Source organism: Vibrio splendidus 12E03 (genome assembly GCF_000272105.2).
GTDB lineage: Bacteria > Pseudomonadota > Gammaproteobacteria > Enterobacterales > Vibrionaceae > Vibrio > Vibrio splendidus_I.
In genome coordinates this window covers 1-44,949 of sequence record NZ_AJZD02000112.1, presented here as the reverse complement: position 1 = coordinate 44,949, position 44,949 = coordinate 1, and the positions used below count along the sequence as shown (strand labels likewise).

The 44,949-nt window shown below is 45.0% G+C and carries 40 protein-coding genes, 2 pseudogenes and 1 riboswitch; of the genes and pseudogenes, 24 read left to right on the top strand and 18 right to left on the bottom strand.

Annotated features, from left to right (window positions below):
• Positions 1–47: 47 nt before the first annotated feature.
• From nhaC to A142_RS09300, 3 genes are all read right to left on the bottom strand, one after another.
• On the bottom strand, positions 48–1,511 hold the full coding sequence (gene nhaC / locus A142_RS09310) for a Na+/H+ antiporter NhaC (RefSeq protein WP_019821383.1): 1,464 nt from the start codon (positions 1,509–1,511) through the stop codon (positions 48–50).
• Positions 1,512–1,656: 145 nt separating this feature from the next.
• Entirely contained in the window at positions 1,657–2,661 is a 1,005-nt protein-coding gene (locus A142_RS09305) for a LacI family DNA-binding transcriptional regulator (RefSeq protein WP_019821382.1), read from the bottom strand.
• A 119-nt stretch (positions 2,662–2,780) separates the two neighbouring features.
• On the bottom strand, positions 2,781–4,208 hold the full coding sequence (locus tag A142_RS09300) for a PLP-dependent aminotransferase family protein (RefSeq protein ID WP_019821381.1): 1,428 nt from the start codon (positions 4,206–4,208) through the stop codon (positions 2,781–2,783).
• 124 nt (positions 4,209–4,332) lie between these two features.
• Between A142_RS09300 and A142_RS09295 the strand changes: the two genes are divergently transcribed.
• A complete protein-coding gene (locus A142_RS09295; protein ID WP_019821380.1) occupies positions 4,333–5,232 on the top strand; it encodes a DMT family transporter in 900 nt (299 codons plus the stop codon).
• Between the two features lie 104 nt (positions 5,233–5,336).
• Here the strand turns inward: A142_RS09295 and A142_RS09290 are convergent, their stop codons facing one another.
• Positions 5,337–5,762, bottom strand: coding sequence for a DUF3010 family protein (locus A142_RS09290; RefSeq protein ID WP_017069797.1), 426 nt, complete (start codon positions 5,760–5,762; stop codon positions 5,337–5,339).
• A 259-nt stretch (positions 5,763–6,021) separates the two neighbouring features.
• On the opposite strand from A142_RS09290, the gene A142_RS09285 reads away from it, so the two are divergent.
• Positions 6,022–7,659, top strand: a complete 1,638-nt coding sequence (locus A142_RS09285) for a methyl-accepting chemotaxis protein (RefSeq protein ID WP_029405372.1) — start codon at positions 6,022–6,024, stop codon at positions 7,657–7,659.
• Positions 7,660–7,813: 154 nt separating this feature from the next.
• Here A142_RS09285 and A142_RS09280 read toward each other — a convergent pair.
• Positions 7,814–8,162 (bottom strand): annotated as a pseudogene (locus tag A142_RS09280) (DUF3316 domain-containing protein).
• A gap of 209 nt (positions 8,163–8,371) precedes the next feature.
• Here A142_RS09280 and A142_RS09275 point away from each other — a divergent pair.
• On the top strand, positions 8,372–9,241 hold the full coding sequence (locus A142_RS09275; RefSeq protein WP_019821377.1) for a LysR family transcriptional regulator: 870 nt from the start codon (positions 8,372–8,374) through the stop codon (positions 9,239–9,241).
• Positions 9,242–9,355: 114 nt separating this feature from the next.
• Here A142_RS09275 and A142_RS09270 read toward each other — a convergent pair whose 3' ends face one another.
• Positions 9,356–11,017, bottom strand: coding sequence for a methyl-accepting chemotaxis protein (locus tag A142_RS09270; protein ID WP_019821376.1), 1,662 nt, complete (start codon positions 11,015–11,017; stop codon positions 9,356–9,358).
• Between the two features lie 275 nt (positions 11,018–11,292).
• Here A142_RS09270 and A142_RS09265 point away from each other — a divergent pair, with 275 nt between their 5' ends.
• From A142_RS09265 to phnE (A142_RS09210), 12 genes are all read left to right on the top strand, one after another.
• Positions 11,293–11,805 (top strand): RNA methyltransferase, encoded by a 513-nt coding sequence (locus A142_RS09265; RefSeq protein WP_019821375.1) that lies wholly within the window; start codon positions 11,293–11,295, stop codon positions 11,803–11,805.
• Positions 11,806–11,892: 87 nt separating this feature from the next.
• A complete protein-coding gene (locus A142_RS09260) occupies positions 11,893–12,729 on the top strand; it encodes an SGNH/GDSL hydrolase family protein (protein WP_019821374.1) in 837 nt (278 codons plus the stop codon).
• 108 nt (positions 12,730–12,837) lie between these two features.
• Positions 12,838–13,728, top strand: coding sequence for a LysR family transcriptional regulator (locus A142_RS09255; protein ID WP_019821373.1), 891 nt, complete (start codon positions 12,838–12,840; stop codon positions 13,726–13,728).
• 91 nt (positions 13,729–13,819) lie between these two features.
• A complete protein-coding gene (gene dgcN / locus A142_RS09250; protein ID WP_019821371.1) occupies positions 13,820–14,827 on the top strand; it encodes an N-acetyltransferase DgcN in 1,008 nt (335 codons plus the stop codon).
• 57 nt (positions 14,828–14,884) lie between these two features.
• Positions 14,885–15,871 (top strand): N-acetyl-D-Glu racemase DgcA, encoded by a 987-nt coding sequence (gene dgcA, locus A142_RS09245; RefSeq protein ID WP_019821369.1) that lies wholly within the window; start codon positions 14,885–14,887, stop codon positions 15,869–15,871.
• Positions 15,872–16,253: 382 nt separating this feature from the next.
• Positions 16,254–18,227, top strand: coding sequence for an ATP-binding protein (locus A142_RS09240; protein ID WP_019821368.1), 1,974 nt, complete (start codon positions 16,254–16,256; stop codon positions 18,225–18,227).
• Entirely contained in the window at positions 18,224–19,576 is a 1,353-nt protein-coding gene (locus A142_RS09235; RefSeq protein WP_019821366.1) for a sigma-54-dependent transcriptional regulator, read from the top strand. Before A142_RS09240 ends, A142_RS09235 begins: the two co-directional genes overlap by 4 nt.
• 251 nt (positions 19,577–19,827) lie before the next feature.
• Positions 19,828–21,048 carry a glycerophosphodiester phosphodiesterase family protein gene (locus tag A142_RS09230; RefSeq protein WP_029405371.1) on the top strand — a complete coding sequence of 407 codons (1,221 nt, stop codon included), beginning with the start codon at positions 19,828–19,830 and terminating at the stop codon, positions 21,046–21,048.
• Positions 21,049–21,350: 302 nt separating this feature from the next.
• Positions 21,351–22,391 carry a phosphate/phosphite/phosphonate ABC transporter substrate-binding protein gene (gene phnD / locus A142_RS09225; RefSeq protein ID WP_008216587.1) on the top strand — a complete coding sequence of 347 codons (1,041 nt, stop codon included), beginning with the start codon at positions 21,351–21,353 and terminating at the stop codon, positions 22,389–22,391.
• A gap of 129 nt (positions 22,392–22,520) precedes the next feature.
• Positions 22,521–23,291 carry a phosphonate ABC transporter ATP-binding protein gene (gene phnC, locus A142_RS09220; RefSeq protein ID WP_019821358.1) on the top strand — a complete coding sequence of 257 codons (771 nt, stop codon included), beginning with the start codon at positions 22,521–22,523 and terminating at the stop codon, positions 23,289–23,291.
• Positions 23,279–24,103 (top strand): phosphonate ABC transporter, permease protein PhnE, encoded by an 825-nt coding sequence (gene phnE / locus A142_RS09215; RefSeq protein ID WP_019821355.1) that lies wholly within the window; start codon positions 23,279–23,281, stop codon positions 24,101–24,103. The genes phnC and phnE (A142_RS09215) overlap by 13 nt, the downstream gene beginning before the upstream one ends.
• Entirely contained in the window at positions 24,103–24,906 is an 804-nt protein-coding gene (gene phnE, locus A142_RS09210) for a phosphonate ABC transporter, permease protein PhnE (RefSeq protein ID WP_004732994.1), read from the top strand. The genes phnE (A142_RS09215) and phnE (A142_RS09210) overlap by 1 nt, the downstream gene beginning before the upstream one ends.
• Positions 24,907–25,089: 183 nt before the next feature.
• Here phnE (A142_RS09210) and A142_RS09205 read toward each other — a convergent pair whose 3' ends face one another.
• From A142_RS09205 to hpf, 4 genes are all read right to left on the bottom strand, one after another.
• Entirely contained in the window at positions 25,090–25,869 is a 780-nt protein-coding gene (locus A142_RS09205; RefSeq protein WP_029405370.1) for an HAD-IIB family hydrolase, read from the bottom strand.
• Between the two features lie 39 nt (positions 25,870–25,908).
• Positions 25,909–26,817: an IS5 family transposase gene (locus tag A142_RS09200; RefSeq protein ID WP_019821353.1), complete on the bottom strand. Its 909-nt coding sequence runs from the start codon at positions 26,815–26,817 to the stop codon at positions 25,909–25,911.
• 180 nt (positions 26,818–26,997) lie between these two features.
• Entirely contained in the window at positions 26,998–27,153 is a 156-nt protein-coding gene (locus A142_RS24280) for a DUF3012 domain-containing protein (RefSeq protein WP_017631564.1), read from the bottom strand.
• Between the two features lie 239 nt (positions 27,154–27,392).
• Positions 27,393–27,749: a ribosome hibernation-promoting factor, HPF/YfiA family gene (hpf, locus tag A142_RS09195; protein ID WP_017061680.1), complete on the bottom strand. Its 357-nt coding sequence runs from the start codon at positions 27,747–27,749 to the stop codon at positions 27,393–27,395.
• Between the two features lie 420 nt (positions 27,750–28,169).
• On the opposite strand from hpf, the gene A142_RS09190 reads away from it, so the two are divergent.
• Positions 28,170–28,754 (top strand): hypothetical protein, encoded by a 585-nt coding sequence (locus A142_RS09190; protein ID WP_019821348.1) that lies wholly within the window; start codon positions 28,170–28,172, stop codon positions 28,752–28,754.
• Between the two features lie 415 nt (positions 28,755–29,169).
• On the top strand, positions 29,170–30,600 hold the full coding sequence (locus A142_RS09185; protein ID WP_019821346.1) for a YfcC family protein: 1,431 nt from the start codon (positions 29,170–29,172) through the stop codon (positions 30,598–30,600).
• A 121-nt stretch (positions 30,601–30,721) separates the two neighbouring features.
• Here A142_RS09185 and glgC read toward each other — a convergent pair whose 3' ends face one another.
• Complete coding sequence (gene glgC, locus A142_RS09180) at positions 30,722–31,942, bottom strand: glucose-1-phosphate adenylyltransferase (RefSeq protein WP_019821344.1); 1,221 nt, start codon at positions 31,940–31,942, stop codon at positions 30,722–30,724.
• A 401-nt stretch (positions 31,943–32,343) separates the two neighbouring features.
• On the opposite strand from glgC, the gene ompW reads away from it, so the two are divergent.
• Positions 32,344–32,985, top strand: a complete 642-nt coding sequence (gene ompW / locus A142_RS09175; RefSeq protein WP_019821341.1) for an outer membrane protein OmpW — start codon at positions 32,344–32,346, stop codon at positions 32,983–32,985.
• 195 nt (positions 32,986–33,180) lie between these two features.
• The gene (locus A142_RS09170) at positions 33,181–34,992 is read left to right on the top strand and encodes a choice-of-anchor I family protein (protein WP_019821339.1); all 1,812 of its coding nucleotides are present in this window, start codon (positions 33,181–33,183) and stop codon (positions 34,990–34,992) included.
• 119 nt (positions 34,993–35,111) lie between these two features.
• Here A142_RS09170 and A142_RS09165 read toward each other — a convergent pair whose 3' ends face one another.
• Positions 35,112–35,831 (bottom strand): SDR family oxidoreductase, encoded by a 720-nt coding sequence (locus A142_RS09165; RefSeq protein ID WP_019821337.1) that lies wholly within the window; start codon positions 35,829–35,831, stop codon positions 35,112–35,114.
• Positions 35,832–36,041: 210 nt separating this feature from the next.
• Here A142_RS09165 and A142_RS09160 point away from each other — a divergent pair, with 210 nt between their 5' ends.
• Positions 36,042–36,947: a LysR family transcriptional regulator gene (locus A142_RS09160; protein ID WP_019821335.1), complete on the top strand. Its 906-nt coding sequence runs from the start codon at positions 36,042–36,044 to the stop codon at positions 36,945–36,947.
• 40 nt (positions 36,948–36,987) lie between these two features.
• On the opposite strand, the gene A142_RS09155 is transcribed toward A142_RS09160, so the two are convergent.
• Positions 36,988–37,326: a winged helix-turn-helix transcriptional regulator gene (locus tag A142_RS09155; RefSeq protein ID WP_004741127.1), complete on the bottom strand. Its 339-nt coding sequence runs from the start codon at positions 37,324–37,326 to the stop codon at positions 36,988–36,990.
• 105 nt (positions 37,327–37,431) lie between these two features.
• Between A142_RS09155 and A142_RS09150 the strand changes: the two genes are divergently transcribed.
• A complete protein-coding gene (locus tag A142_RS09150; protein WP_029405369.1) occupies positions 37,432–38,199 on the top strand; it encodes an SDR family NAD(P)-dependent oxidoreductase in 768 nt (255 codons plus the stop codon).
• A gap of 135 nt (positions 38,200–38,334) precedes the next feature.
• Entirely contained in the window at positions 38,335–38,988 is a 654-nt protein-coding gene (locus A142_RS09145) for a cupin domain-containing protein (RefSeq protein WP_019821332.1), read from the top strand.
• 77 nt (positions 38,989–39,065) lie between these two features.
• Here the strand turns inward: A142_RS09145 and A142_RS09140 are convergent, their stop codons facing one another.
• The gene (locus tag A142_RS09140) at positions 39,066–39,704 is read right to left on the bottom strand and encodes an NAD(P)-dependent oxidoreductase (protein ID WP_019821330.1); all 639 of its coding nucleotides are present in this window, start codon (positions 39,702–39,704) and stop codon (positions 39,066–39,068) included.
• Between the two features lie 154 nt (positions 39,705–39,858).
• On the opposite strand from A142_RS09140, the gene A142_RS09135 reads away from it, so the two are divergent.
• Complete coding sequence (locus tag A142_RS09135) at positions 39,859–40,755, top strand: LysR family transcriptional regulator (protein WP_029405368.1); 897 nt, start codon at positions 39,859–39,861, stop codon at positions 40,753–40,755.
• A gap of 129 nt (positions 40,756–40,884) precedes the next feature.
• Here A142_RS09135 and A142_RS09130 read toward each other — a convergent pair whose 3' ends face one another.
• The gene (locus A142_RS09130; protein WP_019821326.1) at positions 40,885–41,733 is read right to left on the bottom strand and encodes a hypothetical protein; all 849 of its coding nucleotides are present in this window, start codon (positions 41,731–41,733) and stop codon (positions 40,885–40,887) included.
• Positions 41,734–42,074: 341 nt separating this feature from the next.
• Positions 42,075–42,731 (bottom strand): 3,4-dihydroxy-2-butanone-4-phosphate synthase, encoded by a 657-nt coding sequence (ribB, locus tag A142_RS09125; protein WP_017054827.1) that lies wholly within the window; start codon positions 42,729–42,731, stop codon positions 42,075–42,077.
• A gap of 185 nt (positions 42,732–42,916) precedes the next feature.
• Positions 42,917–43,067: riboswitch (FMN riboswitch) on the bottom strand.
• A 373-nt stretch (positions 43,068–43,440) separates the two neighbouring features.
• Here ribB and A142_RS09120 point away from each other — a divergent pair.
• Positions 43,441–44,184 (top strand): phosphatase PAP2 family protein, encoded by a 744-nt coding sequence (locus A142_RS09120; RefSeq protein ID WP_019821324.1) that lies wholly within the window; start codon positions 43,441–43,443, stop codon positions 44,182–44,184.
• An 85-nt stretch (positions 44,185–44,269) separates the two neighbouring features.
• Here the strand turns inward: A142_RS09120 and A142_RS09115 are convergent, their stop codons facing one another.
• Both A142_RS09115 and A142_RS09110 read right to left on the bottom strand, forming a co-directional pair.
• Positions 44,270–44,632 carry an MmcQ/YjbR family DNA-binding protein gene (locus tag A142_RS09115; protein ID WP_019821323.1) on the bottom strand — a complete coding sequence of 121 codons (363 nt, stop codon included), beginning with the start codon at positions 44,630–44,632 and terminating at the stop codon, positions 44,270–44,272.
• A gap of 79 nt (positions 44,633–44,711) precedes the next feature.
• Positions 44,712–44,949, bottom strand: a pseudogene (locus A142_RS09110) (sulfite exporter TauE/SafE family protein); the annotation flags it as partial.

Here is a 44,949-nt window from a genome sequence, read left to right as displayed (position 1 = left end):
TTTCGGCGGTTAATCGTATTGTCGAAAGAATTCATAGGATGTGAGCCTTACTTAATGCTGTGAGCTAGAGAAGTTTCTGCGGAGTCTTCTGACTGTTCTGGTTTTGCAGGGGCGATACCAAACCCAGTGAAGCCATAAATCAGAGCAAAAACGACACCGGTGTAACATTGGATTGCCCAAGGTAGGTAATCTAGCGTCGCTACACCTAGTGTGCTTGCCATGTAAATACCCGCAGCAGTCCAAGGAACCAGTGGCTCAATAATCGTGCCCGCGTCTTCGATGGTTCTTGATAGGTTTTTAGTATCTAGCCCCATTTTACGGTAAGCGTTTTGGAACAATTCACCTGGAATAAGAAGAGCTAGTTTGCCATCTGATGTCGTGAAAACTACGGTAATAGTCGCGATCACTGTTGATGCGATAAGCTGCCCTGTTGAGTGGATAAGATGCAGGAAACGACCCAGTACCACATTTAACGCGCCCGTCAGGCTTAAAATACCAGCGAAAGAGAAGGCACAGAACACCAGTAGAATGGTGCTCATCATTGAGGACAGGCCACCACGGTTAAGCAGTTTTGATACGTCTGGGATTAGCCCATCAGTCACTGTTCCTTTTGCTTCAAACAATGAAACATTGAAGCCGTCGACATAAGCTTGGAAGCCTTGTTGTAGAGAGAACCCTTGTAGAACCATTCCCAGTACAATCGCTAGTGCTGAAGCTCCTAACATTAGTGGTAGAACGGGTTTCTTAGTTAATGCACCCCATAGGATCATAACTGGTGGGATGATAAGGAAGATACTGAAGTTATAAAGGCTATCTAGCCCCGCAAGGATTTGCGTTACTTTCTCTGGCTGACCAATGTTTGCCACATCAGCGCTTTGTCCTGCAAAGAAGAAGACAACAGAAGCAATCACAAACCCCGGTAGTGTTGTGTAAAGCATGTGCTGAATGTGTTCGTACAGTGTGGTGCCTGAAACGACAGGTGCAAAGTTTGTGGAATCAGAAAGAGGCGAGATCTTGTCGCCAAAGTAAGCACCAGATACAACAGCACCCGCTGCGGCAGCAAGTGACACGTCTAAACCTGCCGCAACCCCCATCAATGCAACACCAACCGTACCTGCAGAACCCCATGAAGTACCAGTACATACCGAGACGATAGAAGTTACGAAGAATGCAGCGATCAGGATGTATTCAGCACTGATGACTTTAAGCCCCCAGTAAACCATGTATGGGATGGTGCCGCTGATCATCCAACTGGCAATGAGGCCGCCTACGGAAACTAAAATCAAAATGACGGGCATGGCTTTAGCAAGTTTCTCAACAATGGCGTTGATGATGTCATCCCAGTTATAGCCCATTTTCCAAGCAATGCATGCAGTGAAAGTTGCAGAAATCAGTAGTAGCACTTCAATGCGAAGTCCTAAAACACCGTATCCAATAGCAAGCAACGCAAACATAACGGCTATAGGTGCTAGTGCTAATCCGAACGATGGTAGAGGCTTTGAGTTATTCATATTTGTTGTCCTCAGGTGAATGTAGGGTTTGTTCGGAGTGGATAATAAGTGGGCTCTAGCATTGAAAGTGAGACTTCAATACTGTTTTCATGTAAGCGGTTACATGAGGTTCGTACATGAGATTTCGGTCACGTTTTGTCTAATTTTAGCGCTTGATTGGCTTAACGGTCTGCCTTTCAACCAAGGTTGTTTCGAATTTATGTTGTGTTGGCGGTACGTACCCCGCTGACTTTAACTTAATTGCGAGGTTGGCTGCGTAGGTCGACATTTCATCAATAGGATTGTGCATTGTGGTTAATCGAGGATAAAGGTAGCGAGCGAGTAAGACGTCATCAAAGCCGATCACCGAAATATCGTTGGGTACAGAGATACCTTGGTCTTGCAGGCTGGTCATTAAGCCTGCGGCCATCACATCATTAAAGGTGACAGCTGCGGTAACCTCAGGACATTGACTCGCCAAGATGTCGCCAGCCGCTTCACCGCCTGACTCACTAAAGTTTTGGCTGATGATCCAGTTGGGTTGTATTTCGATATTGGCCGCTTTCATGGCCTCTCGGTAGCCTTCCAATCGATCGGTTCTGTCTTGAATGGGCAGGTCGCTGGACACATAAGCTATTTTTCTGTGCCCAAGCTTGATCAGGTGTTGTACTGATACTTGAGTGCCTAGTCTATTGTCTACCCATACTGAGCGGTTCGATACTTGGGCGATGGTGCGGTTGAGCAGTACCATCGCGGGTAACTGAGCGGTGTAGCGTAATAGCGTCGCGTCATCGAGCATTTTTGAGTGAACCACCATCGCCTCGCAGCCTTGGCTGATAAGAAAGTCGAGACCTTCTTTCTCGCGCTGAGCATTGTGGCCGCCGCTAACTACAACCAGTTGATAGCCGTTGGTTCGGGCAACTTCTTCAACACTTTTTGCAACCAGTGCAAAGAAAGGGTCAGCTAAATTGCCGGTTAATAAACCTAAGGTGTTGCTACTTCTATTCGCCAGAGCGGTTGCTCGTGCATCACGATGGTAATTAAGTTCTTTGATTGCTCGTTCTACACGTTCTAACGTGATTGGTTCGACATAGCAGGTACGGTTCATTACTCGTGAAACGGTTGCTGTTGAAACTCCGGCAAGTGCCGCTACATCTTTGATAGTTGCCACGTCGGACTCCGCTAGGCATAGAAAGGCTGAGAGTGTAGCGAATCTTTGCTGTTAAAAATGTTAATAAGGTCAAACCTTATTCATGATTATCACGGTATCTAGGGCAGGCCTGACACTCTCTAGTGTGTATGCTTAGCGATTATCTTCGCTAGTGTCACTACCCCTTCTTTCCACTCTTTGCTCTCTTCAATATTGGCGACAGTGAAGCGAAGGCAATGTTTATATTGGTCGTTGGTGCCAAACACTGTACCGGGTAAGATCCCCAACTTATGCTTCAAACAATCTTGATAGACCGCGTAGCTATCGACCGATTCAGGCAGTGTTATCCAGTTTAAAAAAGAGCCTTCCGGTTTTGATAGGTGGTATTGCCCGACGAGGTGAGGATAGCTATCTAGTGCTTGTATTAACAGGCTTTGAAATTGCTTTTGATTGGTTTGGTAGAGCCGTTTCATTTTGGATAAGTGACTGCGGTATTTGCCGGTTGTGAGAAATTGCCCCACCGCGGATTGCATCAGATTTGAGCTGCCCATGTTGTCGCATAAAAGGTACTTTTCGACTAAAGGTTGGTAGCGACCTGATAGTAACCAACCGATTCGCAAGCGTGAGTCTAAGGTTTTAGACAATGAATTGACGTAGATGACTCTATCTTGGTCATCAAGCTCTTTGAGGCTAGCGATTGGTGTATCGAATGCCAAGCTACCGAACACATCGTCTTCGATAATTGGTAAAGAGCCGGTGATCTCCAGTAACGCTTTTCGATTCGCCAATGGCATTCTTGAGCCGGTTGGATTGGTAAAGTTTGGCGTTAGCAGTAAGGTTCTCACTTCCCATTTGTCCAACGCACTCTGTAGTGATGGGATATCAATACCGTGACTAACGCTGCTTGGGATTTCAAGGGCTTGTAACCCCAGAGATTCGAGCAAAAGTAGATTGCCGAAGTAACACGGTGACTCTACCGCCACGATGTCACCCGGTTTGGTTAATGCTCGTAACGCTAAGCTGATCGCTTGTTGAGCACCATGGGTAATCGCAATTTCTTTCGATCCCGCGGGTACACCTAGATCATGGGTGATCTTTAACAATTGCTTTACTAATTGCTCGTCGCCGGGAGGCAATTGGTAATAACCAGGAAGCTGCGTTTGCAAACGACTGTGGCGACCGATCTCGGCGTACAAGCTACGAATGGCAGGGTTATTAATGTTCGGGTGTGCAGAACCTTCCAGCAGCTTCAAGCGACTTTTCGGACGAGAGAGTACCGATTTGGTGACAGATAAGAGGTCCACTTTTTGAGGTTGGCTTGATGTATCCCTGCTGGTGGTGTTCGGTGACTTTACGCGATAGCCAGATTTAGGTACTGAGTAAACCCAACCCGTTGCTTCGAGTTCTTGATAGGCGCGAATCACGGTGTTCTTGCTCACGCCAAGCTGTTCGCTTAGTTGACGGATTGAGGGAAGGCGATCGTCTTGATGAAAAAGCCCTTTATCAATTTGAGCCTTAATATGTTGTTCGGTAGCAAGGTATTTATTGCTGCTGAGTTCTGCTTCCAAGTGTTTCTCCCACGTTGCTCACTCTCAATCTGTAACCACTAAAACTGTTATATCTGTATCTTTATTAGTTATCTGTACCCAACTAAGGTAACAGCATTGACGAAGAGTTGACCAGAGGTTTGTAATGCTGATTAAAATGATTCCGTTTGTGTTTGTAATATTGTGGTCGTCAGGTTTTGTCGGCGCACGTCTTGGTGTGGAATACGCGGAACCCGCAACATTACTTTCATTGAGGATGGTGGCCAACGTGGCGCTGTTCTTGGTTTTGATTGCAATCCTTAAGCGTCGTATTCCTCGTGGTCGAGCATTCTTCCACGCAAGTTTGGTCGGTATCTTGATTCATGGTTTCTACCTTGGTGGCACCTATCTGGCGATTGATATGGGTATGCCTGCCGGGTTGAGTTCTCTACTTGTTGGCTTACAACCGATTCTGACTGCTTTGATTATGATCAGCTGTACTTCACAGCGTTTTAATTTCGCGCAGTGGCTGGGCTTAGCGCTTGGTTTTGCGGGTATCAGTTTGGTGTTGATGGGCAATATTGAATGGCAGTCAGATGACCAAAAAGGCTTGGCAACGTTATTGTGTTTGGTTTCTTTGGTGGGTATTACCTGCGGCACTCTGTATCAGAAGCGCTTTTGTCAGGGGACAGATATGGTCGGCGGTGCGATGGTGCAATACTTGGCTTCGGCGGTGCTGTTTCTTCCGTTCGCAATGCGCTACGAAACCATGCAGGTAAACTGGACTGTAGAATTCACGTTGACTCTAATCTGGCTGGTGGTTGTTCTGTCTTGCGTTGCCATCCTCTTGCTGCTTTACATGGTAGAACACGGTGCATCTTCTAGTGTGGCCTCAGTGTTTTACTTAGTTCCACCTACGACAGCAATTCAAGCTTGGCTTATTTTCGGTGAGTCGTTCGACATTTATGGCGCGATGGGCTTCGCCTTGTCTGCCGCTGCGGTTTATTTGGTGGTGAGAAAGCCAGAATGGATTAAGGCTCGCAGACGAACAGTGTTAGAGCGGTAGTTTGTATACCAAAACTCATTCTACTTAAAGCTGATGACTAGAAACAAAAAAGAGCCTGAATATTCAGGCTCTTTCTGTATCAAATATTGGCTAGCGACTTTTGATTAGCGCTTCATCAAGCAAGCGTATGCCGTTGTAAACGGTGCTTCTTGGTATTGCTTAAGGCCAGTTTCTTTGAACTTCATCATTAGAGGATTACGCTTAAGGCTCTCTTTGATGTCTGCAGGTGATACAACGGTTACGTCTAGGCCGTCGATCAGTTGAATTGCTGCTTCTAGTTTGAAACCAAAGCCACCGCCAGCAAATTTGCCTTTAGTTTGGCGTTGACGAATCACAACTTTGTCTACTTGGTAATCTTCCATTAACTTTGCAAAAGAGAATTGAAAGTCTTTCATATTCTGTGTGTCGTTTGCGTCGCTAATTGAAACTTTAGAAACTCGGCAATCAGGAATGTTAAATACACCATCTGATAGAGAAAGAAGACAGATGACTGCATCGTTACCTTTGATTTCAACACCACAAATTTTCATGTTCTTACCTACTTATTTTAGAGCCCTACATTATGGTGCTATTTCTCACACTTCTCCAGTATTTGCGCGTATCAGCGGCAAATAAGTCTAAATAAGAGAGTATTTTAGTCACCGAAAGTTAACCTTTGATTGAAAAAACATCACACGAATTTACGGTATCGTTTGCTATGAGATGAAGCTCACAAAAGCTTAGCGGGATTTCATATGTGTGCTGTATATTGCGCGCGCATCCCTATTTGAAGTGTGGTTATTAATCCCAATGAATATCAATAATCTTTCGATTAAGAGTAAAATCGCGATCCCGCTGTTGGTGATTGTGATTGTTTTTTCTACCGTTACTGTGCTCAACGTTATCAGATCAAATGCTCAAGCTGCGATTAATAATGAGCTCAATAATGTGGTTCAGCCAGTGCTAGATAACCTAGAAGATGGTTACCGAGATATTTACCAAATTATCGCTTCGGCACAAGGCCTGTTACTTGCTAAAGACCAAGCGGCAATTGAGTACCAAAAGTTTGAATTTAAAGACAACGCTTACAAAGCGGTTCCTCGTTTTGAAAGTGTCGAAACCTTGTATCAAGCGGGCGTGTTGGATCCATCTTCACGTGGCGAGTTAGCAAAGCTTGTTAACGCGATGAGTAAGTGGGTGGCACTGCACGAGCCAATGTTCGCTGATCCAGCAAACGCAGACCAATACAATATTGATTACTCACCAGCGCTTGACGCAGAGTTTGCGATCATTCGCACTCAACTGCGTGATATTCGAACTCTGATCGAACTGAAACAGAAAGAGCTTCGCCAGCAAGCCGGTGACTCTATTGAATCGAGTAAGTTGATCATTGAAGTAGGTATGGCCGTTGCTGTTTTCGCTGCACTTTTCGCTATGTGGTTATCAAATCGCTTTATCGTTCAGCCAATCCAGAACGTAGAGAAAGCGATGAATGAGATCGCATCGGGCGACGGTAACTTGTCTCAACGTATGAAGGTCGAAGGTAATGATGAGATTGCTCGTTTAAGTTCTGCTTTCAACCAGTTTGTTGGCAAGATCCATGTCACCGTGGAGCAAGTTATTCTCACATCGAACGCAGTACGTGGCGAGATGGAAAACATCAAATCACTCACGCAAAGTGTTGCTGAATTCTCGTCTAATCAACAGCGAGAAAGTGAAGTGGTCGCGGCTGCAGTTCATGAAATGCAAGCAACCAGTGAAGTGGTGAGTGGTAACGCATTAGATGCGGCAACCGCAAGTAACGTTGCAAACCATGAAGTGGAATCGGCTGATACTACGCTTGGCTTAACTGTTACTTCGATTGAACGCCTTGCGCAAGATATCGAGAACGCAGGTGGTGTGGTTCAAGAACTAGATACAGACGTGAAGAACATCGCCTCAATCCTTGGCGTGATCAAAGGTATTGCAGAACAAACTAACCTACTTGCTTTGAATGCGGCGATTGAAGCGGCACGAGCGGGTGAACAAGGTCGTGGCTTTGCGGTTGTGGCTGATGAAGTTCGTGCGCTTGCGAGCAAAACTCAAGACAGCACTGGCGAAATCCAATCAATGATAGAACGCTTAGAAGTGGGTGCTAAACACGCGGTTGGTGTGATGACTGAAAGCAAAGTGAGTGGCGAGAAAACCATAGTTCAGGCAGGAACGGCGGCGTCTTCATTGAGTGAGATTCGCAACTCAATCGGCAAGATGAACGACATGAACACGCAAATCGCTACAGCCGCTTCTCAGCAGTCCCAAGTGTCTGAAGAAGTGAATAAGAATGTTCAACGCATCGCAGAAAGCACCATGCAAATGGTTGAGATGGCGAGCAGCGCAGAAAATGCATGTATGGCATTGGCCGAACAGTGTGAAGCACTTGATAGCCTAGTGTCTCAGTTTGAAGTGTAATCTTCAAAATTAGACAGACGAATATGAGCTGATAATGGTTGCTCGTTTGAATTCCATTAATTAACGTTGAACGACAAGAAAGCCCGCATTCTATGAGTGCGGGCTTTCTTTTTGACTAGGTGATCCGTTTTTAGACCAAATCAATCATTCAGTGTTAGCTGTTACGTCCGTCTTTGTATATGTAACGGTAGTCAACTTTTACGTTCGCTTGGTAATGGATGTCGCCGTTCATGTTAGTGATTTTTTTTCACTTCCATATTCGCATCATCAATCTTGAACGAATCGTATTTGGTTGTCTGTTGGAACTGTGGCAGTTCTCTTGAAAGCTCAAAAGGTGTCTTTGCGCTTAACTCATCCATAAGGTTGGTGCCTGCATCGTATGCTTCGGCTTCACTAGCATATGTGTCAGATTTTAACGTTGTTTCTTGAGTTGTTGTTTTAGTTGCTGCAAACGCTGTGGTGCTGAGTACAAGAGTTGATGTAAGTATGATTAACTTCTTCAAAGGGATACCTTACTTTGTTGTACCAGTGTTTTCGAGATTCTCACCCTAGCAATAGGGGATGAGGTTAATGTTAGGACAAAAATATGGTTCTGTAAGGGAATAACTATAGGTGCCGAAGATTAATGCACAGCGCATATCAAGCAAGGTGACACTGATATCTAACTTCAATACACTGTATGGGTAACCAAAGTTCAGCATAAGGTAAAGGCATGGCCAATTGGGAAGGGGTAAGTGAGTTTGTTGCAGTTGCAGAGCGTGAAAGCTTTACTGGTGCGGCGCAGAAGCTCGCTACGTCGGTGGCTCAAATCAGTCGTAGAGTAGCAAACCTCGAAGAACGACTCGCAGTGAAACTGCTCAATCGAACGACTCGAAAGGTGTCTCTTACAGAGGCTGGGCAACTCTATTATCAGCAGTGTAAGTTGCTGGTCGAAGGTTTAGAAATTGCTGAGCTTGCGGTCACGCAGATGCAATCCACACCAAAAGGCTTACTGAAAGTCACTGCGCCTGTGACTTATGGTGAGCGCCAACTCGCCCCAATACTCCATCAATTCTTAAAGCTTCACCCACAAGTAGAGTTTGAGCTGATGCTGACCAATCAAAAGCTCGATCTAATCGATTCGGGTGTTGATGTGGCAATTCGTCTTGGCCGCTTGGAAGACTCAAGCCTTGTGGCAAAGAAGCTCTCTCAACGCCAACTCTATGTATGTGCGAGCCCTGAATATATTGAACGTTATGGTGAGCCGCATACGCTTTCTGAGTTAAGCCATCACCAATGCTTGGTTGGTGGATTTGAACATTGGCGTTTCAAAGAAAATGGACGCCCTCGCTCAGTTCGTGTTAATGGACGCATTAAGTGCAACAGTGGTTTAGCCTTGTTAGACGCCGCTAAGCAGAGCATTGGCTTGGTGCAGTTGCCTGAATACTATGTGAGTGAAGACCTTGATTCTGGTGAGTTGGTTGAGGTGCTGTCCGATTATCGAGATGACAAAGAAGGGATCTGGGCGCTTTATCCTCAGAACCGCAACTTATCTTCAAAGGTTCGTTTGCTGGTGGACTTCCTTTCTGAGCAATTGGATTAGTGTATGGCTTAAAGCCTCCACCGATAAAAACGGGCTTCAGAATAGAGATTCTGAAGCCCGACGTGTTTTAGGGTTAAGTCGCGTTTGGTTACAGCTTACTAAACCGAAAATGTATTAGACGGTGAAGCGATCTACCAAGTGATACAGCTCATTTGCACGACTGTTGAGGTTTTGGCTACCTGTACGGTTTTGATTCGCGAGTTCTGCCGATTGTGAGCTTTGGTCAGAAATCACCACGATGCGTTGAGATATCTCTTGTCCTACAATATTTTGCTGTTCAGTGGCTGTCGCAATAAGCGAGTTCATGTCCATGATGGTATCAATCGACGCTTGGATCTTCGCCAGTGCTTCGGCTGCGGCATTCGCTTCTTCCACGGTTTGCGCACTTCGGCTTTGACTTGAATCCATTGCTTTCACAGCAGCATCTGAGGCAGCTTTAAGTTGCTCTATCATCTTGTGAATGTCGCCAGTGCTCTCTTGAGTTCGGCTTGCTAGTTTACGAACCTCATCGGCAACCACAGCAAACCCACGCCCTTGTTCACCTGCACGCGCAGCTTCAATCGCGGCATTCAATGCGAGTAGGTTAGTTTGCTCTGCAATGTCTTGAATCACCGCTAATGAAGATGAGATATTCTGAACATCGCCTTCTAAACGTGACACTACGGTGTTGGCTTCTGATACTTCGCTAGCAAGGCCTGCAACCGAATCCGCAGCTGCGTTTACGATTTGCTGCGCTTCTTTTGCGTTACCTTCTGCAAGTTTCGCTGAATCGGCCGCTTGGCTTGCGTTGCTTGAGATCTCTTGCGCGGTTGTGGTCATCTCAGTCATCGCTGTTGCAACTTGTTCAGTTTCTTCACGTTGGCCTGTTGCGATCTCGTCGACCTGAGCTGCGCGAGAAGACATGCTAGATGTTTCGGCTACCACTTGCTGGCCTACATCGCTTACGCTGCGAATGATGGTTTGCAGGCTTGCTACAAAGGCATTGAAGTTCTCGCTGAGCTTAGTGAATTCGGGCGCTTTGAAGGTTTCCATTCGAGCGGTTAAATCGGCTTCACCACTTGCGAACGCGCTGATTGAACGGTCAAACTGTTCAAGTGGCTTCATAATGGTGCGGTTCACTGCGACTGCAAACACGGCAACCACAAGAGCGATTAAGCCACAGAAAATAGCGATGGCAGTGAGTGAGCTTTGCAGTGCAGCGTTCGAGCTCTCTTTCATTTCTGCGATGACCGCATCAATGTCGTCAGTATAAAAACCAGTGCCTAGCATCAAATCCCATTGTGGGATGAATATCGAGTAGCTGAGTTTAGGTAGGGCTTCAGATTGACCAAGTTTTGGAAAGTAGTAAGTGGTGAATTCACCAAGTTTTGAGTTCTTTATGAGGTCACGAATCAGGTAATTGCCTTTCTTATCTTGCAGATCGTAATAGTTTTTACCAATGCCATCGTTGTTTTGCCCGACAACGACTCGAACACCTTTCGAGTCATAACCAAAAATATAGCCAGACTCACCATATTCTAACGTTCTTAATGTTGGTAAGGCTTCTTCTAAAGTTGCACCTCTTTCCAAGAACGGGCTGATAGAAGATTGAGCCATTTGCAGATACGCTTTGAGTTCCTTTTCTTTCATCGCCATCATATTGCTACGCGTCGATTCTACTTGTTGTGCGGTTAGCTCGGTGCTCTTCATATACGTCACGCTCATCATCCCGATTGCCATCAATAGCAGTGGAATGAAAGAGAGAATATAAAGGCGGTTTTTGATGGTTAGGGTCATGTCACGCTTCCTGTGTGATTGTCTCATGCAATTTTCAACACATTATTAATGTGGTTTCAAAATGTAAATGGGCTTGTTGTTTAATTGTTACCCTAGAGTGTTTTTGTTTTATAAATATGATGGCGGTTAGATTTTTTTGGTGAGAAGCCTTGCAACTAGAGGCTTAAGCACGAAAAAGTGAGTTTGTATCGATGCTTTTGAATTCGACGCTGCTTTGTTAGAATGCGACGCTTTGTAGCACCCTGCTATGTCTATTCGTTAAGTGAGAAAGATTCATGAACAAAAGCCATGTGACTATTGGTTTAACTAACCCAAAGAGCCCGACAAACGTTGGTGCTGTTATGCGTGCGGCTGGTTGCTACCAAGTCGACGAAGTTAAATACACAGGGCAACGCTACGAAAAAGCCGCAAAATTTCACACCGATACCAAGAGCGCTGCGCGTACTATCCCACTAACGGGTGTCGAGTCGTTTTTGGATAACCTTGATTCAGAAACGGAAATTGTTTGTGTAGAACTCGCTGAAGGTGCAACACCACTGCCACGTTTTAAACACCCAGAGAACGCTATCTATATCTTTGGCCCTGAAGATGGTTCGATTTCTCAAGATGTTGCGGATAGAGCGGATCACGTTGTGTACGTTCCAACGGTAGGTTGCATGAATTTGGCGGCAACAGTGAATGTGCTGCTTTACGATCGCCTTGCAAAATCTGATGAAATGGATGAGAGCAACGAGCTGATTAAGAAAAGCCGTGATAACCGTAATCATCTGCTAATCAAAGAAAAGTAAATCTCTGCTTCTAGTGTTATCTATCCCGTACGCAATCGGATATTATCTTGAGTTCATTACTAGATAACTGAAGGGTTAGATAACACCATGGAAGACAAGCAATTACTTGCCGCGCTACAACAACACCCTGTCCTCGATCTCTATCAGTTATTCCAAGAAGTTGGTCAAAACCGCTCTCTGTATGCATTACTAGAGAGGTTATCTTCCCTTAAAGAACATCATCAACTGAATACTCGTCTTAGCCCTTTTAAGCCTCATATCGAAGGATTGCTGGCTCAATTTGATAGCGCCACGCCAGATAGCGAGATCCTCAAAGCGGTCGCTCTTCAGTCTGAGATTCAACAACGAGGCCACAGCATGAGCCGTTACATCATGACATCAGACAATCACCGTCATTTTTCTCCAAATGCAGACCTAGTGATGTTTGGTGATTCGATCACTGAGTGGGCTCCGTGGGCTGATATTTTCCGTGATGTCTCAATGGTCAACCGTGGCCTTGCGGGCGATACCACAACGGGTATGTTGCGCCGTATTGATACCACGTTGAACGTGAAGCCAAAGCTGGTGTGTTTTATGGCGGGAATTAACGATCTTGCACAAGGTTACAGCGTTGACCATATCTATCAGAACTATATTGAGATGCTTACAACATGGAGAGCTCAAGGTATTACTATTCTTGTTCAATCAACGCTGCACGTAGGCAATAAACTGCAAGGGTTGAATCCTCAAGTTTCAGAACTCAATAAAAGACTACAGGCTTATTGCGAACAACATGATATCGAGTTTTTGGATGTAAACCGTGTGCTAGCACCGAATCAATTACTATCCAATGAATACAGTTGTGATGACTTGCATTTGAATGCTAAGGCTTATCAAGTTTGGGCTGAGGTTCTACAACCTAAGATAGAAGCGTTATTAAAATAAACTCGCTCAGGTAACGGATTAGATAGCTGATTAGATAAGTGATTAAGTAGTTAAATAGTTAAATAGTTAAATAGTTAAATAGTTAAGTGAACCCAAAAGGACATTGATTTGAACCTAAGACAGTTGGAAGTCTTCTACGCCATTATGCAGACCGGTACCGTATCCGGAGCGGCGCGTAATCTGCATGTGTCACAACCCAATGTGACCCGTATTCTGGCGCACACCGAGCAACAGCTTGGCTTCGGTTTATTCGAGCGTGTTAAAGGGCGCTTAGTACCAACAGTTGAAGCGAAAACCTTGCTGCCAGAAGCGGAAAAGGTCTATCAGCAATTGGGGCAGTTCCGTTCTTTGACCAATAAAGTGAAGCAAGGGCATCAACACTTGCGCATTGGTGCGCCGCCGATACTGGCGACTAAATTGCTGACTCCGGTGATAGCCCAAATGTCTCGCGTACAAGAGCTCTCTTTTGAGTTACTGACTGCCAACCGCGATGAACTGTGTGCAGGGTTGTTAAAGCATGAGTTAGATATCGCTATCGCGTTTGGCGATGAAGCGCCGCCGGCTGTATTAAGTGAAACGCTCTTAACTGAATCACTCAAGGTTCTGGTTCCATCCAATACGGTTGATCATTTACCCTTAGAATTAACCCTCGATGATCTGATCAATTATCCGTTGCCAATCATCGGGCTCGATAGCCGCGATCCATTAGGCCTCCTGTTACATCAAAGCCTTATTGCGCGAGATGAGCATTATCACCATCCGATATCGGTACGTGGGTATAGCGCGGCGGCGGAATTGGTGAAGCACCAAGCAGGATTTGCGATTGTTGACCCGTGGACGGCAGAGCAGTATCAACATGACGACTCGGTTTGTGTGTTGCCACTTCAACCAGACATCCAATTCTCGGTATCGACGCTTTGTGCAGAGCACACCCCTCAGTCTATTTCCGTTAAGCAATTTATAGCTTCATTGAAGAGCCATACTCACCCTATAACTTAATGTTATAGGCTCGCCATAAATAGGTATTCGGCAGCTTCCAAGTTCTTAATTAAAGTAAACCCATACAAGGATTGATTAATTAGGAATACTCATGTCTATCGCTCAACCTTACCTTCTTTTTCTTGGGGATGTTACTGACCCACTCGCCGCAAAAACAGCTCGTGGCATTCACCAATGGCGCCCAGAAATCTGCCTCGGCCAACTGCGCTTAACAGGCGATACGGTTTCACTTGGCTTAACGGACATGACCTTGCAAGAGGCACAAGCGCAGGGTGCGAAGACGCTAGTGATTGGTACCGCAAATCCGGGTGGTGTTATTCCTCATTCTTGGCAGTCAACCATTATGGCCGCTGCAGAAATGGGATTTGAGATTGCATCTGGCATGCACCAACGATTGAGTGAATTTTCACCGCTTGCTGACATGCAGCAACAAGGATTGACTAAGCTTCATGATGTACGCCATTTTGATGGTGTTCTTAATGTTGGTAACGGAAAGCCTCGTCAAGGTAAGCGCCTGCTTACTGTCGGAACAGATTGCTCAGTAGGCAAAATGTTCTCGGCATTAGCGATTGAAAAATCGCTTAAACTTGCGGGGACATCTGCTCAGTTTAAAGCGACAGGGCAGACCGGTATTTTGATTGAAGGCAGCGGAATTTCGATTGATGCTGTGGTTGCGGATTTTATTTCCGGCGCGGTTGAAGCGATTAGCCCCGAATTTACCGACCATGATTGGGACATCATTGAAGGCCAAGGTTCGTTGTTCAATCCGTCTTTTGCAGGCGTGAGTTTGGGGTTATTGCATGGCGCGCAAGCCGACGCTTTGGTGTTGTGTCACGAAGTAGGGCGACCACATATTCGCAACCTTCCTCATGCGCAATTACCAAGCATAGAACAGACGATTGAAGCGAACTTGCAAGCCGCGCGATTGACGAATCCGGACGTGAAACTGGTCGGTATCTGTTTAAACACATCGGCGATTAGCATTGAAGAGGCTGAGACATTGTGCCAAGAATGGACAACACTTTATCAAGTACCAGTGACGGACCCGGTTCGTTTTGGTGTACAACACATTACTGATCATTTGCGACATTCACTTTAACGACTTCATCATTTCTACGTTTCCATTTGTTAAAGCGAACATCAACCGAGTGAAATTATGAAGATTACAGCTGAACCCATAACTATCGCGATGCAAACGCCTTTTCGCATCTCTCGTGGCAGTCGAACTGAGTGTCACGTTGTTCGTGTTTACATTGAACATGATGGCAAAAGAGCTCAGGGCGAATGCACGCCTTACCCACGATACGGCGAGTCATCGGAGTCTGTGTTAGCGCAAATCCAACAAGCGTCTAGCGCACTTGAAGCCATGTTTGAACGAGGCGTTACCGATCCGGCAGAGCTGAGAGATCACCTTCAGTCTTTATTGACCGGAGGGGCAGCGCGAAATGCGGTTGATTGTGCGCTTTGGGAGCTTGAAGCTCAGCAGAACGACCAGACCTTTCCTAATAGCTTGTTTGAGTTGCCTGCTCAAATCGTGACTGCAATGACCGTCTCGATTGGCACACCAGAAGCGATGGCGACTCAGGCTCGAGACTATGTCGCGAATGGTGCGAAACTTCTGAAAGTGAAGCTTGATGGTGAACAAGTAGTAGAGCGTGTGTGCGCGGTACGAGAAGCCGCGGCAGATGTTCAAATTGTATTGGATGCCAATGAAGCATGGACAGGACTGAATCTCGAAGAGTTGTTCAATCAACTGACAGAATTTGATATTGCGATGATCGAGCAGCCGTTACCCCAACAGCACGATGCCTCACTGGCGCACATCAAGCACCCGATACCATTGTGTGCTGATGAAAGTTGTCATACTACTTCACAGCTCTCATCGCTGTTGGGCAAGTATGAAATGGTCAACATCAAACTCGATAAAACGGGCGGTTTGACTGAAGCATTGATACTTGCAGAAGAAGCACAAAGGCTCGGTTTTACTCTGATGTCTGGTTGTATGCTTGGTACTTCTTTGGCGATGCGTGCAGCTCTGCCTATCGCCGTTCAATCTGAAATCGTCGACCTTGATGGCCCAGTCTTACTTGGCCAAGACGTTTCTCCTGCTCTGACTTATCGCGATGGGATGATTATTCTCTAAGTTCGTTGAGCCTCGGGTTAGTCGATGGACATGGCATAAATGAAATCGCACGAGTGAAAGCTTGTGCGATTTTTTAGAGCTCTAGTCCTTAACTTATTAAATAATCAAAGGTTTTTGCTGCTTGATTGAGCGTGCTATTCATATAATTTACGGGTTTATTGATAAAGTAATCACGTTTCTGTCGGTGCGGTCACTTTCTATCATCGCAAAACAGACAGCTCAAGTTTTATAAAACAATTGTTATGATATCTTATGTTAAATGTTAATGATTACTCTTCATTTAATAGTTTCACTAAAGCTATTCGATGCAAACCTAAGTAAGGCTCACACCCTAACTAATTGAATCATTGACAGTTCCTGTTGATTATTTGATGAGAAGAAGGTGGGGCGAGTGAGTAGTCATGTCTCCGAGGTTGTAGAAAATAAGGATAGTTTCGAGCGCCCGTTCTCGATCAAAATCCCACGTCGTAAGTGGTTTGGTTGGAAAGGTATTGAGCTGCGCTTGGTACTTGCGTTAGCCATGCTATCGATGACTACTATCTTCCTCTCGGTTGTCTCCAGCTTTACTTTCGATGATTTAAACCAACGTCTTGTTGAGCTAAAGGAGAGTGAAATCCCGGCCTTAGATAATGCTGCACGCCTTAATGATATGGTGCGAGTGATTATCACAACATCTTCTCAGCTCAGTGACGCTGAATCGAATTTAGAGCGCAAACAGGCGATGCTAAAAATCGAAGACGCTATTTCCGTGATGAATAGCGTTATGGTTCAGTTCCCGGACTATCACTCCTATTTTAAAGATCTTATCGCTCAAGTTAATAACAGCCTTAGCTTGTTGTATCAAAGTGAAATTGAGTCAGAACAGCTCAACCAAGAGCTTCGTAATTTGCTCGAAGGTTTTTACCCTCTATTGCAGCAAGCCAGTGACTCACTCGATAACTTGCCAGAGTCTGCCAAAGATCAAATCCAGTACACACAGCTCAAGTCTCTGCTTTATTACCAATTAGGCTTGGTCGAAAAGCTGTATAACGACTCCAGTTTTAATGAACTGGATTACACCAGTTTGCGATTAGAGCAGGTAGGGGAAGAGTGGTGGAAGCTCTGGGTCAGTGGTGATTTAAGAAGTGATTTTCCTCAATTAGATCATCAACTCACGGTGATTTATAACCTTGCCTCAAGCGATAGCAGCTTGTATGGAATGAAAAACAAAGCGCTCGATCATCTTTATCAAGAGCAATACTTCCTGCAAAACAGCCGCGAGCATTTGAACCAATTAACCGTGCAGATCGAAAGCAACACCAGCAAGGTGAATAGCAATATTGACCAATCGATTCAGCAGGCGCAGCAATCTTTGCAATCTAACCAGCGTCTTTCTCTCTTCCTTTCTCTATTTAGCGTGTTGGCTGCCGCTGCTATTTCATGGTTCTACGTGCGTAAGAGCATTTTGGAAAGACTTTTACAGCTTAAAGACAACATGTTTGCGATTTCTACCGGCCATTTAGATACCGAAGTGTCCATTCGTGGCAAAGACGAAGTGACGCAAATGGCCAAGTACCTAAAGGTATTCCAAACCACGGCCAAAATCGTTAAGCAAACCAACCGAAAATTAGAAGCCGAAGTGGAAGAGCGAACCCTAGCCGAAGCCAAGCTGCGAGTGACTCAAGATGAGTTAATCCAAGCCGGAAAACTGGCTGCATTGGGGCAACTCAGTGTTGGGATCACTCACGAGATCAATCAACCTCTGACGGCTGTGAATAGCCACGTTCGAAGTGCTCAGCTTTGGCTCGGTAAAAATAGACCAGACAGAGCACAAGAGAATCTTAAAAAGATCGAAGTCCTGCTAGAAAAGGTGGCTGCGATTACTCGTCACTTAAAAGCCTTCTCACGTAAGAGCGATGGCAAGATTGATAACGTGGAACTAGAGAAGGTGATTGGTGATGCGATTGATCTGTTTGAAACCAGACAAAGCTCAGTATCGATTCAGTATTCGCCCCAAAGCTACCAGATGGTTCGAGCCAACAGCATACGCTTGGAACAAGTGCTGGTGAACCTCATCAGCAATGCTCTGGATGCCATTGAGCATAAACAGCAGCCTCAACTTAGTATTGCTACGCAAGAGCTTTCGAACACCATACAGATTTTGGTTAAGGACAATGGACTGGGCATACCTGAAGAAGATATCCCGTATTTGTTTGACCCATTTTATTCGAGCAAAACAACAGGTAAGGGGCTCGGGCTCGGCTTGTCTATTGCATACAACATAATAAAAGACTTTGGCGGCTCGATTCACGTGGAATCGGTTGAACACCAAGGCACCACCTTTATCGTCACTCTACCAAAAGGCACAGGTTCATGATTTTAGAAAAACACATAGTTCTTATCGACGATGAAATAGATGTCGTCGAAGCCGTGAGCGAAATGTTAGAGCTAGAAGGGTTTAGTGTCACCACCTTTACTGATCCTAACCTTGGCCTAAAGTCGCTTAAAGCGAACAGTCAGTCGGTTGTGTTGTGTGACGTGCGCATGCCGAAAGTGGACGGTTTGACGTTGTTGAGCTCAATCCAACACCGTGCCCCGAATGTGCCCGTTTTATTGATGAGTGGTCATGGCGATATCCCAATGGCGATCGAAGCGATGAAGCTGGGCGCTTTCGACTTTCTGGAAAAACCGCTTAATTCGAGTGAGCTGGTGGAGAAGCTTGATTTGGCGATTGCCCAGTGTCAGCACAGTTGCCCGTCAACCTCGGATGGCGATGGGCAAGAGGATTTACCGATTGAATCTGTGGTTATTGGCCAATCAAAAGCGATGGATACGATGCGTAAGCAAGTGCTCGCTTTAGCGCATACCGGTGTCGATACTATCATCAACGGAGAAACGGGAACGGGCAAAGAGGTGATAGCTCAAGCTCTGCATCAATTCAGTCGTCGTAAGACTAAGCCATTTGTCGCGATTAACTGTGGTGGCATGACAGAGAGCATTATCGAAAGTGAGTTGTTTGGCCATGAAGCGGGTTCGTTTACTAGCGCGAACAAGAAGCGTATTGGCAAAATAGAACAAGCCAATGGCGGCACTCTGTTTCTCGATGAAATTGAGAGCATGCCGATTGCGGTACAAATAAAACTGCTGCGCGTGATTCAAGAGCGAATGATTGAGCGTGTTGGTGGTAATGAGTTGATACCTGTCGACATTGTCGTGGTCGCAGCCAGTAAAGCTGATCTTGTGAGCTTGAGTGAGTCTGGGGAATTCAGAGCCGATCTCTTCTATCGCTTGAACATTGCAAGCTTAAACCTTCCGGCACTGCGCCAACGAAAAGAAGACATTCAGGTGCTGTTTCGCCATTTTGTGATTCAAGCGAGCCACAAATATAAGACGCGCCCATCGACGATTTACCCCGAGCAGATACAGCAGCTATGTCGGCATGAATGGCCGGGTAACGTACGTGAACTACGTAATGTCGCTGATCGATTTGTGTTGGGTATCGTCGGTGATGGCTTCGATCTTCAATCGCCAATTTGTGAAGCGTCCGGAGAAGATTTCGCCTTTGAAAAGCAGATGGAGCAGTACGAACGAAATGTTCTGACTGAGGCGCTTATTGAAAGCGCAGGCAATATCAATGAGGTCTCTAGCAAGCTGAACCTGCCACGCAAAACGCTTTATCGAAAAATGAAGAAACATCAATTGGATAAAGAGAGTTTCAAGGCCTAGCTGGTTCAGTTGTTTGTTAAATGGAAAACCAAAACTAAAAGAAAAAGCACAAGACAACAATGACCCATTTAACTTTTAGTCGAATGGCTAACTGTTTCAAGTAATTGTAATAAAAGAGTTTTAACATTTGGCACAAAGCATGCAATCCCTACATTGTGGCACCTGCCCACATGAGGTCATCTCATAGAAGGTAGAAATGACCGTATTAAGGAAATTAGAAAAATAATTGCTTGTTGCAAGGAGATACAAACATGAAGCAAATACTGAAAGGTTCGATTGCTCTGATACTCGGCGTTAGCTCAATGACAGCATGGGCGGCTACAGAGTCAGCAAACCTAGGACCTCGTCCCCTCTTTTTAGTCAACAATATGGACGAGAGCCCTTTGAAAACCAAGCTGCTCAGTTGTAGCGAAGGACCATTTCATCGTAGCGATTTTTCTATTGGGCATCGCGGAGCTGCAATGCAGTTTCCCGAGCACACTAAAGAATCTTACTTAGCGGCGATTCAGATGGGAGCGGGTGTCGTAGAGTGTGATGTAACCTTTACTAAAGATAAGGAATTGGTGTGTCGGCATTCTCAAAGTGACCTGCACACCACAACCGATGTTTTGGCGCATCCCGATCTCGCTAAGAAGTGTTCAACACCGTTCACGCCGGCTAACCCAGCGACAGGCGAAGATGCTCAGGTTGAGTGTCGTACCTCTGATTTCACGCTAGCGGAGTTTAAGACTCTTAAAGGGAAAATGGATGGTGCGAATCCAAAAGCCACCACGGTTGAAGAGTACATGAACGGGACTCCAGGTTGGAGAACCGATCTCTACAGCCAAAGTGGGACATTGATGACACACGCAGAAAGTGCGGCATTGTTTAAAGAGCACGGCGTGAAGGTCACACCTGAATTGAAATCGGCAGCAGTAGACATGCCTTTCAATGGCTTTAGCCAAGAGATGTACGCGCAAAAGTTGGTGGATGAACTGAAACAGGCGGGCTTCGAGCCTTCTGATACTTACCCACAGTCATTCAACTTGGATGATGTGAAGTACTGGATCAAAGAAGCACCGAAGTTCGGCAAACAAGCCGTTTATCTTGATGACCGTGTTTACGAACAAGCGGACTTTGTCGCGTCCGTTGAGAATATGAAAGAGCTGCACGATGCGGGTGTGAATATCATCGCACCACCTCTGTTTGCTCTGGTTGATTTAGACGAGAACAACGAACTGGTTGCGTCTAACTACGCCAAGCTTGCTAAGGATGCTGACCTCGACATTATCGCATGGACATTGGAACGTTCTGGCCCACTAGCGCAAGGTGGTGGTTGGTACTACAAGAGCGTGAAAGACGGTATCAACAATGACGGCGATATGATGAAAATGCTTGATGTGCTGGCACAAGATGTTGGTGTGATGGGCGTATTCAGCGATTGGCCTGCAACGGTAACTTATTACGCAAACTGCATGGACAGCGACGCTTAGGTTCTTCTGAGTGCGCTGTTACGCCCGCTAATTATGGCGTTTGTATAGAGAGCGCTAAACTAAAGAATAACAAAAGAAAAAGCAGTGAACCAAAGAGCCTTCGGGCTCTTTTTTTAACCACTGAAATCGACGGGACAGAAATGACCCAAATGATGGGTTTTGAGTTGGACACGAATGACTCAAAAGTAATTTTAAAGTGAGGGTTTTTATTTAAGTTGCTGAAATTAAAGATATAAAAAGGTGGCACAAAGGCTGCAGTAGTGAAGGTGACTTTCAACAATAAGTAAAAGTAAGGTTTGAATATGAAAATCAGTGTTAAAGGACTGTTAATCGCTAGCTCATTGCTACTTCCTTCAATGGCTATGGCAAGCGACTGCTCTAGCCGTGGTGTGTTAGACGATCGATACTGTGATGAAAACCAAGATTTGGTGGCCGATTCACCAAAGAACCCAGATGAGTGGAACGACCCAAGTACGCTTGTATTTACCTACACGCCAGTAGAAGACCCTGCGTTGTACAAAGATGCGTTTGCGGATTTCCAAGCTCACCTAAGTAAAATCACGGGTAAGCGAGTGATTTACTACACAGTTCACTCGAACTCTGCGCAAGTAGAAGCGATGCGTTCTGGTCGATTGCACGTTGCAGGTTTCTCTACGGGCCCAACAGGCTACGCAGTTAACTTAGCAGGTTACGTTCCAATTGCGGTGAAGGGCGATGAGTCTGGCTTCCAAGGCTACAACCTAATCACGATTGTGCGCAAAGACAGCGGTATCAATACTATGGCTGATCTAAAAGGCAAAAAGGTTGCACACACCTCTGCATCTTCCAACTCTGGCAACCTAGCTCCACGTGCGTTATTCCCAGCGAAAGGTTTAGTGCCAGATGAAGATTACAAAGTGCTTTACTCAGGTAAGCATGACCAATCGATTCTAGGTGTCTTCAATGGAGACTATGACGCAGCACCGGTGGCATCAGATGTTTACGATCGTATGGTCGCTGCAGGTCGTGTCGACGATTCTGAGCTGAAGATCATCTACCGTAGCCCGCGTTTCCCAACATCTGCTTTCGGTTACGCTTATAATTTAAAGCCAGAGCTTGTTGAGAAGATCAACGAAGCTTTCTTCAGCTACCGCTTTACTCCAGAGATGAGTGCATCATTTAAAGGTGCAGACCGCTTCTCACCAATCAGCTACAAAGAAGAGTGGGACGTGATTCGTGATATCGCCCACGCGACAGGTACGGCTTACACCAAAGCTGGTCTTAAGAAGCTCGCTGAAAAAGATGCGGCTAAACGCGCAAAGAAAAAAGCAGCTGAGCTAGCAAAACAAGCAAACAACGGCTAGTTCTTCACTCAGTTGGAAGGCTAAGTTTTAGAAAGACTTAGCCCTTTAAAAACATTTACCTCAACTAAGAATCTATGCCCTCGCGGGTAGGGCATAGATCATTCCAAAATTCGCACAAGGAAATGCAGTATGGCCGTAGCAAGCTATGAAGGAATAAAGATAAACAACCTTTTCCACGAGTACGTCGCAGGCAAGCCAATCCTTAAAGGCATTAATATAGACATCGGTGAGCCTGGCATCATCGCGATTATCGGCCCATCTGGTACCGGTAAAAGCACACTTCTACGCTGTATAAATCGCCTTAACGATCCAAGCCAAGGTGAAATCATTTTTGATGGCGCAGACCTGACTCAATTAAAAGGCCAAGCGCTACGTAAACAACGTCGACACATCGGCATGGTGTTCCAAGAATATAACCTCGTGGAACGTTTAACGGTTATCGAGAACGTGTTAAGCGGCCGTTTAGGCTACATGACGGCTTGGAATGCGTGGCGTCGTAACTATTCTCCACAAGATTTAGCAAAAGCGTTTGAGTTACTTGAATTTGTTGGCCTGCAAGATTTTGCAAACCAACGTGCCGACAGCTTGTCTGGCGGGCAAAGACAGCGTGTCGGTATCGCTCGTGCGGTGATGCAAGACCCTTACATTCTTCTTGCTGACGAACCGACGTCATCACTCGACCCGAAAACCGCGGTTGAGATCATGGAGTTGATGGAAACTTTCGCTGAGCAGAAAAATATTCCTGTATTGGTGAACATTCACGATGTGAACTTAGCTAAGCGTTACGCCAAGCGCATCATCGGTATGTGTAATGGCAAAGTACATTACGACGGTAGCCCTGAAGGTATTTCTGAGGAAGATCTAAAAATTATCTATGGGGGTGAATCATGGCTGGATTAAACCCAAGTTCATCGCCAAGCGTACCGTCAAATCAGGCGTCAGCAAAGCATGAAAACCCATTCAAGGTGTCATGGACAAACCGTGCGATTATCACTGGGATCGTGGCTTATCTGTTTTACAGCTTCTCGACGCTAGGGCTTACCTTTGATCGTTTGATCATCGGTTTTGGTGAAAGTGAGCGGTTACTATCTCGAATGTTTCCGCCTGATTTCTCGCGAACCAGTTTACTACTGAGTGGGTTAGCGGAAAGCTTACAGATTGCGATTATCTCAAGTTTCTTTGGCATCGTTATTTCACTGTTTTTAGGCTTGCTAGCCGCGAGAAATATGATGCCTTCAATCGTATCAACGCCCATTCGTGGATTTATTGCATTGTGTCGCTCTTTTCACCCAGTGATCATCGCCATCTTGTTTGTGAAAGCGGTGGGCTTTGGTGCTCTGGCAGGGATATTGACCTTGGTATTCGCATCCATTGGCTTCATCGCTAAGCTGTTCGCTGAAGCTATCGAAGAGATCTCTTTTAAACCGGTTGAAGCGATTAAAGCAACCGGTGCCAGTTTTATCAGCGTCATTTTGTATGCGGTAATGCCTCAAGTATTTACTCGTTTTATTGGCTTTGCTAGTTACCAGCTTGATTCAAATCTACGTAACTCAACCATGGTTGGCATTGTGGGTGCGGGCGGCCTTGGTGGTACGCTTTTCTCTGCATTCCAACGCTTCGATTACGACTTTGTTGCCGCTATTTTGATCACCATTATCGCATTGATTCTTGTGGGTGAATTTCTTTCCAACATTGTTAGGAGAATCTTCTAATGACAACAGCATCTATCGATAAAGAGTGGCAGCGCTTTACACCAAACGAACGCGTGGCTCGATTTGCCGTTTACCTTAGCCTTGTGTGCGCGATTGTTTGGTCTTGGCAGACGGTTGAAGTGATTCCTGAGTTCCTATACGACGCGCCAGCGCAGTTTGCTGACATGTTCGAGCGTATGGTGCCAGTGGACTACGCTTTCTATCCTGAGTCGATTCACGCAGCGATGATTGAGACACTGCACATCGCGACGTTAGGTACCTTGTTTACCTTGATATTTGCGATTCCATTGGCGTTGTTGAACGCGCCAAATATCACACCTAATAAAGCGCTGAACTGGGTGGCTCAATTCTTTCTGGTGTCTTCACGTTCTGTGAACTCATTGGTTTGGGCTTTGTTGTTTATCGCACTGTTTGGCCCCGGTGTTCTCGCAGGCATTATGGCAATTGCTATTCGCAGTATCGGCTTTGTGGGGAAGCTGTTAGCGGAAGCGATTGCCGAAGTGAACATGGGGCCTATCGAAGCTCTGCGCGCAACCGGCGCTTCTTGGATGAGCATCTTGCTTAAAGGGTATTGGCCGCAAGTTATGCCCGCATTCTACTCCATCGTGTTGTTCCGTTGGGACATCAATGTGCGTGAATCTGCGGTATTGGGGTTAGTGGGCGCTGGTGGTATTGGCGTGGTGCTAAACGATGCGCAGAACCTTTTTGAGTGGCAAAAAGTTTCGATGGTATTAGTGAGTATCTTCGCAGTGGTTATCGTTGCAGAAGCAGTGGTGATCCACATCCGTAACAAACTCATATAAACATATAGTGAAATGCAGCGTGTTTTGTGTTTTGTGTGATGTGTCAAAGTTAAGAGCTTATCTAGCATTTTGAAGCTCAAACGACCCTAGGTACTTCGGTCTACCTAGCGGTCGTTTTTTTATGTCTATTGAGTGACTTAAGACCTTGTTAGAAGTAGAAGGGCGTGACTCGTTTTTAAGTGTCTAGCTTTTAACTGCCAGCAGCGAATCCACAAATTCTGCAAACCCATAGCCACCAGGCTGCGACATGACCCTGCTTGGATGATGCTCTAGCTTATCCCAATAATGTTGAATGTTTGCCACGCCAACGGTAAGTGGAAGTGATTCGAACATCTGCTGATCATTCATTGAATCGCCGACATAGCAGGCTTGATTGTGGATTTGCTCAAGCGATAAGCCTTTATTAGCAAGGAAACGGTGCACGGCGTTTTTCTTTGAGTGTTCGCCGTACCAAGCGTTGATATGAATCGAACTTGCCGTCGCGTGTGCGCCTAAAGCGTGTATTCTTTCGAGTACCGCTTGAACAGTTTCAGGATCAACAGGCTTACGGTTTTGGCCGATATCAATCGCGACCTCACACAAGCGGTAAGATTGATCCAAAGTTAGCGAAAGGTCGGGGTAACTCAACAAGATCGCTTCAACTTCTTGTTTTAGCTTTGCTTGGTTCTGACGCACTTGTTCTAGCGGTGTTTCAGATGAGAGTTGTAATGCACCATCTTGCTTCTCTAGTAAGAAGGCGCCGTTCTCTCCTAGCACGGCATCGACAGGCCAAAGCTGCGCAATATGGTCACACCAACCAGCACAGGCTCCCGTTACAGCGACCACTTTGATTCCACTGTCTCTCAGCTTTTGTAACGCAATTAGGGTTTCTGGAGGCAATGAGCCTTGCCAAGTGAGCGTGTCATCGACGTCGGTTAATACCCATTCGATGTGCTTCCAGTTGTTGTCGGCGTTGTTGATCAAATCAGCTTGAAGGTCAACGACGCCATATGTGACTCACCGTTAGCTTCGAACAGGCATGCCTAGTCCTATGACTTTGTTTATAGCTTTGACATTCGCCATGATTTCACCCACCTGAGCGTTGTAACACCTCAAGCTCAATTTACCGCTGGTTAGTCCTTTATATCGAGACATTGCGGTCTCAGATATTGAGCGATAGTGATAACCAGACTCGGATTTCCACTCCGCTATTGTTCCGTTTTTCAGAGCCTCTACAGCTTCATTTCTGGGATGCCCATCTTCCCAAAACGCTGCATTCTTTCGAGGTGGTATCAACGGAGTACAACCTTTATTTTTCAGAGTATTGTGGCAACTTTTTGTGTCATATGCTCCATCGGCAGATACAGCATCGATCTTTCTACGTAAAGGGTTGAGTAACGTTGGCAGCACTTCGCTATCACCAACATTTACTAGGCTGACCTCGGCACTAATGGCTTCATGGGTATCTACATCAACGGCTAAGTGCAGCTTGCGCCATGTTCTACGTTTTTCGGCACCGTGCTTCTTCACCTTCCACTCCCCTTCGCCAAAGACTTTGAGACCAGTCGAGTCAATGGCTATATGACGAATAGCCCCTTTAGATTTATTACGGTATTTCACCTGGACTGTCTTCGAGCGTTTACTGATACAGGTGTAGTCTGGGGATGTCAGTGGAACATCCAATAACTCAAAGATAGAGTCGATAAAACCTTGAAGAGCACGCAATGGTAATGAGAATACTCCTTTAATCATCAAGGCAGTTTCAATCGCTGTATCAGAGTACTGAAAGCCTCTACCACGCTTACCATGATGGGTTTTGCATCGCCATGCATCTACGGCTGTATCATCTATCCAGAACGTAACCGAGCCCCGTTTGCACAAAGCCTTATTGTACTCCGCCCAGTTAGTTATCTTCTTTTTCGCCTTACCCATGTTGTCACCGCTCTAACCATCATAAAGGATCAGATCGCAGGACTCGAAAAAGGTTCAACTGATTTAGGCAACAACGCCGTTGTTGTCTAGTTGGTGTTCCATTAAAACTCACTTATTCCATGGATTGTTTTACACAGAGCGTATTAATTCAGCTCAATGTAGAATTAGAAGCTAACGTGATTAGAAAATACAGTGCTTGGCAAAATCGCCCGCTTCATTAGCCGTCCAGTCACCTTTAGGCTTTTCTTTCATATCCGCACACCAAGCTTCACTACCAACCTCGGTACAAGCCATTAATTGAGTAGCAAGGAAAAGGATCAACGCGACTTTCTTCATAATAAACATTCCGTTGTGGTCTACACTTCTGTTTATAACTGTATCAAATCCCACAAGTGATTGTTATAGCTGCTAAGAACTTAAGGGCGTTTAAAATGATGTGGGTTTGAGCTGTATTCGAGAGGCAGTAAAGAAGGGAAGGTTTGCTTGGATTTAAGATCGAAAAAGCCAGCAAATGTGCTGGCTTTGAAATTCTTAATAAGTGTCTATTCGTTATTTCGCTTTAACTACTTATCGATTTATACCAATTTCATCTCTTGGATGATGTCCGAAGCAATCTCTGGCTTCGTGCTTGTTGGTTTCTCGTGTAGGTCGGCTTTCAATTGTCCCTTACGGTTACTTAGGCCCGCTTCAAGTTTCTTAAGTGCTGCAGCGATAGCTGGGTACATAACATCATCTGTCGATTTTGCTGTTACTCGTACACCTTCGTAGTTGGTGAATACTTCAACCTGATGTTGACCGTGTTCTTTAGTAATGATGATGTCGCAACTGATCAGTGATGGGAAATGGTTAGATATCTTCTCGAATTTACCTTCGATGTCTTTGCGTGACTCGTCGTTAATTGATACATGATGTGTTTGAACATTTATTTTCATAAATCATACCTTTCCAATGACTGTGTCATTTAAACGTAGCAAACATCGGATAGATTAACCAACTGAGAATTAGCACATGTGTGATTGACTTCAGTGTTATCAAATATTCTCTTGTTACTCCCTTGAAAGTCCGATGAACTGATCGCATATTATGTTTCGTGAATTTCAAACGTGTTTAAAAATCCCTCACCTTTGAAGTATTACTCCAATTCACTCTTTCAACTTAGTTTTTATCGCCCTAATCACGCATTACTCCAAATACTTATTCTAGTCTTCTTTTATAAATCCACATCCATTTTAGTGAACAAAACATACCTGCTCTGTCGATATCACAATTACTGAGATAAAGAGCAATGATATATTGAGATGAATTTTAGTACGGGATACTCTAACGGCTTCGTTAAACTTGGATTTATTAACATGAAAATGCCTGTTAAATTCGCTGTAATCGCAGCTTCCCTTTCTTTCGCTTTTAATGTTTTTGCTGCCCCAGTTGAATTTCAGAAGATCCCTGAGATCATGCAGCAATTTGAAACGGCAGAACTGTACGTTAAGAAGTCGGTCACCTTAGGCCGTTTACCAGCCGAGTCTGAAATTGGCATTGATTTTCCTACTTATGTTTCGGATGGAAAGGGCGGTTACAGCCTAGAGACAAACAACGTAATGACAGATTCTGTTGTTATCGCAAGCATGCCGAAAGCGATTGTTGATGATGTTTTCAACCAATGGCTAGTACCTAAAGATACGTGGATCAGCAGCTACGGTTCTTTGCCAACCTCGACCACTGAATTTAAGCCGTTTAAGCGTATTAAAACCATCAAAGCCATTAAGATTGATGCAGAAATGCTGAAGCTGTTAGGCAGTGAAGATGGCAACACGGCGATGATCAAAGTGAGCTGGGATGAGAAGGGAATGAAGGTCTATAAGGATGGCTACTTAGCAGATTATGAGTACGGGATTGCCCCTCATGAGATGCAAGAAAACTACGAATTAGCACCTAAGTAACTCGATTCGATTGCAGAAAAGCGCCTTGCTTATTAGTGGGCGCTTTTTTGTTGCTCACCAAAAATATGACGAAAATCACACTTTTCTGACAATTAATGACTCGTTGTGCTAGTATGCGCCGCTTGTCTTTGTAATTGATAAAAAACGCATTACCAAAACAGACTTTTCTGTTTACCTGCTTGTAATGACCTCATTCAGTTTGGCCTGACTTGGCTAAACATCTGCATTTTGCTCGGACGCAAAGAGAGTAGTACTCACTACTTCACTATGTACATTTGAGAGCACCATCTATCAAAGGCCTTTTTGAAACAGCCTAAATTAGCGCGAACTTAGTTCAGCGTGAAGGGTTTCGTTTTTCCAAAAATCCCTCTCGGTGGCTAAGTGATCCTTAGTTGCTGACAAATAAGGAGTCTATATGACGACTACGGTATCTACATCCGTACCTACATCTCAAGCTGGTAACGCAGCGCCGACGGAGAAAGAAGTAAACCACCCGTTTCTCTCTTTGGTTATCATGGTGATCGTTGCTGCAATCGCAACTTACTTGATCCCTGCTGGTGAATTCGAGCGATTGTTCATGAATGGCCGCACGGTTATCGACCCAGACAGCTACACACAATTGACCAGCAACCCAACAACATTAGCCTCTTTTTTCGAATCATTTTTTAAAGGCTTCAAATCCGCTTCTGGCGTGATGGGCGTTGTGGTATTTGTGGGTGGTGCTTTTGGCATTATCAAACACATGGGCTTGTTAGACGCATCCGTTGTTGCATTAACCACTAAGCTAAAGAAGCAGGGCTTGTACGTGATTGCACCTGTGATCATGACGGCGATCTTCTTCAACGTTACCTTCACCGGTATGCGTGAACTTGATGTCATCTTTATCTCTTTGATGATCCCGATCTGTATCAAGCTTGGCTATGACGCGATCACGGCACTTGGTGTTGTTTTACTGGCAAGTTGTGCCGGTTTCGCCGCGGCTTTGGCTAACCCATTCTTTACGGGTATCGCACACACTATCGCTGAACTGCCTATGTATTCAGGCATGTGGTATCGCTTTATTGTTGGCATGTTCATGTTACTAACAGGTGCTTGGTATGTACTTAACTACGCGCGCAAAGTTAAGCAAGACCCAACCAAAGGCTTGTTGCACGGTACGGGTTATCACTACGAATCTAACGTTGAAGCGAAAACACTGACCACACGTGAAAAGCTTGCGGGCATCGCGTTCTTGGGCGTGTTCGCATACATGATCTTCGGCACGTTGACGATGGGTTTCGGCTTCACTGAGATTGCAGGTGCATTCGTGGCGATGGCGATTATTCCAGGTTTGGTGGCGGGCTTATCTCCGAACAAGATTTGTGAGTACTGGACCAAAGGTGTTAGCGATGTATTGGTTGCGGTACTGATCATCTTCTTTGCTCGTTCAGTGCTAACCATTATGGAAGACGCGAAGATTGTTGATTCTATTATCTTCTATCTTGCACAGATCATTTCTGGTAGCTCTAAACTTGTGGCAGCAGCAGGGATCTACTTCTCGCAGGCTGCGATCAACCTATTCATTCCGTCTGGCAGTGGCCAAGCGGTGATTACCATGCCAATCATTATTCCGTTGGCAGATATTGGTGAAGTGACTCGTCAAGTGGCGGCACTGGCTTCTCAATTGGGTGATGGTATCTCTAACTATATTTACCCAACCAATGGTGGCTTGTTAGCGGTATTGGCTATTGCAAAAGTGCCTTACACCAAGTGGGTTCGTTTCTTCTTGCCGTTGTTCTTGTTTTGGTCGGTAGGCGCTTTGGTTTCCGTTGTGATTGCTCAAATGATTGAGTTAGGGCCTTTCTAAGGTTTCTGTTTAATCGAATACATGGACAGTTAAGGCTTAACTGAAGCTGTGTGATTAAATAAGAAGGCAGCGAATTCGCTGCCTTTTTTCGTTTAAAGCAAAGCTACGCCAACGTTAAAGGTTACTCTTCAAATTGGTAAGAAGAGGGCACCACAATCACGCCTTGTTTTGATATGTGGAAGCGCTTGGCGTCGGCAAGGCTATCTATGCCAATTTGAGTCCCATCTGGTACTTTAACGTTCTTATCGATGATGCAGTTTTGTATGTGGCAATTTTTTCCAATCTCAACATCTTCAAACAAAATACTATCAATCACAATTGCGGCATTACTGACTTTCACTTTAGGGAAGAAGATAGAGTTTTGCGCCGAACCACCTTCAATCACTACCCCATTCGCGATCATCGAGTTGATGAATATCCCTTGGTTCCCCTCTACAGAAGCGATGGTTCGCGCTGGTGGCAGTTGCTGGTCATAGGTGCGAATTGCCCAATCAGGTTGATATAAATCGATAGGCGAAGCTGGTTTTAACAGGTCCATGTTGGATTGGTAATAAGAGTCGATAGTACCAACATCTCTCCAGTACGCATCTTGGGTCACTCGGCCTTCTTCATCCCCAAACTTGTATGCATAAACACTGTTGTTGCCGACCAATTTAGGAATGATGTCTTTACCAAAATCGTGGCTTGAGTTCGGATCTTCTGCATCCGCCAATAGTGCTTGAGTCAGTACTTCCTTATCAAAGACGTAAATACCCATTGAAGCCATGCTTCGAGTTGGCCTACCAGGTACACATGCAGGGTAACGTGGCTTTTCGGTAAAGTTATTGATCTCTAGAGATTCATCTATCTCCATCACACCAAACTCTTTGGCTTCATCAATCGAAACCTCCATGCACGCCACAGTTAGGTCGGCCTCGTTCTTTTTGTGCTGCTTGAGCATTGGTGCGTAATCCATGCGATAGATATGGTCACCGGATAACACCACCACATGCTTGGCTTCACTGCGCGAAAGTAGGTACAAGTTTTGATAAATCGCATCGGCAGTACCGCTGTACCAGCTATCACCCGTTCGCATTTGTGGGGGAACATTGGTGATGTATTCGCCGAGCTCGGGGTTAAGCACCGACCAACCATCTCTCAAATGTTTTTGCAAAGAGTGAGACTTGTACTGAGTCAGCACTAAAATTTGGCGTAGCCCAGAGTGTAAGCAGTTCGCGAGAGTGAAATCGATGATTCGATATTTGCCACCAAAAGGTACCGCAGGTTTTGCGCGGTTATCGGTGAGAGGGGAAAGCCGAGAGCCAACACCGCCGGCCAGAACGATTGTTAGAGTGTCTTGCATAGTCAGAACCTCAATGTATTTATGATTATGAACATAGACTTGCAAGCACTAAGCCAAATGTAACTCATTGAATATTATACGAGGCGAGATTGATTCTTGTTGTTCTGCACCAAAATGATGCGTGCGAGATATTGGCTTGCTCTATTTTGATCCAAAAAAGATCCGAACAAAGTGAAGGGATTGGATTAACAAAATGACGCACGGAAAAGCTGCATTACAAAACTGTCAATAAAATGAAGGAATAAAGTGATCGGGTCGATATAAATTTACATAAATAATCACAACTTTTCACAAATTGATTTCCATCAATAAAGTAGGGTTATTCTATGATACCTTGCACGCAAAATAAGAAATGATTACTCATTCACCAACAAAGATTAAGCCCCCAAAAGGAAATTATAATGAAAAAAACAGTATGTGGTATTGCGGTTATTGCGGCTCTTATGTCAACCAATGTTCTTGCTCATAAAGAAGGTGATTTCATCATCCGTGCAGGTGCAGCAACGGTATCTCCAAATGATAGTAGCGGTGCTGTGTTAAATGATCCGAATACAGAGTTCTCTGTAGATTCAAACACTCAGCTTGGTTTGACTTTCGGTTACATGTTTACTGACAACATCAGCCTTGAAGTACTAGCGGCAAGCCCATTTTCTCACAACATTTCTGCTACTGGCCTAGGTGAAATTGCTGATACAAAACACCTACCACCAACGTTCATGGTTCAGTACTATTTTGGTCAAGCAAATAGTGACTTCCGCCCTTACGTAGGCGCAGGTATCAACTATACGGTATTCTTCGATGAGTCATTGAACCAAGGAGCGAAAGATCTAGGTTTAAGCGATTTATCTCTTGATGACTCTTGGGGTCTTGCTGCAAACATCGGTATGGACTACATGATCAATGAAGATTGGTTCTTGAATGCATCGGTCTGGTATGCAGATATCGGTACTACTGCAAAATATAAGTTTAACGGTCAACAGTTCTCAACAGACGTTGATATCGACCCATGGGTATTCATGATCGGTGGCGGTTACAACTTCTAATCCACGATTCAGTTTACTAAGGCGCTCAAGCACCAGCCAGCTTGTGCGCCTTTTTTTATTGTTAATGAATTAGTCACTGTAACGCTTTGTTGTTAAGGGTAAAGTAGACCTATTGTCGTCATCTATTGTTAACAAAACAGAAAGATAGCTGTCATAACCACCTCATAAAATCGCGATTCAAATTATGGAGGATATATGAATCGTAAATTTAATAAGCTGGCATTATTACTGCCTATCGCGGTAAGTTCTGCTCTAGTAGGCTGTTCTCAACCAACATCACCAACGACTGCTACGCCATCTCAAACATCACTTGATGCTTTTAGCCTTCAATGCCAATCGATCGAGCAGCCAAGAGCTTCCAATGCTGAGGTAACTGGAATCAGCCTAGTTAGCCGTTCAATTGCCGACGCCCCGTTTGATACTTCTGCAGCCGAAATCGTCAGCTACGATTCATGTACCGACAAGCTTTATGTTGTGAACGCTCAAGCTCAGAAAGTTGATGTGTTATCGATGAACGCTGACAGCGCACCAACATCTGCGGGTTCTATTGATCTTCAATCAGCGGCTGCAGCTTCTGGTATTGATATTGGTGCAGCGAACAGTGTGTCGACTCATCAAGGATTAGTTGCTGTCGCGATTGAAAATGCCGACAAGCAACAAAACGGCATTATTGCACTTTATCGTTCAGACACGTTAGAGCTGATCACTACTTATGCGGCTGGTGCATTACCGGACATGGTGAGCTTCTCGAAAGATGGTCGCTACATTGCCTCTGCAAATGAAGGTGAGCCGAATGCGGATTACAGCATTGATCCTGAAGGTTCAGTAACGCTGGTGGATTTAACCAATGGTCCTTTGCAAGCGACAGTCACTCAGATTGATTTCAAGGCATTCAATCAAGGTCAGCCTCGCCATGCAGAGCTAACCGATAAGGTTCGAATCTCTGCGCCAAATGCAACCATTGCTCAAGATCTTGAACCGGAATACCTAACGTTTGCGGATAACGGAAAACTCTACGTTGCCCTTCAAGAGAACAACGCTTTGGCCGCGATTGATGTGGCGAGTGCACATGTGGATGCGATTTTTGGTCTAGGCGGAAAGCCTTGGGATAACGCTAAGCTAGACGCGTCAAACAAAGACAAAAACATCGGTAATCTACAAAATTACGCGATGTTAGAAGGTCTTTACATGCCAGATAGCATCACTAGCTACAGTGTTGAGGGCAACACCTACATCGTGACTGCGAACGAAGGTGATGGTCGTGAATATGGCATCAAGACCACGCAAAAAATGTGTGATGAGAAAGGTTTCGAGTGGGATGGCGATGACTATCAAGGCACCGAAAACTACGCCACGGAAAAAGACTTTTGTATCGCGTATGTCGATGAAGTACGCGGCAAGAAGTTAGACGTTGATGCTAACCACCCATTAGCTGGAGCATTGATAGACAACAAGCAACTTGCACGTCTTAAGGTGATTAAGCCACAAGGGACACTCGCTGCTGACCAAAAGGTTCAAGCATTCGGCAGCCGCTCGTTCTCTATCTGGGATGAGTCAGGAGAGTTAGTGTTTGATAGCGGCGATGATTTTGCTCGAATCGTACTTGATCAAGATCCTGCAAACTTCAACAGCACCAATGATAACAACCAAAGCGGTGACGATCGCAGCGATGATAAAGGGGTAGAACCTGAAGCTATTGAAGTCGCTGAGATTAACGGTAAGCACTATGCTTTTATTGGTCTTGAGCGCCAAGGTGGCATCATGGTTTACGACGTGACACAGCCTGAAAGCGCAAGTTTCATCAGTTACTTGAACAACCGAGGCTTTACACAACCAGTGTGTACCAAAGTTGATGAAGACGGTGATTGCGACAACGATACTTACAACTCGAAAGCGGGTGACCTAGGTCCAGAGTCAATCAAGTATTTCACTCGCTCTGATAACCACTTTATTGCGGTGGGCAACGAAGTGAGTGGTAGCACGTCAGTTTACCGAGTTGAGTTCTAATCTCGCTTATTGCTAACAATTTGATTGAATCAAAACAAAAGCGCCATGACTTGTTAAGTCGTGGCGCTTTTTTATTTCATCGCTTATTTCATCGTTGATTTAGTCGCGATAGCAAAGGCCTATGGCTGTTGCTTAGTTGGTGCTAGAGCGATTTCACGGATACATACGTTCTGTGGTTGTTGGTAAGCGAATGATACAGCGCGTGCAATATCGTCAGCTGCCAATACGCCGCCCATGTCTTCTTTCCAAGAATCGTAATCGTCTTTGATCTCTTGAGATGTTGTGTGAGATAGAAGCTCAGTTTCTACAGCACCCGGTGCAATTGTAGTAACACGAACGTTTGAAGCGGCAACTTCTTCACGAACGTTCTCAGAAATAGCGTGAACCGCGAACTTAGTACCACAGTAAGCTGCATGGCTTGGGAATGTTTTCTTACCCGCGATAGAGCTGATGTTGATGATAGTACCTGTGTTGCGTTCCATCATCGGAGCAAGTACAGATTGCATGCCGTTTAGAAGACCAATCACGTTCACATCGAACATTGTCTTCCACTCTTGTGCGTCTTGAGTATCGATTTGACCAAGAAGCATTGCGCCAGCGTTGTTGATAAGTGCATCGACAGGACCAAACTTCGCTTCACCTTGTGCGATTGCTGCATCAAAAGACGCTTTGTCTGTTACGTCTACTTTCACTGATAGTGAGTTTGGTAGGTTCAGCGCTTCAAGGCGGTTAACACGACGAGCTAAAAGTAGCAGAGGGTGACCTTCATCGCTTAGACGACGAGCGATTGCTTCACCAATACCAGAGCTTGCACCTGTAATTACGATTAGTTTTTTCATTTTATTTCCTCTGTACTTTTATTGCGTCGGTTGGCTACGACGTGCTGTTTAAGTGCATTCGAATCAAGTGCTTGGTGCCTTGCTTCGTTGCGATGGAGGTATATTAAGGAAAATAGCATTGTTGATATATAGCGCTTTACTTGAAACACTGTTGCTGTAGTGCAACAATAAAAGCGTCTATCTCATAACTTCATTAGTAAGCTGGCGGTCATGCTCAATCAAATTAACCTGTCTGATATTCGTTCTTTCGTGCTTATCGCTCGTTTAGGTAACTTCACTAAAGCAGCGGAGGAGCTTGATGTGTCACGCTCCCACGTATCACGCCAAGTGAGTAGCCTGGAAAAACAGATGGGTGTGACACTGTTTATCCGCACCACTCGAACCTTGAGGCTGACGCACGCAGGGCAAGCTCTGTACGCGAGGTGCGAACAAGCCTTAGATAATATAGACCAAGCGTTGATTGCTGCTGTGGACGATGTCGAAGAAGTGCGCGGCGACATAAAAGTAAACTGTGTCGGCGGTTATCTGGGTGAAGTGATCATTGCGGATCTAGTGACTGAGTTTATGCAGCTCTACCCAGACATCAGTATTAGCCTTGATTTTAGTAGTAACCGAGTCGACATGATTGAAGATGCTTTCGATATCGCTTTTCGTATGGGGAGCCTTGAAGATGCGGGTTTTATCGCAAGAAAACTATTGGACATTGAAATGGGAACACTGGCAAGCCCAGAGTATTTCGTTCGTAAAGGAAGGCCCAATCACCCTAAAGAGCTGATCCATCATGATTGCTTAACCGGTTCGGTGCGTAAGTGGAGCTTTCAAGCTGTGGACGACACCAAGAAAACGGTTGATGTGCATGTGACGGGTAGGCTGCAATGTAAAAACGGTCGAGTGTTGGTGCAGGGCGCGAAATCAGGCAATGGAATTATTCGTGTTCCAACCATCTATTGCTTGCAAGAACTCAATGACGGACAACTAGAGCAGGTGTTTGATGATTGGGTGGTGCCTAAAGTGGACTTTTCAGCGATCTACCATCGAGACCGCTATCAACCAAGTCGAATTCGAACCTTCATTGATTTTGTGAAAGGTCGCTTTGAACAAATGCCAGTGAGCTAGTTGTTTTTGCTGTGTCTGCTATTCGTTTGACTGGTTTGGTTTACATCTCGTCGATTTCGTTTTGCAGGCTTTCCAGTTGATCCAGAATCAGTAAAAACTTCTCACCAAAAGGCGTTACCTGATACTCAACTCTTGGTGGCAGTTCGTTGAACATTTGCTTATCTAAAATCCCGAACTCCACATTTCGCTTCAAACATTCATTCAGTACCTTAGTCGATAACCCTTCGACCGAACGTACCATTTCACCGGGGCGATTAATGCCATTTGCCAATAATTGGTAAACTGTTAGCGACCATTTACAGCCGTAGATGGTTTCTACCATACGAGCGGAACGTTCTGGTGCTGATTTTCTTGAAAAAAAGTTTTCCTGATTTTTCATAAAGATGTACCAATAAGTACCTACCTAACCGATTTGTACTTACTATTCATAGTGTTAGTTCAAAGCCTAAGATTACCACGTTCACATGACTTAGGAGATAACAAAATGAACTTCACTAAAAATGGTATTGCAGTAGTAATCGGTGGCACAAGCGGTATGGGCTTTGAAACAGCGAAGCAGTTAGTCGCTCAAAACATCCATGTGTTGGTTGTAGGCAATAACCCAACTAAGTTAGATAAAGCGGTGTCAGAACTGCAATCACTAGGCCACGCCTCTGGTTGGCAAGCTAACCTTTATGATGATGCAAGTGTGTCGAATCTTATCGCGCATCTAGAGTCGCTTGAAGAGGGTATTGGTTACCTTGTTAATGCGGCTGGCTACTTCAACCCTAAGGCGTTTATTGAGCACCAAGAATCTGATTACGAGCAATATATGCAGCTGAATAAAGCAACCTTCTTCATCACTCAAGCGATAAGCAAATTGATGATCAAGAACGGCGGTGGCAGTGTGGTTAACGTTGGTTCTATGTGGGGTAAGCAAGCAATCAAAGCGACGCCATCTTCTGCCTATTCAATGGCTAAAGCTGGCCTGCACGCATTAACACAACACATGGCAATGGAACTGGCTGAGCATAACATTCGCGTGAATGCGGTTTCCCCGGCTGTGGTTAAAACGCCGATTTACGAATCTTTCATTAAACCGGAAGAAGTGGATCAAGCGTTAGAAGGCTTCAACGCGTTCCACCCTATTGGTCGAGTAGGTTTGCCGAAAGACATCGCTAATAGCATCTCTTTCTTATTGTCAGACAGTGCTGATTGGGTAACGGGTGCAATCTGGGATGTTGATGGCGGTGTGATTGCTGGTCGCAATTAATTAGGATTCTTTTTAGGTGGCTGTCGCGTAGGCAAAATAGCAGCGAGATGGCCTCCTTGATGAGTATTCGCGTAGAATAGAAACTAGAAAGACAACAATAATAATTAAAACGATAACAAGAGTAAGGTCGCCATTATGTTCAACATGGACTTTTCAAAGAAACTGGTTATTGAAACCGAATCATTAGATTGGATTGCAAGCCCTGCCAAAGGGGTATGGCGTAAGCCGCTAGAAAGAGAAGAGAAAGAATCGGGCCACACGACCAGTGTGGTGAAGTACGATCCTGAATCTTCGTTTTCTGAGCATCCGCATCCGCAAGGCGAAGAGATCTTCGTGTTAGACGGTGTATTCTCTGATGAAACAGGAGACTTCCCTGCAGGCACTTATATCCGTAATCCGCCGGGCAGCGCGCACTCCCCATCAAGCAAAAATGGCTGTACGATCTTGGTTAAGCTTAATCAGTTTGATGCGAGAGACTTAACTCAAGTTCGTATCAATACGCTAGAAACGGAATGGCTTGCAGGTATCGGCGGTTTACAAGTGATGCCACTGCATGAATTCGAACGCGAGCATGTCGCTTTAGTTAAGTGGCCAGTTGGTGAACGTTTTCAGCCGCATCGTCACTTTGGCGGTGAAGAGATCTTTGTGTTGTCTGGCACCTTTAAAGATGAACATGGCGAGTATCCAAAACACACATGGATGCGCAGCCCTCATATGAGCGAGCATTTTCCATATGTGGAAGAAGAGACCGTTATCCTCGTGAAAACGGGGCACTTGCCATTGGATTAGAGGAATGCTCCATATAAAGATGAAAAAGCCGCATTGCTTTGAGCAATCGGCTTTTTCAATTTTCACATATGGGCAGACTAGTAAGCGACACCAATACGTTGACGCGGGAACTTGCCAGCTTCTAGTTCATCAATCATCGCAATGGCGTAATCGCTGACGGATATTTTGCTGTTGCCATCTTCGTCGGTGAGCAGTTGATCACCACCAGTGCGGTAGGTTGATAGCTTATCGCCCGGGAAGATTTCTGCTGCAGGGCTAATGAACGTCCAGTTAACTTCGTTATCAGATTGTCTGAACACTTCAAGCGCTTCGCCCTGTGCTAGCGCTTCGTTTTTGTAATCCGCAGGGAAGTCAGGAACAGTAACTAACGGAATGTTTGGCGCCACTTCTAATGAGCCTGCACCGCCAACCCAAAGTAGGCGCTCGATACCAATGCTCGGTAATGTTTCCAGCAATTTAGTCGCAGTGTTTTTTACGATGTCGTGATTGCCCAAAGCACGTCCGCCAATCGAAGTGATTACTGCATCAACGCCGGATAGTGCGCTTGCTAGATTTGCGGCTTCATCTTGTAAATCAAATGAACGAACCTCAACACCTTTGGTTTCTACTTTGCTTGCATCTCTTACTACAGCAACCACGTCGTGACCACGAGATTGAGCTTCTTGAGCAATGTGACTACCAATCCAACCTGATGCGCCTAATAATGCAATTTTCATAATGTCTCTCCAATTATCTAATTTATTGAGTCTGTTTCTCGACAGCCATTGCAGTCTAATAGCTCACTATATTGCGATAAATATCGTAAAATGATGTAGATTGTATCTATATAGTTATCTAATAGGCTTAGTTCAGTGGATAAGGAAAAGTGTGATGGATAGATTGACGGCGATGCGTAGCTTTGTTGAAGTCGCAAATTGTGCCAGCTTCACTCAAGCAGCTGAGCATTTGGATATGAGCCGTTTACAGGTTTCACGCCATGTTCAAGAGATCGAAGGGTGGCTAAAACAGCGGTTGTTGCACAGAACCACTCGTAAGGTGAGTTTGACCGCGACAGGAGAGATTGCCTTACAGCGCTGCGAGAAAATACTCCATGAAACGGCGGAGTTAGAAGTGACCGCACTGAATCAAACCGATGCTCTTTCAGGTGTGATTCGAATTGCTGCTCCGATTGGTTTAACTCAGCACATGTTATTGGATGTGGTTGAACAGTTCACAGAGCTTCATCCCAATATCACGGTAGAACTTTTTGCTTCTGACCGTTTTGCTCAGCTGGTGGACGACAGAATCGATATTGCGCTGCGCTATACCGATCAACCTGACGATAGTTTGATTGCTCGAAAGCTAATGGAAATTGATTCGGTGGTGTGTGCATCGCAAGCTTATTTAGACAAACATGGTGAACCTAAAACAGTCGACGAGCTTCGACAGCACAATTGTTTTCGCCATTTGAGTGTTTCTAAGTGGGATTTCGTTAAGGATAATCAGCACTTTTCTGTTGAGGTGTCGGGCACTATCAAAGCTAATGATGTTGGGGTATTAACCCGCGCTGCACAGCATGGTAAAGGGGTTGTTCGATTGCCCTGTGATTTAGCCAATCCACTGATTGCGGATGGCAAATTGAAACGAATTTTGGATGATTTTGTTTCACCGAGTAGTGTGCTGTGGGCGGTGTATTTGTCTCGTAGTTATCAGCTGCCGGTTGTGCGTCAGTTCATAGATTTTGCTGCCGAGGTTTGGTCTAGCGATATCAAGTCTGGGGATGTTTGAAACTTCATAGGCAATGATATAGCAATAGAATTTTTAAAACTCATAAATACAAAAATCCGATATCAATGGTGATATCGGATTTGAACTCAATAATTCAGAGTTCCAGCACGCTCTCCTCTCACGAAGTCTTTACATGTAATGATGTACGGATAATCGGGTATTTATCACCTTTTCGTTTACGTCTGGTAAAGGCTGATACAAGTTTCTAGTGATGTCGGATAATACTTGGTCGTAAACTTGCGATACCACAGTAGATATATCACTGGTTAATTCGTACATGCTATCTGCTGGTTGGGTTGCTTCAGTACTTGATGCGATCTCGGTGAGTGCATGCATCGCACGTGTGCAAATGGGAGATCCACTGCTGATAGGGCAGATAATCGATAATTGGTTAAGTTTGCGGTGTGTTTGAGATGCGTAGAATTTGAATCTCGCGTACTCCTCAGGCTTCTCCATATCAGGTATGCACATGCGTAACTTGGTCAGGATCTCCATGCAGTCTAAGATCTGTTGCCAATTCATGTGATACTCACGGCTCATGTCTTCTCGTTCAGACTGAATCAGCCAGATGATCATCACTTCATCCATTAAGAACATGCTGTGACGTATCGTTTTGCCATGAATCGATTGGTTACGCACCAAGCTACGGTTTTGCCAGTCACTGTGCATGGCGATGAGCTTGAGGTGATAGATGCGATACATAGGGCGGCTATCAAACGACACATGGGACTGAAGCAGCTCAGAGACTTCAAGTATGTTGTCGTAAATCTCGTTCACTTTGCGAATCGACTCACTAGACAATTTATATGCTAGAGCGTAATGCGTTGCTGCGCGGTGTTTGCGTGATAACAACAATAATTCTCTAAGCAGAACTAAGGTTTCAAACCGGTGTGATAGCGCTGTTTGTCTCTTCCTTGAGAAATGAAACAGGGCCGCAAGTACTAATAGGGATAAACCCACTGAAATAACTACAAACATATTCAACTCCTAATATTTGTATACCTACTTAGTGGTAGTGCAGGCACCGTGCCAAAATAAATAAATGTTATATTTCAGTTGCTTATGATTTATCTATAATTATGGATGATCAATTATGGTGCATGAGTTCACCATTCGAGTGAATGTTTCTCATGTTTTGCAGGATTTTTTGAGAGGTTAGTCGCCGGTGGGGAGATGGAACTTAGATTTCAGTGTAGGAAATGAAGAAGGCCTCACCCTTTATATACTTTTAACTAGAAAAAGCAGTAAGAGTGAGGCCTTTCAATGTTCATTTCTGAGTTTCGTTAGCTTAAGTGCTAAGAAGCGTTTAGCACTAAACGTTACGCAAGCTTAAGATCGAACTCAGTGCGGTACATCACCATATCTTCAATGGTCAGTACTGGCATGTTGTGTAGTTTGCCGAAAGCAACGATCTCTGGCGCTTTTGCCATTGTGCCGTCTGGGTTGGTTACTTCACACAGTACGCCAGCTGATTGAAGACCAGCCATTTGCATAAGATCCACAGTACCTTCTGTGTGACCACGGCGAGCAAGTACACCACCTTTACGCGCGCGTAACGGGAATACGTGGCCAGGGCGAGCAAGGTCAGTAGGCTTAGCTGTTGGGTTGGCAGCTGTCTTGATCGTTGTTACACGGTCAGCGGCAGAAACACCTGTTGTTACGCCAACTTTTGCTTCGATAGTGACGGTGAACGCAGTTTGGTTTGCGCTGTTGTTATCAACAACCATAGGTGGAAGTTCAAGTTGGTTTGCTTGCTCGTCAGTTAGACACAGGCACACAATGCCGCTGCATTCACGGATCATAAGCGCCATTTGAGCATTCGTCAGGTGTTCTACTGAGTAGATGATGTCGCCTTCGTTCTCACGATCTTCATCGTCAAGTAGCAGTACGCCACGACCTTCGCGTAGAGCTTGCAGTGCGTTTTCAACGCGAGTGATTGGTTCGCCAAATTCGGCAAGTAGTGAAGACTGATTCATGGTTAAACTCCTAAAATATCACCAGAATCAGGGCTGTATGAGGGATCTCAACCGAGCACGACAAAGCCTACTCATTACAAGAGGCTTTAGCTCATTATGGTTTTATCCAAAACGAAATGCACCCGTCTGAGTTGGAGGCATCAACCCAATAGATAGGTGCGCCTTTCCAACTTAAACGAGTGTGTTTCCATTCTCTCTCATCCGGACTATAACCGTCGGCTCTGGCATCTCACCAGATCTGCTGACCTCGACGAATCGAGCGCTCGCGGGCTTATCTTTAGATTTTGCTAAGGACATACCGCCGGTGGGGAATTTCGCCCCGCCCTGAGAATAAAAATTAATAATTTGTTTTGCTTTGAAAGCAGACCAGATGGTAATCCTTTCGATAGTGGATTTAAAGGACTGACAGCAAAGTTTTTCAGATTCTGCCTTTATAATCAGGTAAGTGTTCACTTTATCGGCAGACCTTGGCGTGTGGTGTTTAGTCGGGCGCAGGTTATGTTTAGTGGGTTTTGATGTCTATATGTGCACAAGTGGATGGTCTGTATTATTGGTGATGAAGTGACAGTTCATCAGCTCAATACTCAAGAGGCCCCTTAATCGATTATTGTTACACCATGACGGCTTACTGACCGTTTTGACATAAAATTGATATTGGCGATGCTAAGCTGCGATAGCATCCGACCACTTTATCTCAAAGATCTTAGCCATGACTTCTCTGTTTTCTAACAAATCCAAAGGCTTATTACTGCTCGTTTTAAGCTTGTATTCTCTAGTACCCTTTTTGATCTTTGGATCTGACTTCGACCTTGGAAGTGCTGTATTGCCTTTCTATGGTGCTGTGATGACATTCGTGACTTATTCAGCGGGTAACCAAGGGTTCCTAATCACACTCGCGACTCTCTCTTTGTTGGTCCTGACATTAAAGTTCTCAAAAGCAAAGCTAGTGAGTCTTTGTTTGCAGCTTGGTATTTTATTGGTGTTAAGCTTTGCAGCAAAGACATTCCTTAAATCATCAACGGAGAGTCCACGCCCATATACTGAGTACTTAGTTACCCAAGAAGTGGTTGATATGCCGGAGTTGTTTTATGAACTGCCACTAGAAGAAAAGAACATGGCCATTGAGTCAGTAGAAGATAAGGTCAGTGAATGGCGAACACGTCATTGGCTTGGCGAAACAGACTATTCATTCCCGTCTGGACACATGATTTTCGTGGGTGTTTGCTTGGCATTCTTTGGTGGGTTGTTCTTAGAAGCGAAGCGTTTTTACCTTGTAGGTGGCATGTTAGCTTGGGCTGGTGGTGTAGCGTATAGCCGTGTTTGGCTTGGTATGCATCGTCCTGAAGACTTAGCGGCGTCTATCGCCTTTGCGGGTTTAATGTATTTATTGGTGCCACTGATTCCAACGCAAAAGATAGAACCTTTATTGCCCAAGTTTTTAAGAGTCACCTAAGTTTTTAAGAGAGGCTTAAGGTTTTAAGAGCTGCCTAAGTTTTTAAGAAGTGCATAATTCTATATTTAACAAGCAGAGATTCTGGCTACTGATTGAGCCCGAGTTCTGCTTGTTTCTTTTTGGTAAGCCCCAAAGACACAATTCTGTGTGACTCAGTGAGGTAGTATCTTAGTTCCTCATCCCTTTCTGATGTGCTCTCAAAAAGCTGAATCCACTTCATGCCACGAGAAGCAAAGTAGGGTGCGGGTTTATAGCCCGGCTCTTCTTTGAGAAAGTCGAAATTCTGATCGGATGCCTTGAAGATAAACGCAGGCTCATTTTTCGGCCCCCAACCACCAATCGCAAACACCTTGCCGCCCACTTTCCAAACGTGAGAGTTATTCCACTGCATCACATAGCTGGTTGCAGGCAGTGATTCACAGAATGCATTGAATTCGTCGTAAGTCATAGAACGTCCTTTTATCTATTGGCTGTTTGATCTGTGGTTTTTAAGATGTCTTTTTTCTTCCAGTCTTTATCGCCAATAACTAGCCAGCTAACCCCTGCCAGATTGCTGTAAAGCCACTGATAGAACATAGCAGCAATGAACCAATGCGTATCTTCTCTTTAGGGATGCTTTGTGTCGTCATCAATGCCACTTTGTAACCCAACCAAGCAGCAGGCAGCAAAGGTATGGTGATGATTAAGTGGTGCATGGTGAAGAAGCCAATTGGGATTTGAACAATCAACGAGATGATCGAACTAAACACGAAAAACGCAGAAAGG

Coding starts and splice junctions, on each gene's coding strand:
- nhaC (WP_019821383.1), bottom strand. CDS start 1,511: ATGAATAACTCAAAGCCTCTACCATCGTTCGGATTAGCACTAGCACCT.
- A142_RS09295 (WP_019821380.1), top strand. CDS start 4,333: ATGCTGATTAAAATGATTCCGTTTGTGTTTGTAATATTGTGGTCGTCA.
- A142_RS09290 (WP_017069797.1), bottom strand. CDS start 5,762: ATGAAAATTTGTGGTGTTGAAATCAAAGGTAACGATGCAGTCATCTGT.
- A142_RS09285 (WP_029405372.1), top strand. CDS start 6,022: ATGAATATCAATAATCTTTCGATTAAGAGTAAAATCGCGATCCCGCTG.
- A142_RS09275 (WP_019821377.1), top strand. CDS start 8,372: ATGGCCAATTGGGAAGGGGTAAGTGAGTTTGTTGCAGTTGCAGAGCGT.
- A142_RS09270 (WP_019821376.1), bottom strand. CDS start 11,017: ATGACCCTAACCATCAAAAACCGCCTTTATATTCTCTCTTTCATTCCA.
- A142_RS09265 (WP_019821375.1), top strand. CDS start 11,293: ATGAACAAAAGCCATGTGACTATTGGTTTAACTAACCCAAAGAGCCCG.
- A142_RS09260 (WP_019821374.1), top strand. CDS start 11,893: ATGGAAGACAAGCAATTACTTGCCGCGCTACAACAACACCCTGTCCTC.
- dgcN (WP_019821371.1), top strand. CDS start 13,820: ATGTCTATCGCTCAACCTTACCTTCTTTTTCTTGGGGATGTTACTGAC.
- dgcA (WP_019821369.1), top strand. CDS start 14,885: ATGAAGATTACAGCTGAACCCATAACTATCGCGATGCAAACGCCTTTT.
- A142_RS09235 (WP_019821366.1), top strand. CDS start 18,224: ATGATTTTAGAAAAACACATAGTTCTTATCGACGATGAAATAGATGTC.
- A142_RS09230 (WP_029405371.1), top strand. CDS start 19,828: ATGAAGCAAATACTGAAAGGTTCGATTGCTCTGATACTCGGCGTTAGC.
- phnD (WP_008216587.1), top strand. CDS start 21,351: ATGAAAATCAGTGTTAAAGGACTGTTAATCGCTAGCTCATTGCTACTT.
- phnC (WP_019821358.1), top strand. CDS start 22,521: ATGGCCGTAGCAAGCTATGAAGGAATAAAGATAAACAACCTTTTCCAC.
- phnE (WP_019821355.1), top strand. CDS start 23,279: ATGGCTGGATTAAACCCAAGTTCATCGCCAAGCGTACCGTCAAATCAG.
- phnE (WP_004732994.1), top strand. CDS start 24,103: ATGACAACAGCATCTATCGATAAAGAGTGGCAGCGCTTTACACCAAAC.
- A142_RS09200 (WP_019821353.1), bottom strand. CDS start 26,817: ATGGGTAAGGCGAAAAAGAAGATAACTAACTGGGCGGAGTACAATAAG.
- A142_RS24280 (WP_017631564.1), bottom strand. CDS start 27,153: ATGAAGAAAGTCGCGTTGATCCTTTTCCTTGCTACTCAATTAATGGCT.
- hpf (WP_017061680.1), bottom strand. CDS start 27,749: ATGAAAATAAATGTTCAAACACATCATGTATCAATTAACGACGAGTCA.
- A142_RS09190 (WP_019821348.1), top strand. CDS start 28,170: ATGAAAATGCCTGTTAAATTCGCTGTAATCGCAGCTTCCCTTTCTTTC.
- A142_RS09185 (WP_019821346.1), top strand. CDS start 29,170: ATGACGACTACGGTATCTACATCCGTACCTACATCTCAAGCTGGTAAC.
- glgC (WP_019821344.1), bottom strand. CDS start 31,942: ATGCAAGACACTCTAACAATCGTTCTGGCCGGCGGTGTTGGCTCTCGG.
- ompW (WP_019821341.1), top strand. CDS start 32,344: ATGAAAAAAACAGTATGTGGTATTGCGGTTATTGCGGCTCTTATGTCA.
- A142_RS09170 (WP_019821339.1), top strand. CDS start 33,181: ATGAATCGTAAATTTAATAAGCTGGCATTATTACTGCCTATCGCGGTA.
- A142_RS09165 (WP_019821337.1), bottom strand. CDS start 35,831: ATGAAAAAACTAATCGTAATTACAGGTGCAAGCTCTGGTATTGGTGAA.
- A142_RS09160 (WP_019821335.1), top strand. CDS start 36,042: ATGCTCAATCAAATTAACCTGTCTGATATTCGTTCTTTCGTGCTTATC.
- A142_RS09155 (WP_004741127.1), bottom strand. CDS start 37,326: ATGAAAAATCAGGAAAACTTTTTTTCAAGAAAATCAGCACCAGAACGT.
- A142_RS09150 (WP_029405369.1), top strand. CDS start 37,432: ATGAACTTCACTAAAAATGGTATTGCAGTAGTAATCGGTGGCACAAGC.
- A142_RS09145 (WP_019821332.1), top strand. CDS start 38,335: ATGTTCAACATGGACTTTTCAAAGAAACTGGTTATTGAAACCGAATCA.
- A142_RS09140 (WP_019821330.1), bottom strand. CDS start 39,704: ATGAAAATTGCATTATTAGGCGCATCAGGTTGGATTGGTAGTCACATT.
- A142_RS09135 (WP_029405368.1), top strand. CDS start 39,859: ATGGATAGATTGACGGCGATGCGTAGCTTTGTTGAAGTCGCAAATTGT.
- A142_RS09130 (WP_019821326.1), bottom strand. CDS start 41,733: ATGTTTGTAGTTATTTCAGTGGGTTTATCCCTATTAGTACTTGCGGCC.
- ribB (WP_017054827.1), bottom strand. CDS start 42,731: ATGAATCAGTCTTCACTACTTGCCGAATTTGGCGAACCAATCACTCGC.
- A142_RS09120 (WP_019821324.1), top strand. CDS start 43,441: ATGACTTCTCTGTTTTCTAACAAATCCAAAGGCTTATTACTGCTCGTT.
- A142_RS09115 (WP_019821323.1), bottom strand. CDS start 44,632: ATGACTTACGACGAATTCAATGCATTCTGTGAATCACTGCCTGCAACC.